The organism is Rhizobium sp. 05L419 (assembly GCF_056397845.1).
In genome coordinates this window covers 54,992-111,208 of the sequence record NZ_JBFTOF010000005.1, presented here as the reverse complement: position 1 = coordinate 111,208, position 56,217 = coordinate 54,992, and the positions used below count along the sequence as shown (strand labels likewise).

The 56,217-nt window shown below is 61.8% G+C and carries 50 protein-coding genes, 1 tRNA gene and 4 pseudogenes (2 of these 55 only partly in view); 32 read left to right on the top strand and 23 right to left on the bottom strand.

The annotated features are described in order from the left end of the window. The 4 genes from AC1DMK_RS08430 to AC1DMK_RS08415 form a co-directional block, all read right to left on the bottom strand. Nucleotides 1-259, bottom strand: partial view of an invasion associated locus B family protein gene (locus tag AC1DMK_RS08430; protein ID WP_477858312.1) — the 5' portion only. It extends 230 nt beyond the left edge of the window; 259 of the gene's 489 nt are visible here — the first part of the coding sequence; its start codon is at nucleotides 257-259; the stop codon falls past the left edge of the window. Nucleotides 260-527: 268 nt separating this feature from the next. Next, complete coding sequence (locus AC1DMK_RS08425; RefSeq protein WP_477858310.1) at nucleotides 528-1,154, bottom strand: HAD-IA family hydrolase; 627 nt, start codon at nucleotides 1,152-1,154, stop codon at nucleotides 528-530. A 73-nt stretch (nucleotides 1,155-1,227) separates the two neighbouring features. Beyond that, a complete protein-coding gene (locus tag AC1DMK_RS08420) occupies nucleotides 1,228-1,974 on the bottom strand; it encodes a YebC/PmpR family DNA-binding transcriptional regulator (RefSeq protein ID WP_037069224.1) in 747 nt (248 codons plus the stop codon). A 111-nt stretch (nucleotides 1,975-2,085) separates the two neighbouring features. Continuing rightward, complete coding sequence (locus AC1DMK_RS08415) at nucleotides 2,086-2,517, bottom strand: hypothetical protein (protein ID WP_477858308.1); 432 nt, start codon at nucleotides 2,515-2,517, stop codon at nucleotides 2,086-2,088. A gap of 114 nt (nucleotides 2,518-2,631) precedes the next feature. On the opposite strand from AC1DMK_RS08415, the gene AC1DMK_RS08410 reads away from it, so the two are divergent. Further along, on the top strand, nucleotides 2,632-3,135 hold the full coding sequence (locus tag AC1DMK_RS08410) for a pyridoxamine 5'-phosphate oxidase family protein (RefSeq protein ID WP_477858306.1): 504 nt from the start codon (nucleotides 2,632-2,634) through the stop codon (nucleotides 3,133-3,135). A gap of 188 nt (nucleotides 3,136-3,323) precedes the next feature. Here the strand turns inward: AC1DMK_RS08410 and AC1DMK_RS08405 are convergent, their stop codons facing one another. The 7 genes from AC1DMK_RS08405 to AC1DMK_RS08375 form a co-directional block, all read right to left on the bottom strand. Further along, nucleotides 3,324-4,160 carry an MBL fold metallo-hydrolase gene (locus AC1DMK_RS08405; RefSeq protein WP_477858304.1) on the bottom strand — a complete coding sequence of 279 codons (837 nt, stop codon included), beginning with the start codon at nucleotides 4,158-4,160 and terminating at the stop codon, nucleotides 3,324-3,326. A 116-nt stretch (nucleotides 4,161-4,276) separates the two neighbouring features. Continuing rightward, complete coding sequence (locus AC1DMK_RS08400) at nucleotides 4,277-5,101, bottom strand: TIGR00282 family metallophosphoesterase (RefSeq protein ID WP_037069216.1); 825 nt, start codon at nucleotides 5,099-5,101, stop codon at nucleotides 4,277-4,279. Between the two features lie 2 nt (nucleotides 5,102-5,103). Continuing rightward, nucleotides 5,104-5,691, bottom strand: a complete 588-nt coding sequence (locus AC1DMK_RS08395) for a 5-formyltetrahydrofolate cyclo-ligase (protein ID WP_477858303.1) — start codon at nucleotides 5,689-5,691, stop codon at nucleotides 5,104-5,106. A 91-nt stretch (nucleotides 5,692-5,782) separates the two neighbouring features. Then, nucleotides 5,783-6,505, bottom strand: coding sequence for a hypothetical protein (locus AC1DMK_RS08390; protein ID WP_477858301.1), 723 nt, complete (start codon nucleotides 6,503-6,505; stop codon nucleotides 5,783-5,785). A gap of 65 nt (nucleotides 6,506-6,570) precedes the next feature. Next, nucleotides 6,571-7,455: an NAD-dependent epimerase/dehydratase family protein gene (locus AC1DMK_RS08385; protein WP_477858299.1), complete on the bottom strand. Its 885-nt coding sequence runs from the start codon at nucleotides 7,453-7,455 to the stop codon at nucleotides 6,571-6,573. Further along, the gene (locus AC1DMK_RS08380; protein ID WP_477858298.1) at nucleotides 7,452-8,270 is read right to left on the bottom strand and encodes a glycosyltransferase; all 819 of its coding nucleotides are present in this window, start codon (nucleotides 8,268-8,270) and stop codon (nucleotides 7,452-7,454) included. Before AC1DMK_RS08380 ends, AC1DMK_RS08385 begins: the two co-directional genes overlap by 4 nt. A gap of 106 nt (nucleotides 8,271-8,376) precedes the next feature. Beyond that, a complete protein-coding gene (locus AC1DMK_RS08375) occupies nucleotides 8,377-9,597 on the bottom strand; it encodes an NAD-dependent epimerase/dehydratase family protein (RefSeq protein WP_477858296.1) in 1,221 nt (406 codons plus the stop codon). Between the two features lie 119 nt (nucleotides 9,598-9,716). On the opposite strand from AC1DMK_RS08375, the gene ybgC reads away from it, so the two are divergent. From ybgC to AC1DMK_RS08300, 15 genes are all read left to right on the top strand, one after another. After that, a complete protein-coding gene (ybgC, locus tag AC1DMK_RS08370) occupies nucleotides 9,717-10,172 on the top strand; it encodes a tol-pal system-associated acyl-CoA thioesterase (RefSeq protein ID WP_477858294.1) in 456 nt (151 codons plus the stop codon). Between the two features lie 415 nt (nucleotides 10,173-10,587). Continuing rightward, entirely contained in the window at nucleotides 10,588-11,307 is a 720-nt protein-coding gene (gene tolQ, locus AC1DMK_RS08365) for a protein TolQ (RefSeq protein ID WP_037069208.1), read from the top strand. A gap of 24 nt (nucleotides 11,308-11,331) precedes the next feature. Next, nucleotides 11,332-11,787 carry a protein TolR gene (gene tolR, locus AC1DMK_RS08360; protein ID WP_037069205.1) on the top strand — a complete coding sequence of 152 codons (456 nt, stop codon included), beginning with the start codon at nucleotides 11,332-11,334 and terminating at the stop codon, nucleotides 11,785-11,787. Between the two features lie 8 nt (nucleotides 11,788-11,795). Further along, nucleotides 11,796-12,926 (top strand): hypothetical protein, encoded by a 1,131-nt coding sequence (locus AC1DMK_RS08355; RefSeq protein WP_477858291.1) that lies wholly within the window; start codon nucleotides 11,796-11,798, stop codon nucleotides 12,924-12,926. Nucleotides 12,927-12,948: 22 nt separating this feature from the next. Next, nucleotides 12,949-14,259 carry a Tol-Pal system beta propeller repeat protein TolB gene (gene tolB / locus AC1DMK_RS08350; protein WP_037069198.1) on the top strand — a complete coding sequence of 437 codons (1,311 nt, stop codon included), beginning with the start codon at nucleotides 12,949-12,951 and terminating at the stop codon, nucleotides 14,257-14,259. Nucleotides 14,260-14,415: 156 nt separating this feature from the next. Beyond that, the gene (pal, locus tag AC1DMK_RS08345) at nucleotides 14,416-14,946 is read left to right on the top strand and encodes a peptidoglycan-associated lipoprotein Pal (RefSeq protein ID WP_037069196.1); all 531 of its coding nucleotides are present in this window, start codon (nucleotides 14,416-14,418) and stop codon (nucleotides 14,944-14,946) included. A gap of 180 nt (nucleotides 14,947-15,126) precedes the next feature. Next, the gene (gene ybgF / locus AC1DMK_RS08340) at nucleotides 15,127-16,131 is read left to right on the top strand and encodes a tol-pal system protein YbgF (protein WP_477858288.1); all 1,005 of its coding nucleotides are present in this window, start codon (nucleotides 15,127-15,129) and stop codon (nucleotides 16,129-16,131) included. A gap of 11 nt (nucleotides 16,132-16,142) precedes the next feature. Beyond that, nucleotides 16,143-17,624, top strand: coding sequence for a tRNA lysidine(34) synthetase TilS (tilS, locus tag AC1DMK_RS08335; protein ID WP_477858286.1), 1,482 nt, complete (start codon nucleotides 16,143-16,145; stop codon nucleotides 17,622-17,624). A gap of 97 nt (nucleotides 17,625-17,721) precedes the next feature. Further along, nucleotides 17,722-19,653: an ATP-dependent zinc metalloprotease FtsH gene (gene ftsH / locus AC1DMK_RS08330; protein ID WP_037069190.1), complete on the top strand. Its 1,932-nt coding sequence runs from the start codon at nucleotides 17,722-17,724 to the stop codon at nucleotides 19,651-19,653. 249 nt (nucleotides 19,654-19,902) lie between these two features. Continuing rightward, a complete protein-coding gene (glmM, locus tag AC1DMK_RS08325; RefSeq protein ID WP_477858285.1) occupies nucleotides 19,903-21,255 on the top strand; it encodes a phosphoglucosamine mutase in 1,353 nt (450 codons plus the stop codon). 394 nt (nucleotides 21,256-21,649) lie between these two features. Beyond that, nucleotides 21,650-22,471 (top strand): outer membrane protein, encoded by an 822-nt coding sequence (locus AC1DMK_RS08320; RefSeq protein WP_037069186.1) that lies wholly within the window; start codon nucleotides 21,650-21,652, stop codon nucleotides 22,469-22,471. A gap of 225 nt (nucleotides 22,472-22,696) precedes the next feature. Next, nucleotides 22,697-23,875, top strand: coding sequence for a phosphoserine transaminase (locus AC1DMK_RS08315; protein ID WP_037069183.1), 1,179 nt, complete (start codon nucleotides 22,697-22,699; stop codon nucleotides 23,873-23,875). A 101-nt stretch (nucleotides 23,876-23,976) separates the two neighbouring features. Then, nucleotides 23,977-25,572, top strand: coding sequence for a phosphoglycerate dehydrogenase (gene serA / locus AC1DMK_RS08310; RefSeq protein WP_037069181.1), 1,596 nt, complete (start codon nucleotides 23,977-23,979; stop codon nucleotides 25,570-25,572). A gap of 155 nt (nucleotides 25,573-25,727) precedes the next feature. Beyond that, entirely contained in the window at nucleotides 25,728-25,880 is a 153-nt protein-coding gene (locus tag AC1DMK_RS08305) for a hypothetical protein (protein WP_037069178.1), read from the top strand. 129 nt (nucleotides 25,881-26,009) lie between these two features. Beyond that, nucleotides 26,010-26,213 carry a hypothetical protein gene (locus AC1DMK_RS08300; protein WP_477858281.1) on the top strand — a complete coding sequence of 68 codons (204 nt, stop codon included), beginning with the start codon at nucleotides 26,010-26,012 and terminating at the stop codon, nucleotides 26,211-26,213. A 199-nt stretch (nucleotides 26,214-26,412) separates the two neighbouring features. Here AC1DMK_RS08300 and AC1DMK_RS08295 read toward each other — a convergent pair whose 3' ends face one another. After that, nucleotides 26,413-28,632, bottom strand: coding sequence for a heavy metal translocating P-type ATPase (locus AC1DMK_RS08295; protein WP_477858279.1), 2,220 nt, complete (start codon nucleotides 28,630-28,632; stop codon nucleotides 26,413-26,415). A gap of 103 nt (nucleotides 28,633-28,735) precedes the next feature. On the opposite strand from AC1DMK_RS08295, the gene AC1DMK_RS08290 reads away from it, so the two are divergent. Further along, nucleotides 28,736-29,158 carry a MerR family transcriptional regulator gene (locus AC1DMK_RS08290; protein WP_477858277.1) on the top strand — a complete coding sequence of 141 codons (423 nt, stop codon included), beginning with the start codon at nucleotides 28,736-28,738 and terminating at the stop codon, nucleotides 29,156-29,158. Nucleotides 29,159-29,350: 192 nt separating this feature from the next. After that, nucleotides 29,351-31,441 (top strand): putative bifunctional diguanylate cyclase/phosphodiesterase, encoded by a 2,091-nt coding sequence (locus tag AC1DMK_RS08285; RefSeq protein ID WP_477858276.1) that lies wholly within the window; start codon nucleotides 29,351-29,353, stop codon nucleotides 31,439-31,441. On the opposite strand, the gene AC1DMK_RS08280 is transcribed toward AC1DMK_RS08285, so the two are convergent. Further along, nucleotides 31,412-32,311 carry a LysR family transcriptional regulator gene (locus AC1DMK_RS08280; RefSeq protein WP_037069940.1) on the bottom strand — a complete coding sequence of 300 codons (900 nt, stop codon included), beginning with the start codon at nucleotides 32,309-32,311 and terminating at the stop codon, nucleotides 31,412-31,414. The two genes, AC1DMK_RS08285 and AC1DMK_RS08280, sit on opposite strands and share 30 nt — an antisense overlap. Nucleotides 32,312-32,424: 113 nt before the next feature. On the opposite strand from AC1DMK_RS08280, the gene AC1DMK_RS08275 reads away from it, so the two are divergent. Next, the gene (locus AC1DMK_RS08275) at nucleotides 32,425-33,552 is read left to right on the top strand and encodes a TDT family transporter (RefSeq protein ID WP_477858274.1); all 1,128 of its coding nucleotides are present in this window, start codon (nucleotides 32,425-32,427) and stop codon (nucleotides 33,550-33,552) included. 29 nt (nucleotides 33,553-33,581) lie between these two features. Here the strand turns inward: AC1DMK_RS08275 and AC1DMK_RS08270 are convergent, their stop codons facing one another. After that, nucleotides 33,582-35,366, bottom strand: a complete 1,785-nt coding sequence (locus AC1DMK_RS08270) for a tetratricopeptide repeat protein (protein ID WP_477858272.1) — start codon at nucleotides 35,364-35,366, stop codon at nucleotides 33,582-33,584. 193 nt (nucleotides 35,367-35,559) lie between these two features. On the opposite strand from AC1DMK_RS08270, the gene AC1DMK_RS08265 reads away from it, so the two are divergent. Then, nucleotides 35,560-36,627 (top strand): cyclic nucleotide-gated ion channel, encoded by a 1,068-nt coding sequence (locus tag AC1DMK_RS08265; protein WP_477858270.1) that lies wholly within the window; start codon nucleotides 35,560-35,562, stop codon nucleotides 36,625-36,627. 76 nt (nucleotides 36,628-36,703) lie between these two features. Beyond that, nucleotides 36,704-38,458: an adenylate/guanylate cyclase domain-containing protein gene (locus tag AC1DMK_RS08260; protein WP_477858268.1), complete on the top strand. Its 1,755-nt coding sequence runs from the start codon at nucleotides 36,704-36,706 to the stop codon at nucleotides 38,456-38,458. A 13-nt stretch (nucleotides 38,459-38,471) separates the two neighbouring features. Here the strand turns inward: AC1DMK_RS08260 and AC1DMK_RS08255 are convergent, their stop codons facing one another. From AC1DMK_RS08255 to AC1DMK_RS08245, 3 genes and pseudogenes are all read right to left on the bottom strand, one after another. After that, nucleotides 38,472-39,776, bottom strand: coding sequence for an epoxide hydrolase family protein (locus AC1DMK_RS08255; RefSeq protein ID WP_477858266.1), 1,305 nt, complete (start codon nucleotides 39,774-39,776; stop codon nucleotides 38,472-38,474). A 25-nt stretch (nucleotides 39,777-39,801) separates the two neighbouring features. Next, nucleotides 39,802-40,197, bottom strand: a complete 396-nt coding sequence (locus tag AC1DMK_RS08250; RefSeq protein ID WP_477858264.1) for a cupin domain-containing protein — start codon at nucleotides 40,195-40,197, stop codon at nucleotides 39,802-39,804. 355 nt (nucleotides 40,198-40,552) lie between these two features. Continuing rightward, nucleotides 40,553-40,960 (bottom strand): annotated as a pseudogene (locus AC1DMK_RS08245) (DUF1254 domain-containing protein); the annotation flags it as partial. Nucleotides 40,961-41,212: 252 nt separating this feature from the next. On the opposite strand from AC1DMK_RS08245, the gene AC1DMK_RS08240 reads away from it, so the two are divergent. The 5 genes and pseudogenes from AC1DMK_RS08240 (at nucleotide 41,213) to AC1DMK_RS08220 (ending at nucleotide 45,413) form a co-directional block, all read left to right on the top strand. Then, complete coding sequence (locus tag AC1DMK_RS08240; RefSeq protein WP_037069152.1) at nucleotides 41,213-41,497, top strand: acylphosphatase; 285 nt, start codon at nucleotides 41,213-41,215, stop codon at nucleotides 41,495-41,497. Between the two features lie 128 nt (nucleotides 41,498-41,625). Next, nucleotides 41,626-43,153, top strand: a pseudogene (locus tag AC1DMK_RS08235) (winged helix-turn-helix domain-containing protein). A 125-nt stretch (nucleotides 43,154-43,278) separates the two neighbouring features. Continuing rightward, complete coding sequence (locus AC1DMK_RS08230; protein WP_477858262.1) at nucleotides 43,279-43,500, top strand: hypothetical protein; 222 nt, start codon at nucleotides 43,279-43,281, stop codon at nucleotides 43,498-43,500. 264 nt (nucleotides 43,501-43,764) lie between these two features. Continuing rightward, entirely contained in the window at nucleotides 43,765-44,508 is a 744-nt protein-coding gene (locus tag AC1DMK_RS08225) for an SDR family NAD(P)-dependent oxidoreductase (protein WP_477858260.1), read from the top strand. After that, the gene (locus AC1DMK_RS08220; protein WP_477858258.1) at nucleotides 44,505-45,413 is read left to right on the top strand and encodes an RNA polymerase sigma factor; all 909 of its coding nucleotides are present in this window, start codon (nucleotides 44,505-44,507) and stop codon (nucleotides 45,411-45,413) included. Before AC1DMK_RS08225 ends, AC1DMK_RS08220 begins: the two co-directional genes overlap by 4 nt. Before the next feature lie 295 nt (nucleotides 45,414-45,708). Here AC1DMK_RS08220 and AC1DMK_RS08215 read toward each other — a convergent pair whose 3' ends face one another. Beyond that, a complete protein-coding gene (locus AC1DMK_RS08215) occupies nucleotides 45,709-46,080 on the bottom strand; it encodes a VOC family protein (RefSeq protein ID WP_477858256.1) in 372 nt (123 codons plus the stop codon). Nucleotides 46,081-46,148: 68 nt separating this feature from the next. Between AC1DMK_RS08215 and AC1DMK_RS08210 the strand changes: the two genes are divergently transcribed. Beyond that, nucleotides 46,149-46,595, top strand: coding sequence for a MarR family transcriptional regulator (locus AC1DMK_RS08210; RefSeq protein WP_037069138.1), 447 nt, complete (start codon nucleotides 46,149-46,151; stop codon nucleotides 46,593-46,595). Here AC1DMK_RS08210 and AC1DMK_RS08205 read toward each other — a convergent pair. The 3 genes and pseudogenes from AC1DMK_RS08205 to AC1DMK_RS08195 all read right to left on the bottom strand — a co-directional run bounded on the left by AC1DMK_RS08205 (nucleotide 46,585) and on the right by AC1DMK_RS08195 (nucleotide 47,956). Further along, nucleotides 46,585-46,953 carry a hypothetical protein gene (locus AC1DMK_RS08205; protein WP_477858253.1) on the bottom strand — a complete coding sequence of 123 codons (369 nt, stop codon included), beginning with the start codon at nucleotides 46,951-46,953 and terminating at the stop codon, nucleotides 46,585-46,587. The two genes, AC1DMK_RS08210 and AC1DMK_RS08205, sit on opposite strands and share 11 nt — an antisense overlap. A gap of 41 nt (nucleotides 46,954-46,994) precedes the next feature. Further along, nucleotides 46,995-47,039: pseudogene (locus tag AC1DMK_RS08200) on the bottom strand (hypothetical protein); the annotation flags it as partial. Between the two features lie 542 nt (nucleotides 47,040-47,581). Then, the gene (locus AC1DMK_RS08195; protein ID WP_477858252.1) at nucleotides 47,582-47,956 is read right to left on the bottom strand and encodes a helix-turn-helix domain-containing protein; all 375 of its coding nucleotides are present in this window, start codon (nucleotides 47,954-47,956) and stop codon (nucleotides 47,582-47,584) included. A 736-nt stretch (nucleotides 47,957-48,692) separates the two neighbouring features. Between AC1DMK_RS08195 and istA the strand changes: the two genes are divergently transcribed. The 4 genes from istA to AC1DMK_RS08175 all read left to right on the top strand — a co-directional run bounded on the left by istA (nucleotide 48,693) and on the right by AC1DMK_RS08175 (nucleotide 52,850). After that, nucleotides 48,693-50,201 (top strand): IS21 family transposase, encoded by a 1,509-nt coding sequence (istA, locus tag AC1DMK_RS08190; protein WP_477858250.1) that lies wholly within the window; start codon nucleotides 48,693-48,695, stop codon nucleotides 50,199-50,201. Then, nucleotides 50,198-51,010, top strand: coding sequence for an IS21-like element ISRm9 family helper ATPase IstB (gene istB / locus AC1DMK_RS08185; RefSeq protein ID WP_477858249.1), 813 nt, complete (start codon nucleotides 50,198-50,200; stop codon nucleotides 51,008-51,010). Before istA ends, istB begins: the two co-directional genes overlap by 4 nt. 454 nt (nucleotides 51,011-51,464) lie before the next feature. Continuing rightward, complete coding sequence (mnmA, locus tag AC1DMK_RS08180) at nucleotides 51,465-52,664, top strand: tRNA 2-thiouridine(34) synthase MnmA (RefSeq protein ID WP_477858247.1); 1,200 nt, start codon at nucleotides 51,465-51,467, stop codon at nucleotides 52,662-52,664. A 109-nt stretch (nucleotides 52,665-52,773) separates the two neighbouring features. After that, nucleotides 52,774-52,850 (top strand) — tRNA-Met (locus tag AC1DMK_RS08175). A 117-nt stretch (nucleotides 52,851-52,967) separates the two neighbouring features. Here the strand turns inward: AC1DMK_RS08175 and AC1DMK_RS08170 are convergent. Then, nucleotides 52,968-53,226, bottom strand: a pseudogene (locus AC1DMK_RS08170) (IS481 family transposase); the annotation flags it as partial. A 419-nt stretch (nucleotides 53,227-53,645) separates the two neighbouring features. On the opposite strand from AC1DMK_RS08170, the gene AC1DMK_RS08165 reads away from it, so the two are divergent. Next, nucleotides 53,646-53,828 carry a hypothetical protein gene (locus AC1DMK_RS08165; RefSeq protein ID WP_477858245.1) on the top strand — a complete coding sequence of 61 codons (183 nt, stop codon included), beginning with the start codon at nucleotides 53,646-53,648 and terminating at the stop codon, nucleotides 53,826-53,828. Between the two features lie 309 nt (nucleotides 53,829-54,137). Here the strand turns inward: AC1DMK_RS08165 and AC1DMK_RS08160 are convergent, their stop codons facing one another. Then, on the bottom strand, nucleotides 54,138-56,217 hold the 3' portion of the coding sequence (locus AC1DMK_RS08160) for an adenylate/guanylate cyclase domain-containing protein (RefSeq protein ID WP_477858243.1). Its footprint extends 635 nt past the window's final position; the window shows 2,080 of its 2,715 coding nt (coding positions 636-2,715); the start codon falls outside the window, past its right edge; its stop codon occupies nucleotides 54,138-54,140.

The following is a 56,217-nucleotide window of genomic DNA, read 5'->3' as shown; positions in this document are numbered from 1 at the left end:
GCTTCAGCTCGTAGCCCATGATCGCCTGCGGCTCGTGTCCCGAACCCGGGGCGCTGCCGATGACGAAGAAATTGCGGCCGTGGTCGACGCTTGCCGGTTGCATTGATTTCGGCACTGTCAGCACATAGCACACCGTCTGCCCACCCTTGCTGTAGGAATAGACGCCCCAGTCCCCGAATTGCTTGACCAGGACAGGCTGCGCTTTCGCCGACAGCGCGCCGAACAGCGTGAACGAGAGTACGAGAGCTATTCTTTTCATGAGGTGGTTTCCCCGCCGAGAGTGAGAGAGGCAGGCCTTGAGACAGACCGGCTGGAGCGAATGCGGCGCATTCAAGTCGGGGAGGGTTACCGAGACCTTAACGAGGGGCGGTGGATAACGAACGTGTTACCTGATGGCTGCGGGATGTGAAAACGAAGGCGGCCTATCCACGAACGGAAAAAGCCGGCCTCGTTTCCTGGCAGGCTTTTTGACAATCTGCAGACAGCCGAAGGCTTGGCCCAGCAGATGAGATGTTCTCGTTCGGATATCAGGCCTGGAGGAGCGTGCGCCTGATGTCGCTGACGTTGCCGAACATGATGTCCGGCGACTGGCTCTCAAGATAATCGGGGGTCGCGTAGCCCCAGGCGACCGCGCCGGCCACGATCCCCGCGGCACGGGACGCTTCGATGTCGCGGCCCTCGTCGCCGATGGAGATTGCATCGGCGACGCTCAGGCCGGCGCGCCTGAGCACGCGCCGGAAGCGCGCGGACTTTCCGAAGATCGATGCGCCGCATTCGAAGTAGTCGATTTCGATGTCGCCGCCGAGGACGCTGCGGATCGTGGATTCTGTATTCGAGCTGACGATCGCGATGCGCACGCCGGCGCCGCGCAGATCAGCAAGCAGTTCGCCGACGCCGGGAAACAGCTTCATGTCGTGGGCGTTGGCTGCCGACCGCTGCCGCATATCGCGCGCGATGGCCGGCATTTTCCACCAGGGAACGCGGAGATAGCGGATGATCTCACGGTTGTCCTTGCTACGCAGCATCGCGAATTCGTCGCGCGAAAGCTGGCGAAAACCGAAACGGGCGGCCGATTCGTTCAGCGCGGAAGTGAACCAGTCGGCGGTGTCGGCAAGCGTTCCGTCGAAATCGAAGAGGGCAAGCTTGTAGCGCATGTGGGTTCGTCCGCCAAAAGAAAGCCTGCGTCTTTCGAACGCAGGCCGGGAGCTCAAAAAACGGGCGGAAGGATCAGGCCGAAAGCTTGGCCAGAACTTCTTCCGAGACTTCGAAGTTCGAGTAGACGTTCTGGACGTCGTCATCGTCTTCGAGGCTGTCGATAAGCCTCAGCAGCGACTGTGCCCTTTCTTCGTCAACCGGCACGTTGTTTTGGGCGCGCCAGACTGACTTGACGGTTTCCGCTTCGCCGAGGGTCTCTTCGAGAGCCTTGGCGACTTCGCCGAGGGCCTCGAAGGCGCAGGTGATGTAGTGGCCTTCGTCGTCGGTCTCGACGTCGTCGGCGCCGGCTTCGATCGCGGCTTCCATCATCTTGTCGCCATCGCCTGCCGACAGTTTGTAGGTGATCTCGCCGACGTGGTCGAAGGAGAAGGACACTGAGCCGGTTTCGCCAAGGGCGCCCCCGGCCTTGGTGAAGATAGAGCGGACGTTGGAGGCAGTGCGGTTTCGGTTGTCGGTCAGCGCCTCGACGATTATCGCCGTGCCGCCCGGGCCGTAGCCTTCGTAGCGGACTTCATCGTAGTTCTCGCCATCGTTGCCTGCAGCCTTCTTGATGGCGCGGTCGATGTTGTCCTTCGGCATCGACTGGGCTTTGGCGTTCTGGATCGCCAGGCGCAGGCGCGCGTTCATCGAAGGATCAGGCAGACCGGCCTTGGCGGCAACGGTGATTTCGCGCGCGAGCTTGGAGAACATTTTCGACCGCACGGAATCCTGACGACCCTTGCGGTGCATGATGTTTTTAAACTGTGAATGGCCAGCCATGGCACCCCTGTTCACGTCTCATTGTCGGAATGGGCCGCCTTATAGGAGCGAAACGGGGCGCATTCAAGGGAAAAGCAGCGCGTTCGGCAGTCGGCCGATGACGACAGCGTGTCAGTCGACGGTGTATTTCTTGCGGCTGGCGAAGAAGCCATGACCGTCGTCACGGGTGCAGGTAAGACCGCTTCGCTCCGAGCTGCAGCTGAACGGGCCGGCCCGCCAGCGCTCGCCGTATTGCAGAACGTTGGCGTCGCTGCAGCAGGCGCTGTCACCTTCCATCTTGAAGATGAAGGGCTTTCCCGAGGCTGAAAGGATGAGGCGGACGTAAAGGGGTTCGATGCGATCGCAGCCGAGCTCCGGCCCGCCATCATCGGGCGTGTACATCGAGGAGCCGCCTTTCGGGATGTAGGTGCAGCCGATATTCAGCGAGGGAGTGACGAAGACGATCTGGCCGCTCTCGTCGGGTTTGAAGCTCCGGTCGGCCGCAATGCCTGAGGATGCCGACGCCAAGGCGAATGCCAAGGCCGGCAAAGTTGCGTTCCTCATCAAATCCTCCGTTGTGCAAGGTGCGCTCGAACGTAGCATACCGGGGGCCATCGGGGAACAAAGCCGGGAAGCCAACGTTTGAAAGCACGGCCCCTCGAAACGGAAGGAAGTGCTATGGCTAGTTTCAATGAGGCACGGGAACACCCGGCACGTCAACTCTGGGATCAGGTCAACGATATTCATGCCGGAATGCTCGGCGTGGACGGCGTCGATATGCACTTGCAGCCGATGGCGCCGCATGCAGACCCGAAGACCAACACGATCTGGTTCTATACGAAGTCCGATGCCAATATCGTGCGGGCTATCAAGCCCGGCACGCGGGCGCATTTCTGCGTCGTTGGCAAGGAGCACGACTATCATGCGTGCCTTGCAGGCCAGATCGAGGCCCGCGCCGATCCGTCGAAGATCGAAGAATACTGGAACTCGGTCGTTGCCGCCTGGTACGAGGACGGCAAGAAGGACCCCAAGCTGACGATGCTCGCCATGCATGTCGACGACGCGGAGATCTGGGTCTCCACCGGCGGCAAGCTGAAATTCGGCTGGGAGATCGCAAAGGCCAATCTCGGTGACGAGAAGATGCCTGACGTCGGCGTGAGACAGCACCTGCATTTTGCGTGAGTGCTTGCGGACGAAAGAAAATGCCCGGGTGACATCCGCTCTCGGGCTTTTCCGATGCCGCTGATATGATTGATGCGGCAAGGGCGTCCGGCTGCCATGGGTCGGCGATACCTCCTCATCGCTGTACTCGTCACAGGGATGAGGAGCATTCAAGTCATTGAATGCAAGGCGCAAGCTCGTGGCCTTGTTCACTGCATGCTCTTGGCGACGTAGATCAACGGCTTCTTCGGCAGGGTGCGCATCGATACGGTGATCGTGTTGGTTGGCGCGTAGGCGATATCGAAATCGGGGCCGAACAGCGACAGGAAGCTCTGCAACGGCCTCGGCTGATGCATCGGCAGGATCAGCGACGATCTCAGGCGTTTGATGATGCGGCTCATGCTGTCGGCTCCCATCGTCAGGCCGCCGTCGACCGGGACCATCACCACATCCAGCCTGCCGATTTCGGTGTAGTGCGCCTCGGTCAGCTCGTAGTGCAGGTGGCCGAGATGCCCGATGCACAGGCCCGCGACCTCGAAAATGAAGATCGAGTTTCCATCCTTCTGCGGTGCTCCGTAGCCGCCGCGGATATCCGTCGTGACATTGCGGATGTAGGTGTCGCCGACCGTCATGTCGATTCGGGCTTTTTCGCCAGGCACGTCGCTCCAGCCGTGCAGCACGAACTGGATGGCCGGATCGGGTGCCAGCGTATAGTGCGAGGAATGAGCCCGGTTCATCGTCGCCACCATCGGGGCTCGGGGCGGGGTGTACCAGCCTGAGAAGTCCGTGGCGATCGAGACGCCGCCGGGTGTTTCGATAAGGAAGGTCGAATGGCCGACATAGGTCAGCGCCACGGTTTGCTCGGTGGCACCCGCCGAGATCAACGGCGGCGGACCGGCGACGCTTGCGAAGGTTGCCTTTGGAATCGATTGCGCGACCGCCTGGCATTGGCTGACATTGCGGCGCTCCTCTTGCGCAACCGCGGCTTCCGCGGCGATGAGGAACAGCAGGCAGGCAACTGCGAAGACAAGAAAGCGTGGCATCATGCCACTTCCTCCGTCGCTATCAAACTGACAGCGAGGATGCGGCAAGGGGTCGCAACGGTCCAGATCAAAACCGGCGCCGTTGCTCACTTTTGCGTCATGGCAGGCCGATGCCCAGTCTAGCGCCAGAACTCCGGAATGGTCTCCGCAAGCCGCGGGCCGAGGCGCAGGGGCGCGATCTTTTCGGCGAGCCCGGTCGTGTCCGAGATCTCGACGCCGACGCCGCAGATCGTGGCCGGGCCGGTCGCCGCCTCCATCCGGCCTTTCGGCATCTTGGAGATGAAGCGGTTCAGCGGCTCTTCCTTGTCCATGCCCAGCGACGAATCGTAATCGCCGCACATGCCGGCATCGGAGAGATAGGCGGTGCCGCCGTTCAGGATCTGGTGATCGGCGGTGGGCACGTGGGTGTGCGTTCCGACGACGAAGCTGGCACGACCGTCGACGAAGTGGCCGAAGCACTGCTTCTCGCTGGTGGCTTCCGCATGGAAGTCGAAGATGATCGCGTCCGCCTGTTCCTTGAGCGGGCAGGCGGCAAGGATGGTTTCAGCCGACTTGAAGGGGTCGTCGAGCTCCGGATGCATGAAGACGCGGCCCATGATGTTGGCGACGAGGACACGCGCACCGTTGCGGGCGTAGAACAGCCCGGAACCGCGGCCGGGCGTCCCCTGCGGGTAGTTGGCCGGACGCAGGAACTGGTCGTGGCGGCCGGCAAAGCCAACGGCTTCCTTCTGGTCCCAGACGTGATTTCCCGTCGTCACCACGTCGGCGCCGGCATTGATCGTCTCGAGGAAGATGTCCTCGGTGATGCCGAAGCCGCCGGCGGCGTTTTCGCCGTTGACGATCACGAAGTCGAGTTTCAGGTCCGATACCAGACCGGGGAGGCGATCCCAGACCGCCGTACGTCCGGTCTTGCCGACCATGTCACCCAGAAAAAGCAGTCTCATTGCTATCCAATCCAAGAGGCAAAAAAGCGAAGGCCGCTTTCTGTCAGGATGGCATCCAGGCTTACGTCGTGCGGCTCAGCGGGCACATGTGCCACTTCCTGGCAGTCGAATGCAATGCCGATCAGTTTCGGATGCATGCCTTTTTGCTTCAATCGGTCGATTGCGCGGTCGTAGTGACCCGCTCCGTAGCCGATACGATGGCCGCGCCGATCAAATGCGGAGAGGGGAACGAGCAGGATCTCGGGATCGAGAACGGGTGCGTCCGGGCCTGGGCCCGACGTGCCGAAGCCGGTGCTGACCAGCGGTGCGCCGCGCACCAGTTCGCGAAAGGCGATCGTCTGCCGATCGAGGATGGCCGGCACGCACAGGCGCGCGCCGCGCGCCTGGAACCTTGCCATCAGCGGGCGGGTGTCGGCTTCGGAGCGGATCGGCAGAAAGCCGGAGATGATCGTGCCCGGGTCGAAGGCGACGGCTTCGCCGGCATGCTCGGCCATCGCCAGGCTCATCTCGATACGCGTGTCGGCGGGGATGGCGTCGCGAAGCGCCAGCCGCTCGGCGCGCATTTCGGCTTTCAGTTCTTTTGGGGTCATCCAATCCACCGCGCTGGTTTTGGCAGAACCATAGAGCGGCCGCCCATCATTGCAACGCGTGAATGCGACCTTTGGCTGCCGGTATTGCCGGTCAGATGATGATGCTGGTCGGTGTCTGGGAGGCGCCGACCTGCGCTTCGAGCGCCGTGCCATCCGCATTGGAGCCCGCCTTGCCGATCCTGGCACGCAGTTCGTGCATGGCTTTGTCCATGAGCTGGCGGACCTCCTGCAGAATCGACTTGAATTTTTCCATGGTCGTTCGGTCTTCGGCGGAGATGCCGGAAGACGCCTGCTTTGCGTCCTCGACGACGCTCCGGTAGGCGTTTCGTGCCGCCGTCGCACTGTCAGGTTCGTCTGCCTCGGACGTGTCGGCGCCAGCATCAGCATCTTCGACAGATGAGGATTTCGGCTTGGCGCGTGCAGCGGTGGTTGCTTCGGCGGCAGCACCTGTTCCCGCATCCGCGACGGCCGCCGTGGCTGATGAAGCGGCGCTGGTCGCGCTGGCAGCGACGGCTGCGGCAAATTCGGAGGCCGCCGCGCTGATCTTGTGGGCGAGTTCAGCGGCAAGGCGGGCGACCACCTCAGGCGGCAAACCGCCACTTTTCAGCATCTCCAGCTGCGCCTTGGCTTCTTCCAGCTTCCGCGCCGCCCGTTCCTTGGCCGCTTCGGCGGAGGTGGTCATGTTCTGGCGCAGGGTCTCGAGCGCCCTTGCCGAATCCTGCAATGTCTTCAGGCGCGTGCTGCCTGCGCTGTCTGCGGACGCAGAATAGGTTTTGCGCAGAATATCGAGCGCCGAAGTGGATCCGACTTGCATACTATCCCCCAGGATTGCACCATCGGGTTCTGTCTACAACCCTCGGCTTGCGCGAGCCTGTGCGGCTACCCGGCGGTGGCGAGAGCATGGATCGCCTCGTCGAACAGCGGCATGCCGCCCGGCGTCCAGCCGAGCGCCCGAATTTTCGCCGTGTCCATCTGCGTCAGAGTGGATCTATCGGCAGCGAGGGGCAGCCTGTTGACGCAATCGCGCTCCCAGCGGACGGGTTCCAGGATGTCCCATGTATCCACCGTCACGTCGGAGACGTTGAAGTTCTCGCCCGAAATGCGCGCGCTCTCGGCTTCCAGCATCAGACGCACCGCCTGGCCGACGTCGCTTCCGTGAACTTCGGTTCCGGCGCGCGAGGGCAAGGGCCGGCCGGCCATATAGTCGTCGATGAGCTTGTCCCATTTGTTGGGGCGCAGGTTGCCGTAGACGCCCGTCAGCCGCAAGCTTGCGGTCGAAAAGCCGGGGGCGGCAAGGTGCGCCAGACTGCGCTCGGCATCCAGCTTGACCTGTCCGTAGAGGGTTGTCGGTTTTTCCTGCGTGCTCTCCGTCAGCATCGTCCCGGGCGGATGATCGCCATAGACCGCGCGGCTGGAGATGAAGACACAACGACGGGTGCCGGCGCGTTTGGCGGCTTCGAAGAGCCTGACGGTGCCGTCGAGGTTGAGGCGTTTGAACGTTTCCGGATCGTCGCCTTCGCCGCCGCGGTATTTCCCGGGCAGGTGATGAAAGGCTGCATGGACAAAGAAATAGGCGTCGTCGAAAGCCTCGATGTGGTCGCGCGCCGGGTCGAGCGACAACGGCGCGAACTCGACGGGCCGTGAAAAGGCACGCGGAAGCGGTGCGTGGCGGCCGCCGACGATGACGGAATATCCGGCCGCCAGCAGCTCCTCGACGATGTAGCGTCCGACAAGACCCGTTCCGCCCGATACCAGTACCTTCATGCTGCCTCTTCCGGATTGGCCATCGCCGAAATTTCCGGCAGATCATCGCCGGCGTAGAACGCGTGCCACAGGTCGATCAGCGGCCGCAACATCGCGGCTTTCGGATGATCTGGTTCCCACGGCTTTTCATATTGGTAGTGCAGGACCGAAATGCTCTTCCAGTCCCAAAGAGCCGGCATGGTGAACCATACATACTGCAGCATGTTGAAATAGACGGGAAGGCCGTGCCAATCGGGGAAAAACGCCTGCAGAAACGTCTGGTCGGTCCGTTCCCAGAAACGGTCGGGCAGATCGAGCCGCGCCAGCATGTGTCGGAACGTGTCCGCGGACGGACGCGCGACGAAAACGCCGGAGTTCATGCGGTGGAAACCGGCAAGACTTTCGTAGACATTCGGGGCGGCAGAAAACTCGGGGTAGTGGAACAGCTTGTCGATGTTCCTAAGGACGATCGCGTCGGCATCGATGAAGACGCAGCTTTTGTATTCCGTCAGTTCCCAGAGCCTCAGCTTGCAGAAATTGTCGAGCGGCGAATGGAAATCCGGCTTGCGGCCCCTGGTAAAGGGGGCGGCCGAATGCAGGTTGCCGCGGGCGTGGCGCTCGTTGAAGGCGTCGGACAGCGGCAGGTGCTCGACCTCGACCAGGCGACAGTCCAGCTGCTGCAGCGGGCGGAGGTGGGACGGCTCGACGCTGCCGGTGTGAAGGACGACGATATCGGCTGCGGTCTGCGTGAAACGCAGCGAGCGCGCAAGCGCGGTTGTGCCCATGGCGTAGTCCGCGTTGGTGACGAGCGTGACGTAGGCGAAGGGTGAGGTCATAGAGCTCAGGCGCCTCCACAATTTTCTTCTGCCCACCGGGCAGACGGTGGCGGCAATCGGATGAGGCGGCGCTTCTCCTTCACCGGGGCGTTCGTCGCAACCATGGTCACGACACCGACTTCAGCCGCTTGCCTTCCGGATCGTGGTTGATCGTTGCGGCGATATCCCGGGTCCAGGCGGAGACGGCGGGAATGCGGGCGCGATCGACGCGATAGGCGAACTTCCTCGCGACATCGACGATCTCGCTCATCAATCCGGCCTTGAGCGTGGTCGGGTCGAGGCCGAGGTGTCGGAACTTGTCGTTCTCAACGATCAGCTCGTTTTCCGGCGCCTCCTTGCGCGGGTTGGGCAACCAGGCGATATCAGAGCCGCTGATCTTCGCGATGATCTCGGCAAGATCGCGGACGCGATGGGTCTCTGTCATCTGGTTGAAGATCTCGACACGGGCGCCGCTGGCGGGCGGGTTCTTCAAGGCAAGCTCGATGCAGCGGACCGAATCCTGGATGTGGATGAAGGCGCGGGTCTGGCCGCCGGTGCCGTGGACGGTCAAGGGATAGCCGATCGCCGCCTGGATGAGGAAGCGGTTCAGCACCGTGCCGTAGTCGCCGTCGTAGTCGAAGCGATTGATCAGCTGCGCGTGCCGGCGCGTCTGTTGCGTATGCGTTCCCCAGACGATGCCCTGGTGCAGGTCGGTGATGCGCAGCGCATCGTTCTTGGCATAGAAATGGAAGAGAAGCTGATCCAGGCACTTGGTCATGTGGTAGATCGAGCCGGGGTTGGAGGGATAGAGGATCTCCTGACTGACGGTTTCGCCGTTCGTGGTTTCGATGCCCACCCGCAGATACCCTTCGGGGATCGCTGCGCCAACCGTCGAGTAGCCGTAGACGCCCATCGTGCCGAGATGGACGAGGTGAGCGTCAAGCTGCAGCTCGACCAGGGCGTTCAGCAGATTGTGCGTGGCGTTGACGTTGTTGTTGACCGTGTAGTTCTTGTGCCGGTCGCTTTTCATCGAATAGGGGGCGGCTCGCTGTTCGGCGAAATGGATGATCGCGTCGGGCCTGTTGTCGGCGAGCCATCTCTTGAGCAGTTCGTAGTCCTTGGCGAGGTCGATGAGATTGAAGTGTATGCGCCGGCCGGTTTCGGCGTGCCAGATGCGGGTTCGCTCCTGGATCGAGTCCATCGGCGTCAGCGATTGCACGCCGAGTTCGGTGTCGATCCAGCGCCTTGAGAGGTTGTCGAGAATGTGGATGTCGTGGCCGGCGTCGGAGAGATGCAATGATGTCGGCCAGCCGATAAAACCATCCCCGCCCATCACCGCAATCTTCATGGGATCATCTCCTCCTCTGTAAGGTCGATGAGAAATTACTTAGGAACTATGACGATTGTTCAATGCTTGCACGGCGGAAAGTCTTGCGCCAAAGAGGGCGTATGACTTTGGAGAAGATTATGGCGGACAAAGGTTTTTCGATTTCGGGCGAACTCACGGAAGCGGGCCATCGGCTGCTGCAGCGGGTCTACTACGAAGACACCGATTTCTCCGGCCTCGTCTATCACGCCCGCTACCTGCATTTCCTGGAGCGTGGCCGCACCGACTATCTCCGCTGCCTCGGCGTCGAGCAGCGCGAACTCATCACCGCAGACGAGGAGGGGCTGGTCTTCGTCGTCCACCGGATGGAGATCGACTTCAAGGCGCCGGCGCGGATGGACGACATTTTGACCGTGCTGACACACACGCAAAAAGCCGGCGGCGCCAAGATGGTGCTCAACCAGGAAATCCGCCGTGACGATACCCTGCTCATCGCTGCAAAGGTCGTCATCGCCGTCATCAACGCCAACGGCCGGCCGCGGCGGCTGCCGGAGGCCTTGGCGGAGAAATTTCTCGAAGGCAGCCAGCCGCTCTGAAAGTCCCCAGCCGCGCATTGGCCGCACCTATGCCAAAACGTGGCAAGGGTGGCGGATTTCATCCTTGCAAAAACATGACTTTCATGTGAAGGAATTGCCGCGCTGCAAGATGAGCGCTGTTTTGGTCATCGACCTCAGATCTGACCAAGTAATCCAAGGATGATTCTTTTCCGCAGATAGATTCGCTGTCATTGTCCGATGCTAACGAACTGTTAACCATAATGGTGTCTTACTCGGATTGTCAGAGTTTGTGCGGTGCACGCCTTCCTTTGACCAAATTTGACGGCAAGGAAAGCGGATAAGAGCTTGGAAGCTTGACCAGGGCTTTGGGCGGCGGCCGCCAGACACTTCTTGCGAGATCACTTCGTGCCGCCCGGTCAAGTGCCGGGCGTTTGGATTCGGGGATTTTGGATCAATGGAACAAGTAGGATTGGCAGCAGCAGCGACGGACGTGAGCCTGTGGTCGCTGTTCATGCAGGCAGGTCTCGTCGTCAAACTGGTCATGCTCGGGCTCATCGCAGCCTCCGTCTGGACCTGGGCGATCGTCATCGACAAATATCTGGCCTTTGGCCGCGCGCGGCGCCAGTTTGACAAGTTCGAGCAGGTGTTCTGGTCGGGCCAGTCGCTGGAAGAACTCTTCCGCTCGCTGTCCGAGCGCAACAACACGGGCCTCTCCTCGATCTTCGTCGCCGCCATGCGCGAATGGAAGAAGTCGTTCGAGCGCGGCGCACGCTCGCCGATCGGCCTGCAGATGCGTATCGACCGCGCCATGGACGTGACGCTCGCCCGTGAATCGGAATTCCTCTCCGCCCGCCTGGGCTCGCTTGCGACGATCGGTTCTGCCGGTCCGTTCATCGGCCTCTTCGGTACTGTCGTCGGTATCATGACCTCGTTCCAGGCGATCGCCGGTTCGAAATCCACCAACCTTGCGGTCGTCGCACCCGGTATCGCCGAAGCGCTCCTTGCCACCGCGATCGGCCTTGTCGCCGCTATTCCGGCGGTTATCGCCTACAACAAGTTCTCCGCCGACGCCGGCAAGCTATCGGGTCGCATGGAAGGTTTCGCGGACGAATTCTCCGCCATCCTTTCGCGCCAGATCGATGAGAAGCTGCAGCCGCGTCAGGCTGCGCAGTAAACGCACGGAAACGGAGTAAACGACATGGGCATGGGTGCTCCAAGCAGTGGCGGAGGCGGCGGCGGACGCCGTCGTCGTGGCGGACGCAGAGGTGGCGTCATTTCCGAGATCAACGTGACTCCGCTCGTCGACGTCATGCTTGTTCTTCTCATCATCTTCATGGTCGCAGCACCGATGATGACGGTCGGCGTGCCGATCGACCTGCCGGAGACGCAGGCCAAGGCGCTGAACTCAGAAACGCAGCCGATCACGATCTCCGTCAAGAACGACGGAACGGCGTTCCTTCAGGAAACACCGATCCCGGTCGAGGAAATTGCCGCCAAGCTCGAGGCGATCGCGACCACCGGCTACAATGAACGCATCTTCGTTCGCGGCGACGCGACGGCGCCTTATGGCGTGATTGCCGATGTCATGGCCCGCATCCAGGGTGCAGGCTTCAAGAATATCGGCCTCGTGACGCAGCAGAAGAAGGACCAATAGCGAACGCTATGAAGGCCAGTATCGTCACATCTGCTGCTTTGCACTGTGCACTGCTTGCCTGGGCGCTGATCTCGATCGGCTCCCCGGAGCAGTTCAAGGTCGAGGACTTCGAGGCGATGCCCGTCGACCTCGTGCCTGTCGAAGAGATGACGCAGATGCAGCAGGGCGACAAGACGGCCAAGCCGAGCGAAAAGCCGGCTCCGAAGCCGACGGCCAAGCCGACCAATGTCGAAAACGCCGAGAACATGGGCGAGAACAAGGTCGACCTGAAGGCGCCCCCGATCCCCAACGCCAAGCCGAACAACAACGAAAGTGCTGCCGCCCAGAAGGCCTCCGAGAAGCCGCTTCCCCAGAATGATCCTGTGCCGAACGAGGTGAAGGACATCATGAAGGAAGAGACGGACGTCGAGCCGCAGCAGGTTGCGTCGATCACGAAGCCCGAGATCACGCCGCCGACGCCGACGCCTGAGAAGGCGGAGGAAAAGCCGCAGGAACAGGCCGAGCCGCCGAAGCCCGATGCCGAGGCGTTGCCTGACAAGGTGCCGACACCCGTCGTCAAGCCGCAGGTGAAGCCGCCGGAACAGAAGCCGGCGGAAAAGCCGCCTGAGAAGAAGACCGAAGACAAGGCCCAGACGGACGAAAAGCCGACCGACAAGAAGAAGGCCGACAAGAAGCAGGAAAAGGCCAAGGCCTCCTCCTCGAAGTCGTCCGATTTCAACTCCGACGAGATCGCGGCCCTGCTCAACAAGCAGGACCCGTCGAACGGCGGTGCCAAGAGCTCGACCGAAGTGGCATCGCTCGGCGCCAAGAAGGCAACGGGTGGTTCCAAGCTGTCGATGAGCGAGATGGATGCGCTGCGCAGCGCGATTGCCGGCAACTGGTCCGTTATCCCGGGAATGGAAGGTGCGAGCGACGTTCGCATCAAGGTCCATATGAAGCTTGACCCGGATGGCAACATCATCGGCTCGCCCGAGGTCGAAGCGGTCGGCGGCACCAACGAGGCAACGCGGATGGCGTTGGCGAGCGGTGCCAAGCGCGCCGTCATGAAGTCGTCGCCGTTCACAAACCTTCCGAAAGACAAATATGACGCCTGGGGCGAAGTCATCGTCAACTTCGATCCCAGCGATCTAGCCCTTTAAAATGCTGAAAGGCTTGTCCTCCATGACCAAGTGTTCTCTCATCCGCGCCTTGATGGTCGCCGTCGGCATGATAACCACTGCTGTTATCGCCACGCCTGCGAACGCGCTTGTCGAAATCAACATCAACAAGGGCAATGTCGAGCCCCTGCCGATCGCGATCACCGATTTCCTGCAGGGCGACATGGGCGCGCAGGTGTCGCAGGTGATTGCAGCCGACCTTCAGCGTTCGGGCCTCTTTGCGCCGATCAACAAGAACGCCTTCATCGAGAAGATCTCCAATCCCGATGCCGCTCCGCGCTTCGAGGACTGGAAGGTCATCAATGCGCAGGCGCTGGTCACCGGCCGCGTGACGCAGGAAAGCGATGGCCGCCTTCGCGCCGAGTTCCGCCTCTGGGATACGTTTGCCGGCACGCAGATGACCGGGCAGCAGTTCTACACGCAGCCGGAAAACTGGCGCCGCGTGGCGCACATCATCGCCGATGCGATCTACAAGCAGATCACCGGCGAGGAAGGCTACTTCGACACCCGCGTCGTCTTCGTGAACGAATCCGGCACCAAGCAGGATCGCAAGCGCCAGCTCGCCATCATGGACCAGGACGGCTTCAACGTCCGCATGCTGACCAACGGCAGCGACCTCGTCCTGACACCGCGCTTTTCGCCGAACCGGCAGGAAGTCACCTACATGTCGTTTGCCAACCAGCAGCCGCGCGTCTACCTGCTGCAGCTGGAAACCGGACAACGCGAAGTGGTTGGCAACTTCCCCGGCATGACCTTCTCGCCTCGCTTTTCGCCGGACGGTCAAAAGGTGGTCATGAGCCTGCAGCAGGAAGGCAACGCCAACATCTATACGATGGACCTGCGTTCGCGCACGACGACGCGCCTGACCTCGACGGCGGCGATCGACACCTCGCCCTCCTATTCTCCTGATGGCGGGCGTATCGTCTTCGAAAGCGACCGCGGCGGTCACCAGCAGATCTACGTGATGAATGCCGACGGCTCGGGCCAGACGCGTATCTCCTTCGGCGACGGCAACTATTCGACACCGGTCTGGTCGCCGCGCGGCGATCTCATCGCCTTCACCAAGCAGTCGGGCGGCAAGTTCTCGATCGGCGTGATGAAGCCGGACGGTTCGGGCGAGCGTATCCTGACGACGGGCTTCCACAACGAAGGCCCGACCTGGGCGCCGAACGGCCGCGTGATCATGTTCTTCCGCCAGGCGGCAGGAGCGGGTGGTCCCCAGCTCTACTCGATCGATCTGACCGGCTACAACGAGCAGCTGATCAAGACCCCGAACTTCGCATCGGACCCGGCCTGGTCGCCGCTTCTGGAGTAGGAAAGACCGTGGACGTGCCTTGTTGTCGCCTCAAAAATCCTGGATTGGGGCGGCAGAGGGACAAATCAACCATTCGTTAACCATAATTCTTGAATGCCGATTAACCGAGTACGGTTACAGTCCGGCAACCTTAATCAAGTCGCAAGGAGACCGGCCATGAGCCGAATTCACACCCCGGCAATGAGCCGCATGCAGAGTTTCGCCCGCAACCCCGTCATGATCGCGCTCGTTGCCGGTCTTGCCCTGGCTGGCTGCGCCAACAAGAAGAACATGGCCAACAGCGCCGGTGATCTCGGCCTTGGCGCCGGCGCCGCAACGCCGGGCTCCGCCCAGGACTTCACGGTCAACGTCGGCGACCGCATCTTCTTCGACACCGACTCCACTTCGATCCGTGCGGACGCCGCCCAGACGCTCGACCGTCAGGCTCAGTGGCTCGGTCGCTATCCGAAGTATGCGATCACGGTCGAAGGCCATGCCGACGAACGCGGCACCCGCGAATACAACCTTGCTCTCGGCGCTCGCCGTGCAGCTGCCGCCAAGGACTACCTCGCTTCGCGCGGCGTTCCGGCACAGCGCATGAAGACGATCTCCTACGGCAAGGAACGTCCGGTCGCCGTCTGCGACGACATTTCCTGCTGGTCGCAGAACCGCCGCGCCGTCACCGTTCTCGGCGGCGCCGGCATGTAAGTGCCGGCTCGGCACAGAATTGCCGAGGTTTGTTACAATTTGGAAAGGCGGCTCCTTCGCGGGCCGCCTTTTCTTTTTGAACACACTTTGGCCAGACTCCGTTGCTTTTTGAAAGTAATTGGAAAAATCTCCCGTTCGTGCCATCGAGGCACGAAGAATCACTGGGACAGGACGAACCATATGAAGAAACTTGTCGTTGCGGGCATGCTGTGCCTCGCGGCATTGGCCGGGACAGAGCAGTCGGCGAATGCGACGTCGCTATTCGGCTGGCGCATTGGCGAGAATGCCGGTGAGCGGCAGCAGAACGCGCCCGTCGTCAACGTGCAGGCGGCAGGGGGCGCGGAAGTGCGCGTCCAGCAGCTCGAGGAGCAGCTTCGCCAGCTGAACGGCCGCATCGAGGAGATGAGCTTCCAGCTCCTGCAAATGCAGGAAACGATCCGCAAGGCGCAGGAAGACAACGAATTCCGCTTCCAGGAACTGGAAAAAGGCGGCGGCAGCAGCGCCGGTGGCAGCAGCAAGCCGATGAAGAAGAGCGAGGCGGATCTGCCTGCTTCGGGCCAGACTGCCCAGGGCGGCGATGATGTCGCTCGCACGATCCAGGCGACACGGGGAGCCGAAACGGCTCCCTCGACCGATGTTCCTGCGAACGATGGCCTCGGCCAGCCGCCGAAGCAGCTCGGTTCGATCGATTTCGACCAGAGCGGGAATCCGGTTGGCGGCTCCGTCAACCAGGGCGCGGAGGTCGGCTCCGGCCCGTTGCCAAATGTCGACGGGAGCCAATCCTCGCAGACGGCGTCGCTCGGCAGCGAAGCGGACCAATACAAGGCTGCCTACGGCCACGTGCTCTCCGGCGACTACTCCACGGCCGAGCAGGAGTTCACGCGGTACATTGCGCAGTACCCTGGCAGCGCACGAGCCGCCGACGCAAACTTCTGGCTCGGCGAGGCGCTCTATTCGCAGGCCAAGTACAACGATGCGGCCAAGACCTTTCTGGACGCGCACAAGAAGTACGGCAGCTCGGAAAAGGCGCCTGAAATGTTGCTGAAGCTCGGCATGTCGCTTGCTGCGCTCGACAATACCGAAACTGCCTGTGCGACGCTCAGGGAAGTGTCGAAGCGCTATCCCAAGGCATCGCGCGCCGTCATAACCAAGGTTGCGAGCGAACAGAAGCGTCTCTCCTGCTAAGGCCTTCCAGGTTGCGTCCGGACGGCACCATTTCTCCCGAAACGGCCGCGCGCCGCTTCCTCGATTCGCTGGTCCAGCCTTCGCGCATTCTCGTCGCGATTTCGGGCGGCAGCGATTCCACCGGCCTGCTTCTTTCGCTCTCGGATGCGCTGAAGGCCGCCCCCCGTTCAAGAATCTCCCTCTGTGCCGCCACCGTCGATCATGCGATGCGGGCCGAATCAGCAGATGAAGCGCGCCAGGTCGCCGCTCTCTGCCGGTCTCTCGGTATCGCGCATGTCACCAAGGTCTGGCAGGGGCCGAAGCCGAAAGCCGGCATCATGGCGGCTGCGCGGGATGCCCGCTACGCGTTGCTCGCCGAGGCGGCGGCCGAGCTTGCCGCCGACATCATCGTGACCGCGCATACGCTCGACGACCAGCGCGAGACGCTTGTCATGCGCGGGCTGCGCTCGACCGCGAACATGACGGGCATTGCCGACGCGGTGCTGTACGACCGGCGCGTCTGGGTGGTTCGGCCGTTTCTTCAATGTTTGCGTCAGGAAATTCGTGACGGCCTGCGCCGCAGCGAGAACACCTGGTTTGACGATCCGAGCAATGACGATCCGACATACGAACGGGTGCGCACGCGCCAGAAGCTCGCCGGGCGGGGGATCTCCTTAGAGGAACTCGCCATGATGGCGGCAGCCCGGCAAGCGCTTGCCGCCGGTGCCGCGCGGTGGCTCGATGCGCATGTCAGTGTGCATGGCGCGATGCTCGGGCACCTGTCGCAGGCCGGGCTTGCCGTTGAGAGGGTGCTTCTCGGCCATGGGCTGTCGCGGCTTGCGGCGGTGTTCGGCGGCCAGCCCTTTGCGCTCGGGCGGGAGCCGATGGGAAGCGTTCTAGATTTTGTCGCTGCAGGCAGACCCGGGAGGGTGACGGCCGGGCGCGTGATCTTCGATTTGCGACGCGATGGGCTTTACCTGGCGCGGGAGACGCGTGGCATCCTGCCGCTTGCCCTTGCGGCGGGCGAGCGTGGCGTCTGGGATGGCCGGTATGTGGTGAACAATTGCTCGGAGGTGGATATTGTGGTGTCTGCTCTGGAGGGTGCGGCGCCCACAGGCTCCCTCATTCCTGTGCTCGTCACAGGAGCCCAGCCGCGGCGCGGCGGCGCCGCGAAGGACCCTCTCGCGCCCAAGGACCTGGGCGCGCTGGGCTCCTGTGACAGGCACAGGAATGAGGGAGGAGGGGGACCGGCTGCCGGCAATTTGCGGGTGGAGGAGACTTCGCGCCTGCCGAAAAGCGCCCTTCGACGCGCACTTGCGGCGCAACCGCACATCTCGGCATCGGCGATTTCAACGGACCTGCCAAATCAAATCCGGATCGAGCCCTATTTCGCGCTCTTCGACCGTTTTTTGACACGATTCGACTTCATCTTCGCCGACAGCCTTGCGGCTGCCTTTGGAGCACGCCCCTATCCAAAACCGCCTTTAGGTCTTATTGACGGAAAAACCATCTAACGGACCGGTTTGCCTTGGCAATAGCCTGGCGCACTCCTATGTTAGAGGCAAATAAGACGGTCGCCATGAGGCGGTCGTTCCAGTGCTGGGGAGTTCGATGAACCCTAATTTACGTAATTTCGCCTTGTGGGCAATTATAGCGCTTCTGCTGATTGCCCTCTTCAGTATGTTCCAGACGTCGCCGGCGCAGACCAGCTCGCGCGATATCCCTTACTCGCAGTTCCTGCGCGAAGTGGATGCGGGCCGCGTCAAGGAAGTCGTCGTCACGGGTAACCGCGTCTCCGGCAGCTATGTTGAAAACGGCACCACCTTCCAGACCTATTCTCCTGTGATCGATTCCAATCTGCTCGATCGCCTGCAGACCAAGAATGTCCTGGTTTCCGCCCGTCCCGAAACCGACGGTTCTTCCGGCTTCCTGAGCTATCTCGGCACGTTGCTGCCCATGCTGCTGATCCTCGGCGTCTGGCTGTTCTTCATGCGCCAGATGCAGGGCGGTTCGCGCGGTGCGATGGGCTTTGGCAAGTCCAAGGCCAAGCTTTTGACGGAAGCGCACGGTCGTGTGACCTTCGACGACGTCGCTGGCGTGGACGAAGCCAAGCAGGATCTTGAAGAAATTGTCGAATTCCTGCGGGATCCGCAGAAGTTCCAGCGTCTGGGCGGCAAGATTCCGCGCGGCGTTCTTCTGGTTGGCCCCCCGGGCACCGGCAAGACGCTGCTCGCCCGCTCGGTTGCCGGCGAAGCCAATGTTCCGTTCTTCACGATCTCCGGTTCCGACTTCGTTGAAATGTTCGTCGGTGTCGGCGCAAGCCGCGTCCGCGACATGTTCGAACAGGCCAAGAAGAATGCGCCCTGCATCATCTTCATCGACGAAATCGACGCCGTCGGCCGTCATCGTGGCGCCGGTCTGGGCGGCGGCAACGACGAGCGCGAGCAGACGCTGAACCAGCTGCTGGTCGAGATGGACGGCTTCGAAGCCAACGAAGGCATCATCCTGATCGCGGCGACCAACCGTCCCGACGTTCTCGATCCGGCGCTGCTGCGTCCGGGCCGCTTCGACCGCCAGGTCGTCGTTCCGAACCCTGACATCGTCGGCCGCGAGCGCATCCTCAAGGTTCACGCCCGCAACGTTCCGCTGGCACCGAATGTCGACCTCAAGATTCTGGCCCGCGGTACGCCCGGCTTTTCCGGTGCCGACCTCATGAACCTCGTCAACGAAGCTGCCCTGATGGCCGCACGCCGAAACAAGCGCGTCGTCACCATGGCGGAATTCGAAGACGCCAAGGACAAGATCATGATGGGCGCCGAGCGCCGCTCTTCGGCGATGACCGAGGCGGAAAAGAAGCTCACTGCCTATCATGAGGCCGGCCACGCCATCACCGCGCTCAAGGTGCCGGTTGCCGATCCCCTGCACAAGGCAACCATCATCCCGCGCGGCCGTGCTCTCGGTATGGTCATGCAGCTCCCCGAGGGCGACCGCTATTCGATGAGCTACAAGTGGATGGTGTCGCGCCTCGTCATCATGATGGGCGGCCGTATCGCGGAAGAGCTGACCTTCGGCAAGGAGAACATCACCTCGGGTGCGTCCTCCGATATCGAGCAGGCCACCAAGCTAGCCCGCGCCATGGTCACCCAGTGGGGCTTCTCGGACCAGCTCGGTCAGGTGGCCTATGGCGAGAATCAGCAGGAGGTCTTCCTCGGTCATTCGGTGTCGCAGTCAAAGAACGTCTCCGAGGCGACCGCCCAGACGATCGACAACGAAGTGCGGCGCCTGATCGACGAGGCCTATACCGAGGCCCGCAAGATCCTCACCGATTACCACGACGAGTTCGTGGCGATTGCCGAAGGCCTGCTCGAATACGAGACGCTGACCGGAGAAGAGATCAAGGCGCTGATTCGCGGCGAGAAGCCGTCGCGTGATCTCGGCGACGATGCACCGACAAGCCGTGGGTCGGCGGTACCGAAGGCCGGTACCCGTCCGTCTGCCAAAGGCGACGAGACCGAGGGTGGTCTGGAACCACAACCACACTGATTTCCTTTGGAAATGAAGGATCGGCCGGGCACCAGGTATGGTGCCCGGCCTTTTTCGTCAGCAGTCAGTAACGAGATATATTCAGTTTTCTCGCTAATTTACGTGATGATAGCGGCGTTTTATGGCATGCCGCTGACATGAGGAGGCCTCAATCAGGTCTTTTGTAGCCAAGTAATGCGCCTGATGGCGTAGACTTGCTTAAGTTGTGATGCGCTGCCCATGGGGCGCGCCCAAGGCACAGGGGTGCATATGAAAAGACGTTATTTCGGGACGGATGGCATTCGCGGTCAATCCAACGTGTTCCCGATGACACCGGACCTCGCGATGCGGGTGGGCATTGCAGTCGGAACCATCTTTCGCCGCGGCAACCACCGTCACCGGGTCGTCATCGGCAAGGACACGCGGCTGTCGGGTTACATGCTGGAAAACGCCCTGGTCGCGGGCTTTACCGCGGCCGGCCTCGATGCCTTCGTTCTCGGTCCTATTCCGACGCCCGCCGTCGCCATGCTGACGCGGTCGTTGCGCTGCGATATCGGCGTCATGATCTCGGCCTCGCACAATCCTTACGAAGACAACGGCATCAAGCTGTTCGGACCGGATGGCTACAAGCTCTCCGACGACCTCGAGGCGCAGATCGAGGACCTGCTTGAACGGGACCTGTCGTCGCAGCTGGCCAAGTCTGACGATATCGGTCGCGCCAAGCGCGTCGATGGCGTCCACGATCGCTACATCGAGCACGCCAAGCGTACGCTGCCGCGCGATGTCACGCTTCAGGGCCTCAGAATTGCGATCGATTGCGCCAATGGCGCCGCATACAAGGTGGCACCGGCCGCACTTTGGGAACTTGGCGCAGACGTCGTCACGATCGGCGACGAGCCGAACGGTACCAACATCAATCTCAATTGCGGATCGACCAGCCCGGTCGCGCTTCAGAAGAAGGTCGACGAAGTGCGCGCCGATATCGGCATCGCGCTCGACGGCGACGCCGACCGCGTCATCATCGTCGACGAGAATGGCGCCGTTGTCGACGGCGACCAGCTGATGGCCGTGATCGCCGAAAGCTATGCCGAGAGCCAGCAGTTGCGCGGCGGCGGCATTGTCGCCACCGTCATGTCTAATCTCGGCCTTGAGCGGTTCCTTCAGGACAAGGGCCTCGGCCTGGTGCGCACGATGGTCGGCGACCGCTACGTGGTCGAGCATATGCGCCAGCACAACTACAATGTCGGAGGCGAACAGTCCGGGCATATCGTGCTCTCCGACTACGGCACAACAGGCGATGGCCTGGTTGCGGCCCTGCAGATCCTTGCCGCCGTCAAGCGGACGGGCAAGACGGTCAGCGAGATCTGCCGTCGTTTCGAGCCGGTGCCGCAGCTCTTGCGCAATGTCCGCATTTCCGGCGGCAAGCCGCTCGAAGACATCCATGTCCAGAAGGCGATCGCGGACGCCGAGGCGGAACTCGCCAAGAGCGGCCGTCTCGTCATTCGCCCCTCCGGAACCGAACCGCTGATCCGCGTCATGGCGGAAGGCGACGATCGCAGCCAGATCGAGCGTATCGTAAACGACCTGATCGGCACGATCTCAAGCGTCCGCACGGCCGCCTGAGCCTTGAAACGACGAACCCGGCGTTTTCGCCGGGTTCTCCTCCTGCTGATGGTGCGCCAGAACCGCGGCGCTACTTGCGACAGGTGCTCGCAGCAAACGAGATATCCTTCCTCGGGCGCTCTAGGTGCCTGTGCAGACCACCAGGCTCGATGTGCAATCCCGATTTCAAACATTGACACGATCTCCACCCGCAGGCGGCTGTGCGCCTGCCGTGGAGTGTCACGCGGCGCGACGGCATTCCGTCGGTCGCAGGGGTAGTTTAGGATTCAGCAATAAACACGGTAAATATTTGTAGTTAAGCAGCTTTTAACATTTGTACTTCATTATCCATTCCGAAACGTGTCCGACTGGCAGCGATTGGTCCTGCCATGCCACGAACTTTGGAGTGGGATCCATGAAAAGAAGCCTATCCGGCATCTTTGCCGCCTTGCTGATCACGTCGAATGCCTATGCCGCGGACCTTGCTCCTGCGGAGCCGATCCCGGAAATGCCCGAGGTCACCGTCACCGAAGCGACCGGCTGGTATCTTCGCGGCGACGTCGGCTACGGTTTCACCGATCTGCGCGGTGCGCGCTACTTCCAGGGCAGCAATGCCAACGAAGTGGATTTCACCACCGCGGATCTGCGTGATGCCTTCACGGTCGGCGGCGGTGTCGGTTACCAGATCAACAGCTATCTGCGTACCGATGTCACGCTGGACTACCTTGCGAAGTCGGACTTCAACGGTTCGACTGTCGGCGGCTGCGGTGTCGCCTTGGATTGCACCTCAAGCGACATTTCTTCGCTGACTGCCTGGAGCCTCATGGCGAACGCCTATGTCGACCTTGGCACCTACGGATACTTCACTCCCTATGTCGGCGCGGGCATCGGCGGCACCTACGTCAAGTGGAAAGACCTGCAAAACACGTCGTGCGAAACGGGCAACCCGGGCAACTGCGATCCCACCGTCACACACGGTGGCGATGGTAACTGGCGGTTCAGCTACGCGCTGATGGCCGGCGCCTCGATCGACGTTACCTGCAACGTCAAGGCCGATGTCGGTTATCGCTTCCTCCACGTCAACGGCGGCGATATGTTTGGCTACAACCTGAACGGTGGCCCTGGCCGCGACAGGGGCTTCAACGTTCACGAAGCCCGCATCGGTGCCCGCTATCTCTTCGGCGGTTGCGCCCCGGCCCCCTACGAGCCGCCGCCGGCACCGGTGGTCTACAAGTAAGCCCGTCGAGAGCGGAGCACGATCTCCTGCAAAGCCGCCCACACCGGGCGGCTTTGTGCATTTCGACATGCACCGCGTCCCGCTTTCGACGCCCGTCCGTCGCACCTGCGTCAAAAAATCCTCCACCAGCGACAATTCGCCGTTGACTATGTCCGACGCCATCTGTATCCACGGCGGCGGGACACTCCTCCCCAACGAGGAGCTATCTATCTGGAAGGATAGCAGATGGCAAAGACCGCAAAGCCGGACGTACGTCCGCAAAATACCCATTTTTCTTCTGGCCCTTGCTCGAAGCGCCCCGGTTGGTCGCTCGAAGCCCTTTCCGACGCGCCGCTTGGCCGTTCGCACCGCGCGAAAGTCGGAAAGACCAAGCTCAAGCAGGCCATTGATCTTACCCGCGACATTCTGGAAGTGCCGGCGGATTACCGCATCGGCATCGTTCCTGCTTCCGATACCGGCGCCGTCGAAATGGCGCTCTGGTCGCTGCTCGGCGAGCGCGGCGTCGACATGGTCGCCTGGGAAAGCTTCGGCGCCGGCTGGGTCACCGATGTCGTCAAGCAGCTGAAGCTGAAGGACGTCAGAAAGATCGAAGCCGGCTACGGCGAGCTTCCCGACCTCTCGACCATCGATTTCGACCGCGACGTCGTCTTCACCTGGAACGGCACGACTTCGGGCGTCCGTGTTCCGAACGCCGATTTCATCCCGGCCGGCCGCAAGGGCCTGACCATCTGCGACGCCACCTCGGCCGCGTTCGCGCAGAACCTCGATTTTGCCAAACTCGATGTCGTGACCTTCTCCTGGCAGAAGGTTCTGGGCGGCGAGGGCGCGCATGGCGTCATCATTCTCTCGCCGCGTGCCGTCGAGCGCCTCATCACCTACGCACCGGCATGGCCGTTGCCGAAGATCTTCCGCATGACCTCCGGCGGCAAGCTGATCGAAGGCATCTTCACCGGCGAGACGATCAACACGCCGTCGATGCTGTGCGTCGAGGACTATATCGATGCGCTACAGTGGTCGAAGCAGGTCGGAGGCCTCAAGGGGCTGATGGGCCGCGCCGACGCCAACGCCAAGGTCATTGCCGATTTCGTTGCCGCCAACGACTGGATCGCCAATCTGGCGGTGAAGCCGGAAACCGCATCGAACACCTCGGTCTGCCTGAAGATCGTCGACAGGGACGTTGCGGCACTCGACGCCGACGGCCAGGCGAATTTCGCCAAGGGCATCGTCAGCCTCCTCGACAAGGAAGGTGTCGCCTACGACATCGGCCACTATCGCGACGCGCCGTCCGGCCTGCGCATCTGGGCGGGTGCGACGATCGAAACCGCTGACATGCAGAAGCTTATGCCCTGGCTTTCCTGGGCCTTCGAGACGCAGAAGGCGACGCTCTCCCAGGCTGCCGCCTGAGTTGATCGCATTCTGAGTTGATCGCATCCGGCTCCGCCGAACGGGCGGAGCCTCGCATCCCTATTACAGTCATCGCTGAACACTTTTGAAGGAAGCCCCCAATGGCACCTCGCGTTCTCGTATCCGACGAATTGTCGGAAACCGCCGTCCAGATCTTTCGCGATCGCGGCGTCGAAGTCGATTTCCAGCCGCAGCTCGGCAAGGACAAGGACAAGCTCGCCGAAATCATCGGCAATTATGACGGTCTTGCCATCCGCTCGGCCACCAAGGCGACGGAAAAGCTGATTGCTGCCGCCACCAACCTCAAGGTCATCGGCCGCGCCGGCATCGGCGTCGACAATGTCGATATCCCGGCTGCCTCGCGCCGCGGCATCATCGTCATGAACACGCCCTTCGGCAACTCGATCACGACGGCCGAACACGCCATCGCCCTGATGTTCGCAGTTGCCCGCCAGCTGCCGCAGGCTGACGCCTCGACGCAGGCCGGCAAGTGGGAAAAGTCGAAGTTCATGGGTGTCGAGATCACCGGCAAGACGCTCGGCGTCATCGGTGCCGGCAATATCGGCTCGATCGTCTGCTCGCGCGCCATCGGCCTGAAGATGCACGTTGTCGCCTACGACCCCTTCCTTTCCAAGGAGCGTGCCGAGGAGATGGGCGTCACCAAGGTCGAGCTCGAGGAACTGCTCTCCAAGGCCGATTTCATCACGCTTCACGTGCCGATGACGGACAAGACGCGCGGTATTTTGGGCGCCGAGAACCTCGCAAAGACCAAGCCCGGCGTTCGCATCATCAACTGCGCCCGCGGCGGCCTCGTTGACGAAGCGGCGCTGGCCGAAGCGATCAAGTCCGGCCATGTAGCCGGTGCCGCCTTCGACGTGTTCGAAGTCGAGCCCGCCAAGGAAAGCCCGCTCTTCGGCCTGCCGAACGTCGTCTGCACGCCGCATCTCGGCGCGTCGACCTCGGAAGCGCAGGAAAATGTTGCGCTGCAGGTTGCCGAGCAGATGTCCGACTATCTCGTCAAGGGTGCCGTTTCCAATGCCATCAACATGCCGTCGATCACCGCTGAGGAAGCGCCGATCCTGAAACCGTTTATCCGTCTTGCCGACGTTCTCGGCGCCTTTGTCGGCCAGGTCACGGAAGAGCCCATCAAAGAGATCGAAATCCTCTATGACGGTATCACCGCCGGCATGAACACCAAGGCGCTGACCAGCGCGCTGCTCGCCGGCCTGATCCGCACCCAGGTGTCCGACGTCAACATGGTTTCGGCGCCGATCATGATCAAGGAAAAGGGCATCGTCCTCTCCGAGGTCAAGCGCGACAAGACTGGCGTTTTTGACGGCTTCATCAAGCTGACGGTCAAGACCGAATCGATGACCCGCTCGGTCGCCGGCACGGTCTTCTCCGACGGCAAGCCGCGCTTCATCCAGATCAAGGGTATCAACCTCGACGCCGACGTCGGCAGCCATATGATCTACATCACCAACACCGACGTTCCCGGCATGATCGGCTTCATCGGCACGACGCTCGGCACCGCCGGTGTCAACATCGCCAACTTCCAGCTCGGTCGCGACCAGCAGGGCGGCGATGCGATCGCGCTGCTTTACGTTGACGGACCGATCGGCGACGACGTTCTCGGACAATTGACCGCGAACCCGGCAATCCGGCAGGCCAAGCCGCTCGTATTTGCTATCGACTGAGACTTCTCCCAAGGAAGCATGAAAAAGCCCGGCGCGGGAAACTGCGCCGGGTTTTTTACCGTTCGGCTGCAGCAATCCCGGTGTTGATCCGCTCACCGCACAAAGCTATCGTCCTTGGCGTAAGTCATGCCCCGGAGATCAATGCGGAGATTTTGATGACACGATTTGCAATCGCCATTGCGATCACATCCCTTCTGGCACTTTCATCCTGTGCAAACACCGCCAATGGCCTGGCGAAGGATGGCAGGGAGGCCAGCAAGGCGCTCGATGCCAGTACGCATCGCGTGCTCAAGGCCGGCGCCAATTGAGCCGACGGACTGCTTGAACGCCAAGCTGTACTCAGACACGCACGACCCCCGAAGGTTGATGTCCAACTTTCGGGGGTCAGTTGATTTCTGGCGGGCTTTCTATGTTATTGCGGTGTCGCCGGAGCCGGAGTGGCCGGCGCTGCGGGCGTTGCCGGAGCTGTCGCAGGCGGCGTTGCTGCCGGAGGCTCGGCTGCCGGGGGTGTTGCTGCCGGTGGTGTCGTAGCGGCCGGCGGCGTTGTCGCCGGGGGCGTTGCAGCGGGCGGCGTGGCCGGCTCGGTCGCCGGAGCTGTCGTTCGTGAGGTGGTCGATGCTGGCTCTGACCTCGGCCAATAGGTAGCAGCCAAGGCCGCTACCACCACGGCGACCGCCAGGACAATCCACATTGTCTTCGAAGACCACCTCGGCGAGGGGGTCTTCACTGTATTGGGTCGGTTGAAATCATTGGTCATGTTAGTCCTCCTCCGAAACAATAACTCTTCGGCGAGCGTTATGTTCCGTCGTTCCCCACAATTTTGCACCTGCGGTTGCGTTCCTACCGCGGCGCGGCCAGCAACCGCAGTGCATTGATGGTGACCAGCACCGTGGCTCCCGTGTCGGCAAGGATGGCCGGCCACAGGCCGGTGATGCCGGCGATCGTCGTCACCAGGAACACCGCCTTCAGGCCGAGCGCGATGGTGATGTTCTGGGCGATGTTGCGCATGGTGCGCTTCGACAGGGCGATCATCGCCGCCACGTCGCCGACACGCCCGTGCAGGACGGCGGCATCGGCGGTTTCGAGCGCGACGTCGGTGCCGCCCCCCATGGCGATGCCGACATCGGCCGCGGCGAGCGCCGGGGCGTCGTTGATGCCATCGCCGACCTTGGCGACCTTGAACCCCTGGCGCTGAAGCTCGCCGACGATCCGCTGCTTGTCTTCCGGCATCAGTTCGGCGCGAACCTCGATGCCGAGTTCTTCGCCGATCGCATTCGCCGTCCGGCGGTTGTCACCGGTCAGCATGACGATCTTGACGCCCGCATCGGTCAACGCCCTGAGGCCGGATTTCGCGTCCTCGCGCGGTTCGTCGCGCATGGCGACTGCGCCTGCGAGCGTATTGCCTGTGATCAGCACGGAGACGGTCTTGCCTGCATCGTTGAGCGCAGCAATCCGCGCTGTCTGCTCGACGGACAGGGCAATGCGTTCGCCGGCAGCCTTGGGCGAGCCGAAGAAGACGGGCGTTCCCTCGACAATTGCGAAGACGCCCTTGCCGCCGAGCGCCCTGGCTTCGGTTGCGGCGGGGATGGGGATATTGCCGGCCGCAGCTCTTGCCAGAATCGCAAGCGCCAGGGGGTGGCTGGAGCCGGTCTCGAGGGCTGCCGCATATGTCAGCACTTCGCCTTCGCTCCGGCCGAAGCTCAGCACGTCGGTCACCTTGGGCCTGCCTTCCGTCAGCGTGCCTGTCTTGTCGAGCGCGACGGCGTCGATCTTGCCAAGCGTCTCCAGCACGGCGCCGCCCTTGAGAAGCAGGCCGCGACGCGCACCTGCCGAAAGCGATGCGGCGATTGCCGCCGGCGTGGAGATCACCAGCGCGCAGGGGCAGCCGATCAGGAGGATGGCGAGCCCCTTGTATATCCACAGGTCCCAGGCGCCACCGCCCAAGAGCGGCGGCAGCACGGCAACCAGCGCGGCAACGACCACGACCCCGGGCGTATAATATCTGGAGAAACGGTCGATGAAGCGCTCCGTCGGGGCCTTCGATTCCTGGGCCTCCTCGACCAGCCGGACGACGCGGGCAATCGTGTTGTCAGCCGCAGCGGCGGTGACGCTGACGCGCAGCGCGGCGTCGCCGTTGACCGTGCCGGCGAAAACCGTGTCGCCTTCGCCCTTGCGCACCGGCGTGCTTTCGCCGGTGACCGGCGCCTCGTCGATCGCGCTTTCGCCAGAGACAATGGTGCCGTCGGCAGAAATGCGGTCGCCCGGGCGCACGAGGATCGTCGAGCCGACGGCAAGGCTCTCGGCCGGAACCTCGCGCGTCGCACCGTCCACTTCGAGAAGCGCGCTCTTCGGCACCAGCGTCGTCAGAGACTGGATGCTGGCACGCGCCTTGCCTGCGGCCACCCCTTCCAGTAGCTCGCCGACGAGAAAGAGGAAGACAACGGCTGCCGCTTCCTCCCCGGCGTTGATGATGACCGCGCCAACCGCTGCGATCGTCATCAGCATTTCGATGGAGAAGGGCGTCCCGGCAAGCGCTGCCATCACGGCGCGTCGCGCGATCGGGATCAGTCCGACCAGCATAGCGGCGACGAAGGCATAGGTCGCGATCGAGGGCACGAGATGGCCCAGTGCGTAGGCCGCAACGAGTGCGGCGCCGGACAAAATGGTCAGGCGGCCCTTCCTGCTTTGCCACCACGGGCCGGCCATCGGCGCATGATCATGGCCATGCAGCCCCTCGATCTCGGGGGGGGCAGCCGGATGCGCGTGCTCATGCTCGTGAGTATGGCCGTGGTCGTGGCCGCAGGTGCGGTGATCGTGGGCATGACGCGTGGCCGTGGCCGCGTGGAGCTGGGCCACGGCATAGCCGAGGCCGGTAACCTTCCTTTCGATCGCGACAAGGTCGCTGCTGCCGTCGTGGCGCACCGTCATCGTGCCCGACGTCACCGATACCGAGACATCCTCGACGCCGGGCATGCGCCGCACGGCGGTGTCGATCTTTGCCGCGCAACCGGCGCAGTCCATGCCCTCGACCCTGTATCGCTTCTCGATCGTCTCGCCCATGATCAACTTCCCTATTGGTCAGCTTCCCCAATGGTCAGCTTCCTTGTCATTCAGAAGCATCCTCCCTACATCCTCTAGCGACTAGAGGTGCAAGAGGAAAATCATGAAAAAGATCACGATCGGCGACGCTTCGCGGCAAAGCGGCGTGAAGGTGCCGACCATCCGCTATTACGAAAGCATCGGCCTGCTTGCGGAGCCGAGCCGCAGCGAGGGCAACCAGCGATCCTACGAACCCTCCGACCTGCGCCGGCTGGTCTTCATCCGCCATGCCCGCGAGCTTGGCTTCGAAGTGGATGCAATCCGCACCTTGCTGACCTTGCAGGACGATCCTCACCAGTCCTGCGCCTCTGCCGACGCCATAGCCAAGGCGCGACTTGCGGACGTGGAGCAGCGTATCCGAAGCCTGATGGCATTGAAGGTGGAACTGGAGACGATGGTCGAAGGCTGCGGCCATGGCCGCGTCGATCAATGCCGGGTGATCGAGGTGCTCGCAGATCACGCTCAATGCGCGCATTCGCACCACTGATGCTCTTGCGGTTCTTGGGGTCGCCTGCAGTGCCGATGGGATGAAAACACAGCAACCCGAGGACGAAACGTCGCGGTTTGCACAATATAGAGGCTGCCAGCCTAAAGAATATGCGATCTATGATTCTGATTTTATTTAGTTTTTTTCACTATACCGGTAGGGTCCGCCACCCATACTTGATGTGATTTGACCATGACCGGCATTGAGAGAGCATTTGTTTCGATTGGTACTCCCAACGACGATTTCCAGTCGTTGTTTGCCACCCATCCGTCGCCGATGTGGGTATACGATCCGGATACGCTGGGCTTCCTGATTGTCAACAACGCTGCGGTCGATCTCTACGGCTATTCCCGAGAGGACTATGCAGGGATGACCGTGCTCGATATCCGCCCCGGCCATGAACGCCGACGCATGCTGAATGCCGTGCACGGCCGTACCGACATGGAACGGGCAGAGCGCTGGACGCATCTCAAGGCAAGCGGCGAGATGCTGGAAGTTCTGACCTACGGCCGGGCGGTGCGCTTCAATGGGCGCGATGCCATTCTGGCGATCGTTCAGGACCGGACAGAGGTGAACGCCGCGCAACGCGAGGTGAGCGACACGCGCTCGCTGCTCGACAGCATCGTCGACAATCTTCCGGTCGGCGTGTTCGTCAAGGACATGGCGGAGGAGGGCCGGTATATCCTGTTCAACGAGGCATGCGGCACCATCGTCGGCCGCGATCCGGCCGATGTCGTTGGAAAAAGCGATCTGGGCATGTTCGACCGAAGCCAGGCCGCACTCTTCTGGGCGCAGGATAGGAAGGCTTTTGCAGCGAACTCGACGGTGAGCGTGGAGGAGACGATACGCCGCACCGATGGCGAGTCGCGAATTCTGCGGACGGTGAAGCGTGCGCTGCCGGCGCCGGATGGCAGCCTGCCGCGCTATCTGCTCGGCATCTCCCAGGATGTGACCGAGGAACGCTCCGTCGAGGCGCGGCTGGCCTACATGGCCATGCACGACGCGCTGACGGGTCTGCCGAACCGTGCCTTCTTTTCCGATCACATCGAGCGCGCGGCGAAGATCGCCACCGCGGAGACTGCGATCGCGCTGCTCTACCTGGACGTCGACCATTTCAAGCACATCAACGACAGCAAGGGGCATGCCGCCGGCGACGCGCTGCTTTGTCAGGTTGCTGCGCGGCTGAGGCAGCTGGCGGGAGAGGGCGATCTGGTCGCCCGCCTCGGCGGCGACGAATTCGCACTCCTCGTGCGGCTCGATCAAGCAGGCGGCATCGAGCGCTTCGCTGAACGCCTCCTCAGCTCGCTGTCGGCGCCCTTCAACCTCGACGGCGCGAACGAACACGTCACCTGCAGCATCGGTATTGCCATTGCGCCCGACCATGCGGATGACGACGACGTGCTGATGCGGCATGCGGACCTGGCGCTCTACGCGGCCAAGGAAAGCGGGCGTTCTACATACCGCTTCTACGAGCCGACGATGCGGCTTGAGGCCGAACGCCGGCACATGCTCACGGTCGAACTGCGCGATGCGCTCCTGATGAACCAGTTCGAACTCTATTACCAGCCGATCATCCAGCTGGATGATGATGGGCTTGGCGGTTTCGAAGCGCTCATCCGCTGGCACCATCCGCAACGCGGGCTCATTCCGCCGATGGACTTCATACCGGTCGCCGAGGAAACAGGCCTGATCGTGCCGATCGGCGAGTGGGTGCTGCGCGAAGCCTGCCGCACGGCCGCCGCATGGCCAAAGCATCTGAAGATCGCGGTCAACCTTTCGGTTCGCCAGTTCCGCCACAACAGCCTGCTGGCCAGCATCGTGTCGGCGCTCGATGAGAGCGGCCTGCATCCCGGGCGGCTGGAAATCGAGATCACCGAGTCCGTCTTTCTCGCTGATGTCGAGCAGAGCCTGCCGCTGTTGTGGGCGCTGAAGGAACTCGGCATCCGCATCGCCATCGATGATTTCGGCACGGGATATTCGTCCTTCAGCTACCTGCGCGCATTTGCCTTCGACAAGATCAAGCTCGACCGCAGCTTCGTTGCCGGCATCGAGACGGATCCCGGCAATCTCGCCATCGTGCGTGCCGTTGTCGGCATCGGCTCCGGTTTCAACGCGACGACGCTTGCCGAAGGTGTTGAAACCGAAGAGCAGCTGCAATGGCTGCATGCCGAAGGCTTCAGTGAAGTGCAGGGCTTTCTGCTCGGCAGGCCGATGCCGCAGGCGGAGGCCGAGGCGCTGATCGACGGCAGGGCATCACGGCTGCTTTGCGCCGTCCGCCGCTGACGCGATCGCATCGAAGGCATCCGCCGCCTTGCTGCGGTAGCGCTCCTGGTGGCGCAGCAGAAAGAACGGGCGGGGCAGGGCTTGGACGTTGGCCTCGACCAGCGAACCGCTTTTCAGAAGTGGTGCCACGATGGTGCGGGACATGAGTGTCGCGCCGAGACCGGTCTCGACCAGGCCGATCACGGTCTCGTTGCCCGGCAGCGCCATCGCAACGTCAAGGTCGCCGATCCCAAGCCGTGCGGTTTGCAGCAGGCTTTCGAAAGCGTGGCGTGTGCCAGACCCCGCCTCGCGCAGAACCCAGGCCGTTTGCGGAAAATCGGCAACGCCGCGCGGCCGGCCGTCTGCCCAGGAATGACCGGGTGCGACGACGACGATCATCTCGTCGATTGCAACCTTTCGCGCCGACACGCTGCGGCGCTCGTCCGGCCACTCGATGAGGCCGATCTCCGCCCTGCCTTCGACCACTGCGTCGGCCACCTCCTGCGTGTTGCCGATGCGCACGCCAAGGGCGATGCCGGGGTAGAGCCGACGATACTGCGCAAGCCGCGGCGCCAGCCAGTAGCCGGCGACCGTCTGGCTCGCCATGATTGACAGTTCGCCGTGCATCAGGCCGGAAAGATCCATCAGCGCAGCTTCCGCAGCCTTGGCGCTGGCAAGCACGGCCTGCGCCTCCTTGAGGAACAGCCGTCCGGTCTCGTTGAGGACGATCGAGCGACCGACGCGATCAAACAGCGTCACCCGATGGCGGCTCTCAAGCGTGGAGATCGCGGCGCTGACTGCCGATTGGGTCATGTTCAGCCGCGCCGCGGCCTGGGTGATATGCTGCCGGGCGGCGACCTCTGCGAATATGCGAAGCTGCTCGAGTGTCATCGGAATCCACGCGTCTGATTCATTCGATTTTATCGAATGAAATGAGAATTACAATTCGTTGGAATCGATATATCCGCGGGCGTATCTGTGATCCATAGAGAAGGATCGCATTCATGAGCGCATTTTCAGTTTCCGGGACAATCAGCGGACAAACCGTCAGGCGTGAGCGCATGCGGCATTTCACGCCGAACTGGTACGCCACCACGATGGGCACGGGCATTCTCGCCATCTGCCTCGCGCAGTTCCCGGCGATGCCGGCACTACACAAGGCCGGCGAGGCGCTCTGGCTGGCAAACATACTCCTCTTTGCGGGCCTTACCGTTCTCTATGTCGGAAAATGGGTACTGCATCCGCGCGAGGCATTGCGCGCTTTCAAACATCCGGTTGTCTCGATGTTTCTGGGCTGCATTCCAATGGGGCTCGCGACGATCATCAACGGGATGGCGCTTTTCGGCATTCCGCTCTTTGGCGCCGCTGCCGCGTCCGCTGCGGCCGCTCTCTGGTGGGCCGATGCCGGTCTGGCAGTGCTCGCAGGTCTTGCCATTCCGTTTGCGATGTTCACCTGCCAGGAGCATGCCTTCGACGAGATGAGCGCCGTCTGGTTGCTGCCGATCGTCGCCTGCGAGGTGACGGCTGCAAGCGGCGGGCTTCTGCTGCCGCACATCGCCGGTGCGGCGCCGCAGATGACCCTGCTGTTTGCAAGCTATGTATTGTGGGCCTGTTCGGTGCCGCTGGCGCTCGGCATTCTCACCATCCTCTTCCTGCGCATGGCGCTGCACAAGCTGCCGCCCGCCGGCATGGCGGCAACCGCTTTTCTGGCGCTTGGGCCAATCGGCACGGGCGCGCTGGGGCTTACCCTGTTTGCGATGAACGGGCGCGCCGTGCTGGAGGCAAACGGACTTGGCGCGCTCGCCGGGGCAATCAGTGGCACATCCCTCTTCGGTGCCGTGCTGCTCTGGGCCTATGGCCTCTGGTGGCTTGGCATGGCGCTCGCGGTGACGCTGCGCTACCTCAGGCACGGCCTGCCCTTCAACCTCGGCTGGTGGGCCTACACCTTCCCGATCGGCGTCTATGCGCTGGCGACGCTCCGGCTTTCGACAGTGGTTCCGGTCGCAGCGATTGCGCTCTTCGGAAACGCGCTGGTCATCGCGCTCGCCGCGATATGGCTGCTGGTCGCCGCAAGAACCGTATGCGGTGCGGTCGAAGGTACGCTGTTTTCCGACCCGAGCCTGCAGGACTAGCAATGGAGCTGGCTCTGTTTCTGAAGACGTCAGACCGGCAGCCCTGCCTTGCGGAGCCCTTCGACGCGGCGCTCAAAATCCTCGGGGTTTCGGAATGGAAGAACGCGACGGCGGCGTTCGACGGAGAAGCTGGGGTTGATCACGAGCGCATGCGCCCAGGCCTGTCTGCTTCTTTCGGGTTGCCCAAGATGCCCGTAGCACGATGCGAGGAGGGCATAGGCGGTCTCAGATTGCGGGTTGCGGGCCAGCCGCTGCTCGATCGCGTCAATCGCCTCGGCATACTGCCCGAGGGAAAAACGGGCATCGGCGAGAAACTGGAGCGAGATCTCCGGAAAGTGCGGGTCCAGCCGCATGGAGAGAGCCAGCGTTTCAATGGCGCCAGCAGGATCGCCAGCGAATATCTGGATATGGGCCATTGCCATGAGCAGGTCCACGGAGTTGGGCGATAGCGCCAGCCCTCGCTGCACCGCTGCATTCGCGCGGTCCAGCTCCTTGCCCCACATGCAGGCGAGGCCAAGCGCGAAATGGCCATTCGGCTGGTTTTCCGCCATGGCGACGGCCTGCTGCGCGCCTTCTCGTCCAACTTGCAGCGAATGCTCAGGATCGTCGCTCCAGGCATTGATGTAGTCGAGCACGTGGGTAAAGGCGACAAGCGCGTGGGCAGCCGCATAGCCGGGATCGATCGCGATAGCAGCCGTTGCCAGCCGCCGCCCCTCGGCATTTCCGATCCGGGTGTGCGCGGACGCCTGCTCCCGACCACGCAACAAGTATTCATAGGCCTCGACATTGACGGCACGCGCCTGTGCCAGCTGATCCTGGTCGCCAGTCGTCAGCGTCAGCTTCAATGCGGCAACGATCTCCTGCGTGAGTTCGTCCTGAACCGCGAAAATATCGGTGAGGTCGCGATCGAAGCGATTGGCCCAAACGTGTCCGCCATTGCTTGCATCGATCAACTGCGCCGTCACCCGCACCCGGTTGCCGACCTTGCGGACGCTGCCTTCGAGCACGTAGCGAACACCGAGCGTCTTGGCCACGTCAGGCACGGACACGGCCGCATTCTTGTAGACGAAAGACGAGTTGCGGGCGATCACATGCAATCGGGGCAACCGCGAAAGGTCGGTAATAATGTCCTCGCTGATGCCGTCGGAGAAATACTCCTGCTCGGCGTCGCCGCTCATGTTGTTGAATGCAAGCACGGCGATGGAAGGCTTGTCGGGCACGGCAGGCGGCACGGAAGGGAGGGTCGCACCCCAGATCTTCGCCGGCACTGTGGCCGCGGCCGGCTCGGCGGCGCCGACCTGAAGCGAATAGACGCGGATCGGCTCGGCGATATTCTTCAGCCAAGTGGCACCAAGGTCCGTCAAATGGAGATCGAGTCTCGCTTTGACCTGACGGTAGGCGTCTTCCGAAAGACAGATCGAGCCGGGTGTGGCGATCCCCTCCAAACGCGAGGCGATGTTGACGCCGTCGCCCATGAGGTCGCCATCGCTCTCCTCCACAACGTCGCCCAGATGAATGCCGATGCGGAACTCGATGCGGCGATCCTGCGGGACGCCGGCATTGCGTTCGATCATCGCGTTCTGAACCTCGATGGCGCATCGAACGGCATCAACGACGCTGCGGAACTCGATCAGGCTTCCATCTCCGGTGCGCTTGACCACACGGCCATTGTGCACGGCGATCGTCGGGTCGATCAGATCGCTGCGCAACGCGCGCAGGCGCGCCAGGATGCGATCCTCGTCGATACCAGCGAGACGGCTGTATCCGACGACATCCGCGGCCAGGATCGCCGCAATCTTCCGTGTCTCGCTCATGGCGCCATTTCCTCGCCGGTCCAAACTAGCACAGAACCCCTTCCGGTGCTCCCCAATCGATTTGGTCCCGCGATCGCCCGGCGGCAAGGCGGACCGATCGGAACTTGACGTATCGTGGATGTCTTGCCGGTCCCATTGCGCTTGGCCCGCAGGCATCTATTCTAGGTGGGCGGCAGGCCGCTCGGAGGATTGAATGTCGGCACGGCCTTTCCGGAAGTTTTCTGCGCTGCTGAGCACGTTGCTCGCGGTCATCGGGCTCATTGCGGTCGCCACGCTGACGACACCCGATCTGACCGAGCGAAGCAGGCACTATCTCGAGATCCTGCTCGTCGGCATCTGGGCCGCCTACCTGCTGCAGCTGGCCGAAACGCTGAGCGTGCCGCAGGCGGTCGATTTTCACGACAGGATACCGTCGATCACAGTGGACGTGCTCGCCGTCGTCGTCCCGTTTGCGGCTTTCCTGTTCGTCGGCGGGCGGGACCAGAGCCTCTACTGTGCTGTCTGGCTGCTGAAGCCGCTGCGCTATTCCACCTTCTTCCGGCTGCTGGGCCGGGTGATGCGCAACGAGGCGCGCAATCTGATCGGCGTCACCTCGATTTTCGGCATCGTTCTCTTCGGTGCGGCGCTCGCCGCCTATGTGATCGAGCGAGACGTCCAGCCGGACCGCTTCGGCAGCATTCCCCAGGCGATGTGGTGGGCGGTGGTGACGCTGTCGACCACCGGCTACGGCGACGAGATTCCGCAAAGCCTTGCCGGGCGCGTGCTCGCCGGGCTGGTGATGATGAGCGGCATCGGCATCTTCGCGCTGTGGGCGGGCATACTCGCCACCGGTTTCTACGAGGAAGTCCGCCGGCAGGATTTCGTGCGCAACTGGCAGCTGGTTGCGGCCGTCCCGCTGTTCCAGCGGCTTGGTTCGGCCGCTCTGGTCGAGATCGTACGGGCGCTCAGGGCGCGCGTCGTGCCGGCCGGCACCGTCATCTGCCGCAAGGGGGAGGCCGGCGACCAGATGTTCTTCATCGTCGAGGGCCATGTCAGCGTCGCCACCCCGAGCCCGGTGGATCTCGGCGCCGGCAGCTTCTTCGGCGAGATGGCGCTGATCACGGGCGAGCCGCGCTCTGCGACCGTCAGCGCCACGACCGAGGTCTCGCTGCTGTCGCTCTACGCGGTGGACTTCCAGGTTCTGTCGAGCAGCAATCCCGATATTGCCGATGTCATCCGAAAGACCGCGATCGAGCGCCGCGAGGCGACACCGAAGGACTGACGGCAAAAGCGTCATCCCGCGCGAGATGTGCTAGATTGGCTGTCTCATTCTTCGCTGACGACCCGAGGTGTCCACGATGCGCCGCCGGCTTGCAACAATTCTGGTGGGTGATTACGTCGGATCGACATCCGCGATGGAGGTCGACGAGGAGGCAAGCGTATCGCGCGTGAGCGCATGCCTCAACGCCATAGACCAATGTGTCAAGCGCCATGACGGCCGCGTTTTCGGCACGGCCGGCGATTGCGTGCTGGCCGAGTTCGACAGCCCGGTCAATGCGCTGAGGTCGGCCATCGACGCGCGATATCGGGTCAGCGAGGTGCCGGGGGTCGGGGTGCAAGACATGCGCTTCGGGCTGCACATCGCCGACGTCGTTGTTGTCGGCGACGACCTGCGCGGAGACGGCGTGAACATCGCGGCACGGATCGAAGCGTCCGCCGAGCCCGGTGCGATCGAGGTATCGGCCGCACTTTACGACCAGGTGCGCCGCGTCTCGCCATGCAAGTTCGATTTCGTCGGCGAGCGGCAGTTGAAAGGCATCTCGGAGGCGGTGCAGGTCTATCGCGTCGCCGCCCTGATGGATCGCCATGGCTATCAGGTCGCCCCGACACGGCTGGAACCGGAGACGCCCGCGCCGTTTCGTGCAAATTCGGTTGCGGTCACCCGCCTTGGCGTCGCGCCGGGGGCGGATCAGGACCAACTCTTCCTTGCGGAAGGCATCACCGATGATCTGACGCTGGAGCTCAGCCGTCTCAAGAGCCTTTTCGTCAGTTCGAGGACGGCATCGACGGCCTTGACGACGTCCGACCCGGTTGAAATCGGCAAGGCGCTCGGCGTGCGTTATGTCGTCGGAGGTTCGGTGCGCAAGGCCGGCACCGACGTGCGCATCAACATCGCGCTCACCGAGACCAGCGAAGGGCATCTCATCTGGAGCGATCGCATCCGAAGACCGTTTCAGGAACTCCTCGATGTCATGGACGAGATCACCGCGCGCGTCGCCGCAACGATCTCCGGCCGGGTCGAACAATCGGAACTGTCCGCCGCGCGGTTGAAACGACCGGAGACGATGTCTGCCTACGAATACTACCTGAGGGGACTCGACCACCATCGCCTGGCGGGCGTTTCCGACGACCACATTCACGAAGCCATGCGGTGGTTCGAGAAATCCATGGGGCTCGATCCGAGTTTCGGGCGGCCCTTCGCCATGCATGTCTGCTCCTGGAGCAACCTTCCGTCATTTGATCTGTCCCGTGCCGAAAGTCAGGTGGCCCATGCGCTCGACCTGGACGCGACCGACCCGGAAGCCCATCGGATCATGGGATCGATCAAGATGAAATCGGGCGACTTCGCAACCTCGCGCTTTCACCATAACAGGGCTTTCGAACTCGCCCCCAACGACGCCTACATGATCGGGCGGAGCGCTGCCTTCTACGTCTTCGTGGGCGAGGCGCTGCGGGCGCTCGAACTTCTCGACCGGGCCGAGGCACTCGATCCCTTCCTGCCCGTCTGGATCATTGAAGAGCGGGTCGCTGCCCTCTACGTTCTCGACCGGTTCGACGACATGCTTGCTGTCGCGCACGCGCTTCCCTTCCAGACCAGGCGCACGCTGATCTACCAGATCGCCGCCCACATGGCCTGCGGACGCCCCGAGGAGGCGCGGGCCCTCGTCGGCCAGGCGCTGTCGCTGGATCCCGGCCTGTCGACCCAGTACATCTGCGTCCAGGAGACCTTCGAGGATCCGGGCATCGTGGAAACGCTGATCGGACGGGTGCGCGACGCCGGCTTTCCCGCAGGACCGGACGAGATCGTCCGGATTGCCGCCTGTGGGGCATAGACGCGCACGGCGATCAGGTCCTGAGTGTGCGGAAGGCACTGCGCAGCTCGGCGCAGAACAGGTCCCGTTGTTCCCAGGCTGCGAAATGACCGCCTTTGTCGACCTCATTGTAGTAGACGAGATTGCTGTAGGCCCGCTCCACCCAGCTCCTCGGCGGCCTGTATACCTCGCCGGGGAAAATACTGACCGCCGCAGGGATTGTGATGGGAGTGAGCTTGGCATTGGAGGCTGCGTTTTCCCAGTATATCCGCGCACTGGCCGCACCCGTATTGGTAAGCCAATACAAGGTGAAGTTGTCGAGGATATCGTCCTGAGGGATCGACGCTTCGGGGTTGCCGCGCGTGAACACCCAGTCAGCCAGCTTGTCATAAAGCCATGCCGCCAGTCCCACTGGAGAGTCGGCCAGCCCGTAGCCGATCGTTTGCGGACGGGTCCCCATGATCGCGGCATATCCGAACCCCTGGTTCAGGAACTCTCTTATCTGATCGAATACCGCCTTTTCCTGGCTGCTCAGATTTGCCGGAGCGGGTTGGCCGTTCTTCAATGCGCTGGCAATCTCCGGCGGAACCGTCGTGGAGCGCTCTATCCTGTTCACGTGAATGCCCAGGAGCCCCGCCGGCGCCTGGCGCGCCATGGCATCCGAGACTATCGCACCCCAGTCCCCACCTTGCGAAACGTAGGCTTGATACCCGAGGCGCTTCATCAGTGTGTCCCAGGCGCGACCGATACGCTGCGGGTTCCAACCGGTGTCGCGTGGCTTTTCCGAGAAGCCGAAGCCGGGCATCGATGGAAGGACCAGATGAAAGGCATCGTCGGCACTTCCCCCGTAAGCCGTGGGATCGGTGAGCGGACCTACGACTTGAAGAAATTCAAAGATCGAGCCCGGCCAACCGTGGGTCATGACCAGCGGCATGGCGTTCGGGTGGCGTGACCTGACGTGAATGAAATGAATATCCAGACCGTCGATGCTGGTCAGAAACTGGGGCAACGCGTTCAGCTTCGCCTCGGCCTTGCGCCAGTCGTAGCCGTTTGCCCAGCGCGTCACCAGCCGCTGGAGCTCGGCCAGTTGCACGCCCTGGGAGCGATCACCGACGGTTTCCTCCTCAGGCAAGCGCGCTTGGGCGAGACGGCGACGGAGATCGTCCAGGGCTTCTTGCGGCACAGAGACGCGAAACGGCCGGATATCGGCGTTGGGGGCGTTGACGGTGGCCGGTTGGACGGCCGCCATGGCGGGCGCAAACACAGGCAGTGCTGCAACCGCCGCTCCGCCAAGAAGCAGTGTGCGGCGCGTAAGCCTGGCAAGGTGCAGCGTTGTCATTTCATACCTCCTCAGGTGTCGCCGGTCACTCGGCGGGCTGGACCAGCGTCGGCCCCTTCCTGACGATATAGGTCGCAAGCTCGGACGCCTTGCCATCGCCCAGGTTTTTAGCCAGATGGGCCACGCCGTCCGGAATGAACAAGGTGTCGCCGGCCTTGAGCGTGACGGGCTGCTTGCCCTCAAGCTGGTATTCGAGCGTGCCTTCAAGGACATAGGCCACCTCTTCGCCTGGGTGCCTGTGCTTGATCGAGACCGCGCCGGGCTCGAAGTCCACGCGCACTTGCAAAACTTCGCGTTCGGCGACGCTGAGGTCGCTTCTTAGAAGATCCGTGCGTTGGAGCTGTTGTGCGTATGCAGACTGCCCGGAAAGAGCGCCGCCCAGTATCAGCAACGCCGCTGTCATCACTCGTTTCATCGTCATGTCGCTTTTCCTCAATCTCTGGTTCCACCAACCGTGTTGCGGCCGGAATTGTGAGCCCTGTTTTACGTGGCCACCCGCTTTGGGTTTCCCCGCGGGGGAATGCTGCACCGCCAATGCTTGCCTAGCCTTGCCGATCACAAGGCGATTGAACCGCATGCATGTATCTGCGACGTGTCCGCGCGGGCGAGTTTTGTAAGAAGTTGTAGCAGTCCTGCCCATCGGCGACCGATCAATAAGCAGACTCAGCAGCTGGGGGCGGCTGTAGTGACCGCGCGAGTCCATGAGCCGTTTGCGCGCGTCTATCAGCGTGAAATCCAGATCGGCGATGACCTCGCCCTCGCCAGCCGTCAGCGCCGATGCCGAGCCTGGCGCCTGCCATGCGGTAGAGGTAGTTGTTCTTCAGATACTGCCGGGTGCCGAACAGATCACCGGAGGTCACTTTCCCGGTGTCGATTTCCTCCCTCTGCAAGGTCGCGAAATCGATCCAGGCATCTGCCATTCCCTGCTCGACAGCCGTTTTTACTTCGGGAGAGAGCTTGTTCGCGTCGAAGGCCTTGACCGCCTCAACGCCGATAGTGGCGAAGCGTTTTCTAAGTTCGATTTCCGAAGGATCGGTTGGGCAGTATTGCAAGATACAGTTGAGGATGTTGAAAAACTCGGGCGACGTCTTCTCTTCGTCCGGCGAGAGTGGCTTGACGAATTCAGCAGCGGGCGCGGCTTTGGGCGCTGGCTTGCCGAGAAATCTGGACAGCGGCTCCGCCCTTCGCCGGCGCAAACCCGAGGAAGCCCGCAGCCAGAACCAAGCCTTTGGTGAAATCGCGCTTTGTCATGTTCATGGCATTCCTCCCTTGGCGGCAATCCTGATGATGGAATGGTGCGCCTAGATTGCGAATGCACAAGTATGTAACCTTAAGCTACACGCGGATGGGCATTCCGATTGGCACAATGCCCCGACGTCCCTTGCATGCGCTTCGGATCGTTCCATCTTACAGTTGGTGCCTGGTGGGAAGCAGCTATGTCCGATGGTTACGAGGCCGTTCTGGTGCGAATAACGGGTAAGGTACAGGGCGTGAGTTTCCGCGTGTGGACGCGCGACGAGGCGGCGCGACTCGGTTTGACGGGCTGGGTTCGCAACGAAGCGGACGGGTCGGTCGTCGCCTTGATCTCGGGAGCCGATACCGCGATCTCGACCATGACCGAGCGCTTCAGGCGGGGACCCTCCGGTGCATCGGTCTCCCGCGTGGAGACGCAACGGACGACGCTCGCGGAGATCCCGACTGGATTCCGCATCACCGGGTAAGTGCGGTTGCGTCGGCCAACGCAAATCCGTCTCAGTCGTAGCGCTATCAGCCCAAGCTGCCCGCCAGCCGCCAAGCTGCGAGATTGTCAGTTTCCATGGGTTGGGCCAGCGGATATATTGTCCGCACGATGCACGCGCGCCCTTCTTTCGGTCCGTTTGTCCTGGATCCCGTTTGCGGCCTGCTGCAGCGGAACGGCAAGGCCGTGGCTCTGGGCCAACGCGGCCTGGCTCTGCTCGAAGCACTCTTCGACGCCGATGGAAGGATTGTCTCCAAGTCTGACCTGATGGAGCGAGGCTGGCCTGGTTTGATCGTCGAGGAAGGCAATCTGACCGTCCAAATTGCTGCCTTGCGCGAGGCGCTTGGACAGACACCAGAAGGGCAGGAATGGATTGTGACGGTGCCGCGCGTCGGTTATCGCCTTATTCGTACCGGTGCTGCGGCGGAGGCGGCGGACGCTCCGTTTCCGGTGCTCGCTGTTCTGCCCTTTGCCAATCTCGGCAGCGACGTCGAGCAGGCGTATTTTGCGGATGGCGTGGTGGACGACGTCATCACGGCGCTCAGCCGCTTCAGAAGCTTCTCGGTCATCGCCCGCAACTCCACATTCGCCTACAAGGGGCGCAGCGTCGACGTGCGGCAGGTGGCCAAAGAACTCGGCGTCCGTTATGTCCTCGAAGGGAGCGTCAGGCGCGCGGGACAACAACTCAGGATAACGGCGCAACTCATCGATGGCGGCAGCGGCGCGCATCTGTGGGCGCAAACCTTCGACGGCGCGCTCGACGACGTGTTCCATTTCCAGGACCGGATCACCGAAAACGTCGCAACGGTCGTCGAGCCTCGTATCAGGACCGCGGAAATCGAACGCTCGCGGCGGGAACGGCCGGGGAGCATTGCGGCCTACGACGCCTCTCTCAATGCGCTATCCAAAATACTCGCGGAATCGGCGAGCGAGAACGCTCTTGCCTATGAACTGCTCACCAAGGCTCTGGTGCTGGAGCCCGACAATGCACACCTGCTTGCCCATGCGGCCTGGGCGCCTGGAGCACCGCATTACGATGGGATGGCCGGCAGTCGGCGCCAACGACCGGGAAAAGTGTTTCGAGCTGGCCCGGCGTGGGCTGGAGAAGGCGGCTGGCGATCCGACGGTGATGGCGCATTGCGCGATGGCGCTGGTGCAGGTGGCCAGGGAGTACGACTGGGGAATGGCAGTGCTCGCCGCGGCGGTGGATTCCAATCCGAACAACATGCAGGTCGTGACAGCGGCGGGCGTCGCCAGCCTCCATTGCGGGAGCGTGGCCAGCGCATTGGTTTTGTTCCATCGCGCGAGCAGGCTCTCGCCACTCGACCTCTTTGCGCACATCTCGCTCTGCGGAACGGCACACGCGCAGGTGATCCTCGGCAACTATGAACAGGCGCTGGAGTCGGCCACGCGCGCACTCGCGGTCAATCCGAACTTCGATCCGACATACTGGATGCTGATCGCCGCAAACGCGCATCTTGGACGCATCGAAGAGGCGCATCACTTCCTCGGCGAGCTGACGAGAATGGCTCCGGGCGTGACTATCGCCAGCATAAGGGCCGGGCAACCCGCCAAGGATCCGAGCCGGCTCGCCGCCATCCTTGCCGGCCTGCGGCTCGCCGGCCTCCCCGAAAGCTGACCGGCTGCAGATTCCTTTGGAACATTTTGGAGTTTTTTGTGCCTTGCTTGAGGACACAAATTGCTCGCTTCATCGAGAGTACTCCTCGTTGCGCCACCGGGCGCAGGCCGCAAGGAGATTTCGCGATGCTGACAGCGTTGACCATTCTTTCGCTCGACCAGGGCAAGATCTATTCACCGCCTCCCGACCGGTTCGACGAACGGACGGGAGCCGAAACCAGCGCCGACATGCGCGCGCCGCAGGCGGCTGGCATCGACAGCCTTGTACGCACGCCGAAACGCTGGAAGCATGTCGCGGGTTTGGTGCGATTTCTGAACCGACTGTCCGCGCTCGGTGCGACACCTTGAGTGATGCCGTCACCATAGCCACGACGATAAGACCTCCGTTCCTGTCTGTCCACGAAGTGAGCATCGCAGGATCAAGCCGTACTCGCTGGTCCGTGTTGATCCGTTCTCGGCCGAAATCGATCACCGTCGAATTTCGGTCGAGTCAGACTTTTAGACGCTGGCCCCCACAAATCGCTGTTGGCGATGACTCTTTTCACCTCGTTGGAACGTCGTAGTTGCGACCGTCGTCGAGCGGTCGAATCCGACCCAAATGAGGACTGAGAGATGGATCTGGAAGGGAAGCGAATCGTGGTCGTCGGCGGGAGCCGCGGCTTGGGGAGGGGGCTCGCCGAGGCATTTGTGGCTCGCGCGGCCGAAGTCACCGTGGTAGCCCGAAACGCGACGGCCGTGCAGGGGCCAGGCGAGCAACCGGCCGTCACCGCGATATCGGCTGACGCAACCGATGTCGACACGGCATGGCGGATCATGGAGCAGACGCGACCCGATCTCGTCATCATGAATGCCGGTGCAGAACCGCCCATGGAACGGATCGACCGGATTGGCTGGGAGGCATTCACGACCAACTGGAATGTGGACGTCAAGGCCGCGCTGCACTGGGTACAGGCTGCTCTGACGTTGCCGATGACGCCGGGCGGGCTTGTCGTTCTGGTCTCCAGCGGAGCCGCCGTGCAGGGGTCGCCGCTATCGGGCGGTTATGCGGGAGCCAAGCGCGCGCAGTGGTTCATTGCAAAATATGCCGAGGGCCTGTCGGCGGAACTCGGCCTGGGTCTGCGCTTCCGGGTCATCGTTCCCCGGCAGATCTTCGCCGGAACCGGTGTGGGCGATACCGGCATCGCGGCCTATGCCGCGGCGGCGGGTCGGACATTTGCCGAACAGGCCGCCACCTGGCCGGACATGACGCCGCGGGCTTTTGGCGATATGGTCGCCGACCTGATCGGCAGGACAGGCCTCGCCGAGGCCATGGTCTACGCGGTGCGTGGAGATACGGGTGTGACGGTCATCGAATGACAGAAGATGCTGCTCTCGAAGACGAAGAGAGGAAAACGCTGCTCGCAGCCCTGGCCAGGGAAGCGGACGCGCTTCGCCCCGAACTGCACCGCTATGCTGCTCGTCTGGTGGGTTCGGTGATCGACGGCGAGGATGTGATTCAGGACGCGTTTGCCGGGGTATTTACGACGGCTGGCTCGATCCCGCCGGGCACGCCGCTGCGACCCTGGCTATTTCGCATTGTCCACAATCGAGCCATAGATGCCCTGCGCCAGCGCAGTACGCGCCGATCGGAGCCACTTGAGATGGCTTTCGATCTGGCCGATATCAGCGCCGTCGGCCCGGAGGACGCGCTGATCCGGCAGGACGCGGTGCGGGTCGCCCTGGGCCACTTTGCAGAATTGCCGGTGCCGCAACGCAGCGCGGTGATCCTCAAGGATGTGTTGGGAGAGTCACTTGCGGACATCGCAGCGCTTCTGGAACTGAGTGTCGATGCCGTCAAGGCCCATCTGTCGCGCGGTCGGGCGAGATTGCGCGCCATCTCCGACGTGCGGTCCGAGGTTCCGCCACCGCCGAGTCCCGAGGTCCTGAACTTTGCAGCGCTCTTCAACGCCCGAGACTGGGATGCTCTGCGTCGCATGCTGGCGCAGGATGTTCGGCTTCGTCAGGCGCGCCGGCCGGAAATCTCTGACGCCGCCAATGTCGGTCGATTTTTCACCTTTTATGCCGAATATCCACCGGTCAGAATCGAACCGGCTTGGCTGGAAGGCCGGGAAATATTGCTGGTATCAGCCGAACCGTCGGGCGGTCCTTCATATTTCATGCTGCTCGAATGGCTGGGGCAAAAGATAAGCCTGATCCGCGACCATCGCTATGCGACCTATGTCATGGACGGTGCGGACGTAATGCTGGCCGCATCGCGGTGACCGACATTGATTAGGACGCGCTTTCTCGAGGTCCAATTGCGGTCATTGGCTGTCCGCGCTTTCTAGGGGGCCGGCCCCACCCTTCGATATGATTGCCTCGGTCGACGCTAACAGCCTGTTGGCATGTCATGCACCTAGTCCCAAAGGTGCCGCTTCCCGCCAAGCAGTGGTCGGTCGGCTCAGACCGATCACTCGTATCTGATTGGCGGGAACGCGGAACAGTGGCGGGTCCTTCTGGACCGCCTTTTTGCCGCGATCGTTAGGGTCAAATCGTTCTATGCAGACGCGGTTTCAACTACTTTGTTGGGACGGTATGCGCAGTTATCGTATAGCCAAATGGATCGACGAAGGCGAAATAGCGTCCGAACGGACCGTCCTTCGGCGGGAAAGCTATAGGCACGTCGCGCTCGCACAGATGAGCGTGCAATTCGTCAGCGTCGTCGCAGCCAAACCAGATCGCGATACCAACCCCCAGCTTCTCGGTGTCGTCAAAGTCCTCGATCGGCGTGCGGACGGCGAATGGGATGGGGTGCGTTTCGAAAACAACCGCGCCCGGAGGGGCTTTTGCCGATGGCGTAAGCCCGACAATGTCGCGATAGAAGGTCCGTGCGGCGTCCAGATCCTTCGTCTGTATCCCGATGAAATCCGGTCCAATGAGGCGAGGCATGAGCTATCTTTCCTTTTTTTACCTGACGCAGTATCGTCAGGGCCCTGATATAATATAAGGGTGCTGATATGTCCAGCCTGATTGATCCGCCGATAGATGACACCTACCGCTCGCTCGGATATGCATTGAAGCGGGCGCAGCAAGCGCTGCGGGGCCGTCTCGACACGGAACTTAGAAACATCGGATTGACGACCCCACAGTACTCGGTACTAGCGGGGCTTGAGTTCAGCGCGGGCTTGTCAAGTGCGGAACTGGCGCGGCGGGCATTCGTAACACCGCAGACGATGCAGTCCATCATAGCGACACTCGAACGGGACGGTCTCATCAAGCGAACGGCCCACCCGGTACATGGTAGGGTCTTAGCTACCGAACTTACGCCGGACGGGCGGTCGGCATTGCGTGCGGCCCACGAGATTGTCGCTAACGCCGAAGTGCTGACCCGAAATGCCGTTGCACCAAGTGATCCGGAGATCATATATGCAGCCTTGCTACGCATAGCAGAGGCTATGCGGTGAGGTCCTCCGCTGACGCACAGTCGAAGAGGCTTGACCGTCGAGCCTGTTTCGTCCGCTTCGGGCCGGCTGCGGTCACGGTGGCATCTGCCACAGAATAGCGCATATTTGCCGTCGATGTGGATCTCGCCTTCGAGAACGTGTCTTCACGCCTGGTGGCGATCGCCTCGCGCATCTTCATAAGGAAGACCCAGGCGGTCTTGTACCGGCATCCGAGTTCGCGGGAGAGTTGAAGGGCGCTTTTGCCTTCACGCTCTTCACGGACAGCCACAGCGCCGTCAGAATGTCGCGAAACGGCATCTTCCGGAAGGCGAAGACCGTCTTCGAGGTGACCGAGAATTCGCGACGGCACTTCTGGCATTTGAAGCACTGCCGTCGGATCGGATGGCAGCGCTTGTTCCCGCAGTTGATGCACACGGGACGGCCACCAGTCTCCGGCCAGCGGATCAGGCAAAACGTCTTGAAGGTATCTTCCTCGGTGCCTGGCGGAGGGTCTTAAGCGTGAAGGTCCGGCAGTAGGGCGAGAGCAGGAAGTGCTGGTTGCCCCAATATTTCTACCCTCCGGAGGACCTCCAGGTCATCGGAGCTGAAGGAAATCTCGGATACGGCAGGCACGTTGATATTGTTGATATCTTCCATGTTCAGGGCCTTTGAAGGGGACAATACGAGCGCGCTCGCCGATCAGGCGTTGGGTTGTGGGAGCTCTATTCGTATCAATCTGAACATGGGAAGTGCGTACCATACCGAGTTGTCAGGGTCGATCGGCTTCGGGTCGCTGAGGCTAGAACGCGACTTTCGTGTCCGCGATGAGTCGAAGTGTCTTCACGCGATCCATGATTATCCGAGCGTGTTCGCCTGACAGTGGGAGATCCTCCATCATCTTGCCCCAGGTGTCGGCCGCCTTTTCGACTGTACGGGCGACTTCTTGATCAAGGTTCCAACCTGAGTATCTGGCTTGCCGGATCTCAGAAAGACGGACAGCGTGTTGCTCATTGCTTTGCCGCTGTCGCGCCCCGCGTAGGTGTTTCGTCGTCTTCCCCATCATAGCCATCAGGGATGAACACATCTTCCAGCACTGAACCCTCGTAGGGCTTGTGAGGGCCGGATGGCGGTGCCAAGTACTCGGAGATGATTGAATTGACGCGGCCGATTGCCCGGTTGGGAACGAAGACGATCTGCATCTGCAGTGCTTCGGCCACAGCCTGTAAGGTGGCTGCTTCCGGGTTGATGACTCCTCGCTCAAGGCGAGAGACATAACCCTGATCTAGGCCAATCAGCTCTCCCAGATCGCGCTGAGACATCGACGCAGCCTTCCTCAAAGGCTTCACCTGTTTTAGGAACGACGCGAACATGCCTTGCCTCATGACTCATAATCCATATCTGCGTCAAAATATGATTTACGATACATTTTGTTAAGTCAGGCAAGATCAAACGAGATGAATAGAGATACATTTTGTGAGGTAAATATGAATTATATATCATGTTTTATGCGCGGCGCTCGCCTGACGCGATCCGGCAAACTTCAGCGCTTCATCTTCGCAAGGTGGCGCTCGTAACGCGCCTCAATCTCAGGAAACTCGGCAGCACCTCATTCCTCCATGGTCAGCACCACGCCATGCGCAGTCTCCATACAGGATACTCGGTGAAAAGACCGCGCCGGACACGGGAAACGAACCGCCAAGGCTCGAAATTCCCCACACGCTCGAACCCGTCCTTGGCCGCAACCTCGACCTATCGAAAGTTTTTGTTTTGCGGCCGATAGTATTCCACATTTAAGTTAGGGGCTGGCCAAGAGACCCGATCTCAATGCCGCATTTGGCGCTTGGAGGCGGCTCCTACATAATCGCGCGATCTTGGGACGAGGGGGGGCACCGCAGAGCTGCCAATCCCTGCCCATCGCTTGCCCGTCTGCGGCGCGACAATCAACTTGGGAGGAGCGTCAATCAGGATGGGAGCGTCGCCAGGAGCGTCACGGAGGGAGGGCGTAGCCCGACCGGAGGGACGTTCCTGGCGACGGCGCGAACCCACATAGGGGTTCACGCCGTCTGGTGATCGCGATGTGTCGGGTGCATTTCTTCTTCCCGCTCAAAGGAAGAATGAATGCCCGGCAGACACATCACGGATCAACAATCGAGGCTCTACATGCAAAATCGCCAGAAGCACAGTGTCCCTGTCGCGGCCGCCAAATCAGGGTTCAGCCCATCCACTGGTTATCGGATCGAAGCAGATCCCCGTCCACCAAGCGAGAAGAAGGCCAAACACGAACGACGTCGGCCTGATCCATTGGAAGGGATATTCACCGAAGAGGTKGTTCCCMTGCTGCAAAGCGCTCCGGGCTTGCGGCCTGTCGGYATTCTTCGYGAGCTTTGCAAGCGTCAYCCCGAACTCGGTTCTGGTATTCGCCGCACWCTTGAGCGCCGGATCCGCGCGTGGCGTGCGATCCATGGCGAAGATCAGGAGGTGATGTTCCGGCAGGTTCACGAGCCGGGACGCATGGGGCTGTCGGATTTTACCCACGCACCGGGCCTCAAGGTCATGATCGCCGGCGTGATCTTCGAGTACCTGCTCTATCACTTCCGGCTGGCCTATAGCGGCTTCGAGCATGCCGAGATTGTCGAAGGCGGCGAGAGTTTTGCCGCGCTGACAAGTGGTTTGCAGAACGCCCTTTGGTCTGTCGGCGGCGCACCGCGCGATCACCGCACGGACAGCCTTTCGGCTGCATTCCGCAATCTCAATGCCGATACCGCGCAGGACATGACAGATCGGTATGACGCGCTTTGCGCCCATTACGGCATGAAGGCCAGCCGCAACAATCGCGGCGTCGCCCACGAGAATGGCGCGGTCGAAGGATCCCATGGCGATCTGAAGCGGGAACTGGAAGATGCTCTTCTGCTGCGCGGAACGCGGGACTTTGCCGACGTCAGCAGTTTTGCCGCCTTCATCGATGAGGTCGTCGGCCAGCGCAATGCCCGTCGGGCCAGGGAGATCGCCATTGAGCGCGAAAGCCTGCTGGCGCTGCCGCGCAAGCGCCAGCCCGAAGGCGAAGACGAGATCGTCTACGTCACCAGCAGCGGAGGCTTTACCCTTCGCCGGGTCTTCTACACCGTTCCTTCCCGGCTGATCGGCCATCGGCTGCGCGCACGGCTCTTCAAGGAGCATATCGAACTGTTCCTCGGCGGCACGTCCCTGATGAAGCTGCCGCGCGTCAGAGGCCAGCTTGGCCCCGTCCAGCATGTCGTGAACTACCGTCACGTCATTCATTCCCTGCGCCAGAAGCCGGGAGCTTTGCCCAGACTCGGCTATCGCGATCAGCTCTTCCCCAGGGATGCCTATCGCAATCTCTACCATGCCGCCATGGAGGCGCTGCCGGAACGCGATGCCTGCCGTCTCACGGTGGAACTGCTGAGCCTGGCCCATGAGCGTAATGTCGAGGCCGCACTGGCCGAGGCCATCCAGAACGAGCTCGATGCGGGAACCTTGCCGACACTTGACGGCATGCGTACCCGGTTCGCGCCGAACCCGACTTGTGTTCCGCATGTCAACGTCAAGCTGGGTAAACTGGTCGATTACGATAGTCTTATCGGCACTCGTTCGGAGGTCATGGCATGAGACCCAATGATCCTGTCGATATCGCGCGCCTGTCCCTGATGCTGACCGATCTGCGGTTGCCGGGCATCTCCAGGGCCTGGCACAGCTTCACCGAGCGGGCTGACACGGAAGGCTGGCCGGCTTCTCGGCTGCTGGCGGCACTTGCTGAGTTCGAGGTCGCCGAACGCGAAACGCGGCGTATGCAGCGCCACCTCACCGAAGCGCGTCTTCCTCCAGGAAAAACCCTCGATACCTTCGACTTCACGGCTGTGCCCATGGTCTCGAAGGCCCGGGTCATGGCGTTGGTGGCGGGAGATGTCTGGTTGAAGAACGGCGCYAATCTGATGCTGTTTGGCGGGCCAGGCGGCGGAAAATCGCATCTGGCGGCCGCCATCGGCGCCGGGCTGATCGAGAATGGCTGGCGGGTGCTGTACACCCGTACCACCGACCTTGTTCAGAAACTGCAAGCCGCCCGTCGCAATCTCGATCTGGAAGGGGCCATCGCAAAGCTCGACAAGTATCATCTGCTGGTGCTCGACGACATGGCATATGTGACCAAGGATCAAGCGGAAACCAGTGTGCTCTTTGAACTGATCAGTGCGCGATACGAGCGCCGCTCGCTGCTCATCACCGCAAATCAGCCTTTCGGTGAATGGGACAAGGTCTTTCCAGATAAAGCGATGACTTTGGCCGCCATTGATAGACTGGTTCATCATGCGACGATCTTCGAGATGAACGTCGAGAGCTACAGGCGCAAAACTGCAATATCCCGTTTGACGGAAAACAGCGACGGTGCCACCGCAACGCTGGCCTCAGCCCTCGCTGATTGACGCGCCGCGACAAACAAACATCAACATAGATTGTCGCACAATTGAARGCCGGCCTTCCGCTTCAAACGGAGGCCGGCTYTCTGCTGCGATCACTSCGGCCCGCGACAAACATCTCTCATCCTGATTGACGCTCCGCGACAATCCAGAAAACCGGTCCGCTGACGCGCCGCGACAATGGCGAAAAATAACCCTTGCAACCCACTGATCCGCAGTCCATCTTCTCCAAATCGCGACCACCTGACTCTTCATCCTGATCGTCGCGCTTCCCATCTAAATTGTCGCGCCACACCCGTCTGGACCTCGCCACCCCCCGCCTCTTGCGCCCGAACCCAATCTTTTCTATATCCTCGCCAACGAAAGTGCCTGCGGCCGATCCCGCCGGCAGAGATGAACGTCCGCCGGATCTGCGCATGGCAGGGCGGATCGAGATACGCTTTAGAATTGGCAGCACCCCGTGAACACACTGGATTTTGACAAGAAACCGGAAGATACACGCGTTGTCGTCGCCATGTCCGGCGGCGTCGACAGCTCCGTCGTGGCTGGCCTTCTCAAACGCCAGGGCTATGATGTGCTCGGTATCACGCTGCAGCTCTACGACCACGGCGCCGCCGTTCACCGCGCAGGCTCCTGCTGCGCCGGCCAGGATATCGACGATGCGCGCCGCGTCTGCGAGACGCTCGGCATTCCGCACTATGTGCTGGATTACGAGAAGCGCTTCCGCGACACCGTGATCAATCCCTTCATGGAAAGCTATGTGGCTGGCGAAACGCCGATCCCGTGCGTGTCCTGTAACCAGACTGTCAAGTTCGCCGACCTACTCGAGACGGCCAAGGAACTCGGCGCGGATGCGCTGGCGACTGGCCACTATATCCGTTCGCGGCCGAACCCCGAGCCAGGAAACCCCGCGCGCCGCGCGCTCTACCGCCCGGCCGATGCCGACCGCGACCAGAGCTACTTCCTGTTTGCGACGACGCAGGAGCAGATCGACTACCTGCGCTTTCCGCTCGGTGGTCTACCCAAGGCCGAGACCCGCAAGCTTGCCGAGGAGATGGGCCTCGTCGTCGCCAACAAGGCCGACAGCCAGGACATCTGCTTCGTGCCGCAGGGCAAGTACACTGACATCATCAACAAGCTGAAGCCGAATGCGGCGCTGGCGGGAGAGATCGTCCATCTCGACGGCCGCGTGCTCGGCCAACACGAGGGTATCCTGCACTATACCATCGGCCAACGCCGCGGCATCGGCGTTGCCACCGGCGAGCCGCTCTATGTGGTCTACCTCGACGCCCGTTCGCGCCGCGTCATCGTCGGCCCCAAGCGAGCGCTGGAAACGCATCGCGTCTATCTGCGCGACGTCAACTGGCTGGGCGACGAGCAGTTGCTGCAGGCGGCTTCGGGCGAGGGCTTTGCCTGCTTCGCCAAGGTGCGCTCGACCCGCGCGCCGACGCCGGCCGTTCTGCATGCCGATCAGACCGGCATCTATGTCGATCTGGCTGTCGGCGAGGCAGGTGTCGCGCCGGGCCAGGCCTGCGCCCTCTACTCGGCGCCAGGCGACAACGCTCGCGTCTACGGCGGGGGCTTCATCGAACGCTCGGAGCGCGAACCGGCGGCCGAAGCGTCGCTGAAGGCGCTGCTCACAAGCTCCGTTGCCGCTTAAAAACAGGCTGTGCATTTTCTTGATCACGCGCTTGACATGACGGCGAACCGCACCTTATAAGCCGCTCATCCCACGGGCCGCCTCATTGCGAACGGCACCGTTGACCAGTGGCGGAGTAGCTCAGTAGGTCAGAGCAGAGGAATCATAATCCTTGTGTCGGGGGTTCAAATCCCTCCTCCGCTACCATTCAATGCCTGTCCATACCGAAGACATAGGTAACAGAGCGTACCTAAGACATGGGTGACAACCTCGTGCCGAACGGGTTGTCGATGGTTTGCAAGGTCTTCTGCTCCAGGTCGACATGATGCGCTCGAGCGCGATGCCGAGCCGCAGCCACCAGACTGACAGCTTCGACAGATTGTAGAGGCCGTTTGGGCTGGCGAACGGCAGGCCGTTGTCACTGCGGATCGCGCTTGGCAGGCCATGTTCGGCAAACAACCGGCGGAACGCCTCGAACACCCCCACCTCCTTTGTCGATTCGAAGGCTTCACTAGCGTGACGCCTGGTCGGTGACCGTCAGCGGGTAACAGTATCGGCCGTCACCGAGCTTGAACTCGCCACGGCAGGCGCCGCTCCGGGCGATCTGGTCATCAACTGACCTTTCGCTCTGGAGATCTGTGGAGAATCGGGCGTAGATGGCCGCTCGTTTGCCTTGCATGTCAGTTCCTCATTCGCCTTGGCGTCGCGCGCACGGTCGCGGCGCGCGTCAGCTTTTGCCACAAAATCAAGCAGCCTGGATCTGGAGGCAGCAAGCTCACCCGATCACCTCCGGGGTCAAGGCGCGGATATCGAGCGCCAGAGCCGCCATGACGCCATGGCCTTCCGGTCTCCCAGCGCTCTTCCACAGCAGCATCTACCAGCCTTGCGGCCTGCAACGCAGCATGTTCGAGACCTTTGCGATATGCAGCGGCGCGACGGCGCTTGATTTCACCACTGGCCATCACTGCGCACCATGTTCTGCGGGTGTGGTATGATCTGACGATGAGCAATCTGAAGAGAAGCCCGCGTGAGCTTGCTGCTCGCGCTCTTTGCCGTCTGGAAGGACATCCAGAGAATATTCAGTTTGAGGGGCAGCCGATGTGGAAGTCGTATCTTCCGCAGGTTGATGCCGTTCGTCAGGCTGTTCTGCCGCCTGAAGAGTTTGATCGGATGCGGCAGGAGTAGTCCCCACCACATTCTTCAGGGGCGGTGGGGTTGGCCGTGGGCGGCAACCGTTTCTCGGCCCTTGTCAGTGATGACCCAATAGGTCATTCCGCTATTGTGCCACGAAACCCGGGCCAATCCCTTTTCGGCGAGAGCTTGAGCCGTGCGGTTAGGAACTGTGCCTTTACCGCACTATGGATGGACGAGCCCATTGCGGACATAGAGGTTTGCATCGCGGAACGGCTGCCTTGCGCCCCCGTTTCGGCCGTAGAGACCGCTTCGCTCCCTCCCGCAAACAGACATTGCTGGCGACGGCGACAAAGAAAGTTTCTAATTGCGTAAGGTTGCCAGAAGATGTTCGAGCGCCTTGATCGCCTTTACGCGATCGGCGCCCCTCAGGGCGGAATCTATTTCCAACTTTAGGTCGCCCACATGGACCGAAGGCGTGGCATTCTCTCGATCGATGCGAGGGCCGATAACCCGATAGGTCTTGATGTCATAGGAGAAGCCCTTGACGGTCAATGGAGGCAACTCCTCAGCTTCGATTTCGTCCTTGACTAGGGCAAAAGTCTCGCCTGCTAGCAGTATGCCGCCGAGGTCGGCGTGGCTCTGCAGTCTCGATGCGAGGTTCACCTCCCCCCCGATGATCGTATAGTCCATCCGATCTTCGCTACCGAAATTACCCACGGTGCAATAACCCGTGTTGATGCCAATTCGCAGATGGAAAGGTAGCGCAAAGCCCGCTTCGGTCCATTCGGCGCGCAACTCTCGCATCCTCGCTTGCATGGCGATCGCCATTCGAACACAGGCAAGCGCATCCTCCCTCACACCTTTGGTTTCGGGATCACCAAAGAAGACCAGGATCGCATCGCCGATGAATTTGTCGATCGTCGCGCCGTGGTCTAACGCAATCTTCGCCATCTCAGTCAGATAGTGATTGAGCAAGTCTGTAAGCTCTTCGGACTCAAGCTTGTCTGTCGTCGCCGTGAAGTCGGCGATGTCGGAGAAGAAAACCGTCAGCTTCTTTCGGGCAGACGAAATCTCGACGTTTTGCCTGCCAGAGAAGATCGAGGCGAAGACCTGAGGCGAGAGGTATTTCGATAGCTTGCTCGATACTGCTTCCAGCGTCCGGTTCTGCTCGCCAATCCGCGCTCCGGCTTCCTCTGCCTGGCTCTTGGCAGATTCCGTCGCAGTATGCAGCCGCGCGTTCTCCAGGGCGATCGAGGCGAGCTGCCCGAAGCGCTTGAGAAGCTCAACCTCCTCGGTGCCAAACTCGAGTGCCGAATCGTCGTCGTAGGCAATGCCGAGCACGCCACTCACCTTGTCGCCGGATGTGAGCGGTACCGCCATGATCGCCCTTATCGTCACGTCGAGTTGTGCCGCGGCAGCCGCACGCCGCGGCCATGTCTGATATTGGTCTATGACAAGCGCCTCGCCAGAGTGCCAGACGGTGCCCGCCACACCTTCCTTGCTCTTGAGCTGCTGGCCAGCCGGCTGTCTCGCGTAAACGCCTACGCCGACCATGCGTTCAAGGCACTCGCCAGCTTCGTCTACAAGATAGACATAGCCATGCTCCGTGCCCAGCAAACCTGCAGCGCGGGTCGTCAGATCCGAAAGCAATTCGGTCAGATCCAACCTCGCGATCAGGCCAAGCGACGTATCGTGCAGTGCAGTCAGATATTCACTCTGGCGGCGAAATCGCAACGCGAGCTCTTCCTGCTCCCTGCGGCGGTTCTCGAGGTCGCCGAGATTGGCGCCCAACTGCGCCGTCATGTCATTGAATGTTGACGCGAGCGCGCCGATCTCATCGCCCGATTCGACCCGGGCTCGTGCGGCGAGATCGCCCTGGCGAACACGGTCTGCAATGCCTGTCAGGCGCTGGATCGGCCCTGCGATGCTTTCGCGGAAGATCATGCCCAAGATCAGGCCAAGGATAGCGGCAGCCACGCCGCCGATCATGATGACACGCTGCGCCCCCTCGAGCTGGTCGCGACCGCTGGCGAGATCCGCCTGAAGTCTCTGCTGTTTGACCTTTGCGATTTCGTCCAGAATCTGGAGCATTCCTTCAGCGAGCGGAACGGCTTGTGTGCGGAATACGAAGAGGTCCTCGCGCGCATGTTCGCCTTCGACCGCGGCAAACATTTGTGCTGGCAATTGCAGAAAGGCAGCACGCGTCTTCGACAGCTTGTCAACGAGCTTTTCCTGGTTCGGCGTGAGTATGGCGTTCGCATCCGTTATGTTCTTCCAGGCGGCATCGTTGATCGTCAGGTTCGCCTCATATTCGTACTTGAAGCCGTCTCGTCTGGTCGTCACATAACCGCGCAACCCTGCGACCATGGCATAGAAGGAACTCTGGAAAGACGCGAGGTCGGCTAGATACGCCATGTTCTCTGACGTCGCGTCACGCTTT

Excerpts from the sequence above, each read along its gene's own strand:
- AC1DMK_RS08425 (WP_477858310.1), bottom strand. The coding sequence starts at position 1,154 with ATGCGCTACAAGCTTGCCCTCTTCGATTTCGACGGAACGCTTGCCGAC.
- AC1DMK_RS08420 (WP_037069224.1), bottom strand. The coding sequence starts at position 1,974 with ATGGCTGGCCATTCACAGTTTAAAAACATCATGCACCGCAAGGGTCGT.
- AC1DMK_RS08415 (WP_477858308.1), bottom strand. The coding sequence starts at position 2,517 with ATGAGGAACGCAACTTTGCCGGCCTTGGCATTCGCCTTGGCGTCGGCA.
- AC1DMK_RS08410 (WP_477858306.1), top strand. The coding sequence starts at position 2,632 with ATGGCTAGTTTCAATGAGGCACGGGAACACCCGGCACGTCAACTCTGG.
- AC1DMK_RS08405 (WP_477858304.1), bottom strand. The coding sequence starts at position 4,160 with ATGATGCCACGCTTTCTTGTCTTCGCAGTTGCCTGCCTGCTGTTCCTC.
- AC1DMK_RS08400 (WP_037069216.1), bottom strand. The coding sequence starts at position 5,101 with ATGAGACTGCTTTTTCTGGGTGACATGGTCGGCAAGACCGGACGTACG.
- AC1DMK_RS08395 (WP_477858303.1), bottom strand. The coding sequence starts at position 5,691 with ATGACCCCAAAAGAACTGAAAGCCGAAATGCGCGCCGAGCGGCTGGCG.
- AC1DMK_RS08390 (WP_477858301.1), bottom strand. The coding sequence starts at position 6,505 with ATGCAAGTCGGATCCACTTCGGCGCTCGATATTCTGCGCAAAACCTAT.
- AC1DMK_RS08385 (WP_477858299.1), bottom strand. The coding sequence starts at position 7,455 with ATGAAGGTACTGGTATCGGGCGGAACGGGTCTTGTCGGACGCTACATC.
- AC1DMK_RS08380 (WP_477858298.1), bottom strand. The coding sequence starts at position 8,270 with ATGACCTCACCCTTCGCCTACGTCACGCTCGTCACCAACGCGGACTAC.
- AC1DMK_RS08375 (WP_477858296.1), bottom strand. The coding sequence starts at position 9,597 with ATGAAGATTGCGGTGATGGGCGGGGATGGTTTTATCGGCTGGCCGACA.
- ybgC (WP_477858294.1), top strand. The coding sequence starts at position 9,717 with ATGGCGGACAAAGGTTTTTCGATTTCGGGCGAACTCACGGAAGCGGGC.
- tolQ (WP_037069208.1), top strand. The coding sequence starts at position 10,588 with ATGGAACAAGTAGGATTGGCAGCAGCAGCGACGGACGTGAGCCTGTGG.
- tolR (WP_037069205.1), top strand. The coding sequence starts at position 11,332 with ATGGGCATGGGTGCTCCAAGCAGTGGCGGAGGCGGCGGCGGACGCCGT.
- AC1DMK_RS08355 (WP_477858291.1), top strand. The coding sequence starts at position 11,796 with ATGAAGGCCAGTATCGTCACATCTGCTGCTTTGCACTGTGCACTGCTT.
- tolB (WP_037069198.1), top strand. The coding sequence starts at position 12,949 with ATGACCAAGTGTTCTCTCATCCGCGCCTTGATGGTCGCCGTCGGCATG.
- pal (WP_037069196.1), top strand. The coding sequence starts at position 14,416 with ATGAGCCGAATTCACACCCCGGCAATGAGCCGCATGCAGAGTTTCGCC.
- ybgF (WP_477858288.1), top strand. The coding sequence starts at position 15,127 with ATGAAGAAACTTGTCGTTGCGGGCATGCTGTGCCTCGCGGCATTGGCC.
- ftsH (WP_037069190.1), top strand. The coding sequence starts at position 17,722 with ATGAACCCTAATTTACGTAATTTCGCCTTGTGGGCAATTATAGCGCTT.
- glmM (WP_477858285.1), top strand. The coding sequence starts at position 19,903 with ATGAAAAGACGTTATTTCGGGACGGATGGCATTCGCGGTCAATCCAAC.
- AC1DMK_RS08320 (WP_037069186.1), top strand. The coding sequence starts at position 21,650 with ATGAAAAGAAGCCTATCCGGCATCTTTGCCGCCTTGCTGATCACGTCG.
- AC1DMK_RS08315 (WP_037069183.1), top strand. The coding sequence starts at position 22,697 with ATGGCAAAGACCGCAAAGCCGGACGTACGTCCGCAAAATACCCATTTT.
- serA (WP_037069181.1), top strand. The coding sequence starts at position 23,977 with ATGGCACCTCGCGTTCTCGTATCCGACGAATTGTCGGAAACCGCCGTC.
- AC1DMK_RS08305 (WP_037069178.1), top strand. The coding sequence starts at position 25,728 with ATGACACGATTTGCAATCGCCATTGCGATCACATCCCTTCTGGCACTT.
- AC1DMK_RS08295 (WP_477858279.1), bottom strand. The coding sequence starts at position 28,632 with ATGGGCGAGACGATCGAGAAGCGATACAGGGTCGAGGGCATGGACTGC.
- AC1DMK_RS08290 (WP_477858277.1), top strand. The coding sequence starts at position 28,736 with ATGAAAAAGATCACGATCGGCGACGCTTCGCGGCAAAGCGGCGTGAAG.
- AC1DMK_RS08285 (WP_477858276.1), top strand. The coding sequence starts at position 29,351 with ATGACCGGCATTGAGAGAGCATTTGTTTCGATTGGTACTCCCAACGAC.
- AC1DMK_RS08280 (WP_037069940.1), bottom strand. The coding sequence starts at position 32,311 with ATGACACTCGAGCAGCTTCGCATATTCGCAGAGGTCGCCGCCCGGCAG.
- AC1DMK_RS08275 (WP_477858274.1), top strand. The coding sequence starts at position 32,425 with ATGAGCGCATTTTCAGTTTCCGGGACAATCAGCGGACAAACCGTCAGG.
- AC1DMK_RS08270 (WP_477858272.1), bottom strand. The coding sequence starts at position 35,366 with ATGAGCGAGACACGGAAGATTGCGGCGATCCTGGCCGCGGATGTCGTC.
- AC1DMK_RS08265 (WP_477858270.1), top strand. The coding sequence starts at position 35,560 with ATGTCGGCACGGCCTTTCCGGAAGTTTTCTGCGCTGCTGAGCACGTTG.
- AC1DMK_RS08260 (WP_477858268.1), top strand. The coding sequence starts at position 36,704 with ATGCGCCGCCGGCTTGCAACAATTCTGGTGGGTGATTACGTCGGATCG.
- AC1DMK_RS08255 (WP_477858266.1), bottom strand. The coding sequence starts at position 39,776 with ATGACAACGCTGCACCTTGCCAGGCTTACGCGCCGCACACTGCTTCTT.
- AC1DMK_RS08250 (WP_477858264.1), bottom strand. The coding sequence starts at position 40,197 with ATGACGATGAAACGAGTGATGACAGCGGCGTTGCTGATACTGGGCGGC.
- AC1DMK_RS08240 (WP_037069152.1), top strand. The coding sequence starts at position 41,213 with ATGTCCGATGGTTACGAGGCCGTTCTGGTGCGAATAACGGGTAAGGTA.
- AC1DMK_RS08230 (WP_477858262.1), top strand. The coding sequence starts at position 43,279 with ATGCTGACAGCGTTGACCATTCTTTCGCTCGACCAGGGCAAGATCTAT.
- AC1DMK_RS08225 (WP_477858260.1), top strand. The coding sequence starts at position 43,765 with ATGGATCTGGAAGGGAAGCGAATCGTGGTCGTCGGCGGGAGCCGCGGC.
- AC1DMK_RS08220 (WP_477858258.1), top strand. The coding sequence starts at position 44,505 with ATGACAGAAGATGCTGCTCTCGAAGACGAAGAGAGGAAAACGCTGCTC.
- AC1DMK_RS08215 (WP_477858256.1), bottom strand. The coding sequence starts at position 46,080 with ATGCCTCGCCTCATTGGACCGGATTTCATCGGGATACAGACGAAGGAT.
- AC1DMK_RS08210 (WP_037069138.1), top strand. The coding sequence starts at position 46,149 with ATGTCCAGCCTGATTGATCCGCCGATAGATGACACCTACCGCTCGCTC.
- AC1DMK_RS08205 (WP_477858253.1), bottom strand. The coding sequence starts at position 46,953 with ATGCCAGAAGTGCCGTCGCGAATTCTCGGTCACCTCGAAGACGGTCTT.
- AC1DMK_RS08195 (WP_477858252.1), bottom strand. The coding sequence starts at position 47,956 with ATGAGGCAAGGCATGTTCGCGTCGTTCCTAAAACAGGTGAAGCCTTTG.
- AC1DMK_RS08165 (WP_477858245.1), top strand. The coding sequence starts at position 53,646 with ATGAGCAATCTGAAGAGAAGCCCGCGTGAGCTTGCTGCTCGCGCTCTT.